General features: G+C 73.1%; 57 protein-coding genes and 1 pseudogene (1 of these 58 running past the window's edge). 25 read left to right on the top strand and 33 right to left on the bottom strand.

The genetic code is table 11. The annotated features are described in order from the left end of the window. Together AB0J86_RS31875 and AB0J86_RS31870 are read left to right on the top strand one after the other, a co-directional pair. Window positions 1-224 carry the final stretch of a helix-turn-helix transcriptional regulator gene (locus AB0J86_RS31875; protein ID WP_363861394.1) on the top strand. It extends 565 nt beyond the left edge of the window, so only the last 224 of its 789 coding nucleotides appear in the window; its start codon lies off the left edge, out of view; it ends in the stop codon at window positions 222-224. Continuing rightward, window positions 215-403 carry a DUF397 domain-containing protein gene (locus AB0J86_RS31870; RefSeq protein ID WP_363861372.1) on the top strand — a complete coding sequence of 63 codons (189 nt, stop codon included), beginning with the start codon at window positions 215-217 and terminating at the stop codon, window positions 401-403. Before AB0J86_RS31875 ends, AB0J86_RS31870 begins: the two co-directional genes overlap by 10 nt. 85 nt (window positions 404-488) lie before the next feature. Here the strand turns inward: AB0J86_RS31870 and AB0J86_RS31865 are convergent, their stop codons facing one another. After that, entirely contained in the window at window positions 489-1127 is a 639-nt protein-coding gene (locus AB0J86_RS31865; RefSeq protein WP_363861371.1) for a transcriptional regulator, read from the bottom strand. Between AB0J86_RS31865 and AB0J86_RS31860 the strand changes: the two genes are divergently transcribed. The 4 genes and pseudogenes from AB0J86_RS31860 (at window position 1104) to AB0J86_RS31845 (ending at window position 3132) form a co-directional block, all read left to right on the top strand. Continuing rightward, window positions 1104-1244 (top strand): hypothetical protein, encoded by a 141-nt coding sequence (locus AB0J86_RS31860; RefSeq protein WP_363861370.1) that lies wholly within the window; start codon window positions 1104-1106, stop codon window positions 1242-1244. The two genes, AB0J86_RS31865 and AB0J86_RS31860, sit on opposite strands and share 24 nt — an antisense overlap. Before the next feature lie 28 nt (window positions 1245-1272). Then, window positions 1273-1713: pseudogene (locus tag AB0J86_RS31855) on the top strand (aminotransferase class I/II-fold pyridoxal phosphate-dependent enzyme); the annotation flags it as partial. A 73-nt stretch (window positions 1714-1786) separates the two neighbouring features. Beyond that, window positions 1787-2248 (top strand): aminotransferase class I/II-fold pyridoxal phosphate-dependent enzyme, encoded by a 462-nt coding sequence (locus AB0J86_RS31850; RefSeq protein ID WP_363861393.1) that lies wholly within the window; start codon window positions 1787-1789, stop codon window positions 2246-2248. A 254-nt stretch (window positions 2249-2502) separates the two neighbouring features. Further along, window positions 2503-3132, top strand: a complete 630-nt coding sequence (locus tag AB0J86_RS31845) for a hypothetical protein (protein WP_363861369.1) — start codon at window positions 2503-2505, stop codon at window positions 3130-3132. A 241-nt stretch (window positions 3133-3373) separates the two neighbouring features. Here AB0J86_RS31845 and AB0J86_RS31840 read toward each other — a convergent pair whose 3' ends face one another. After that, window positions 3374-4243, bottom strand: a complete 870-nt coding sequence (locus AB0J86_RS31840; protein WP_363861368.1) for a LysR substrate-binding domain-containing protein — start codon at window positions 4241-4243, stop codon at window positions 3374-3376. Window positions 4244-4360: 117 nt separating this feature from the next. On the opposite strand from AB0J86_RS31840, the gene AB0J86_RS31835 reads away from it, so the two are divergent. Beyond that, window positions 4361-5086: an SDR family oxidoreductase gene (locus AB0J86_RS31835; RefSeq protein WP_363861367.1), complete on the top strand. Its 726-nt coding sequence runs from the start codon at window positions 4361-4363 to the stop codon at window positions 5084-5086. Window positions 5087-5111: 25 nt separating this feature from the next. Here the strand turns inward: AB0J86_RS31835 and AB0J86_RS31830 are convergent, their stop codons facing one another. The 3 genes from AB0J86_RS31830 to AB0J86_RS31820 form a co-directional block, all read right to left on the bottom strand. Continuing rightward, the gene (locus tag AB0J86_RS31830; RefSeq protein WP_363861366.1) at window positions 5112-5342 is read right to left on the bottom strand and encodes a hypothetical protein; all 231 of its coding nucleotides are present in this window, start codon (window positions 5340-5342) and stop codon (window positions 5112-5114) included. A gap of 3 nt (window positions 5343-5345) precedes the next feature. Next, complete coding sequence (locus AB0J86_RS31825) at window positions 5346-5903, bottom strand: hypothetical protein (RefSeq protein ID WP_363861365.1); 558 nt, start codon at window positions 5901-5903, stop codon at window positions 5346-5348. 80 nt (window positions 5904-5983) lie between these two features. Further along, window positions 5984-6316 (bottom strand): helix-turn-helix transcriptional regulator, encoded by a 333-nt coding sequence (locus tag AB0J86_RS31820; RefSeq protein ID WP_363861364.1) that lies wholly within the window; start codon window positions 6314-6316, stop codon window positions 5984-5986. A 147-nt stretch (window positions 6317-6463) separates the two neighbouring features. Between AB0J86_RS31820 and AB0J86_RS31815 the strand changes: the two genes are divergently transcribed. The 3 genes from AB0J86_RS31815 (at window position 6464) to AB0J86_RS31805 (ending at window position 8180) form a co-directional block, all read left to right on the top strand. Continuing rightward, window positions 6464-6982, top strand: a complete 519-nt coding sequence (locus AB0J86_RS31815; RefSeq protein ID WP_363861363.1) for a sigma-70 family RNA polymerase sigma factor — start codon at window positions 6464-6466, stop codon at window positions 6980-6982. Beyond that, entirely contained in the window at window positions 6979-7434 is a 456-nt protein-coding gene (locus AB0J86_RS31810) for a hypothetical protein (RefSeq protein ID WP_363861362.1), read from the top strand. Before AB0J86_RS31815 ends, AB0J86_RS31810 begins: the two co-directional genes overlap by 4 nt. A gap of 170 nt (window positions 7435-7604) precedes the next feature. Beyond that, window positions 7605-8180 (top strand): helix-turn-helix domain-containing protein, encoded by a 576-nt coding sequence (locus AB0J86_RS31805; RefSeq protein WP_363861361.1) that lies wholly within the window; start codon window positions 7605-7607, stop codon window positions 8178-8180. Window positions 8181-8440: 260 nt separating this feature from the next. On the opposite strand, the gene AB0J86_RS31800 is transcribed toward AB0J86_RS31805, so the two are convergent. Next, window positions 8441-8938 (bottom strand): DUF488 domain-containing protein, encoded by a 498-nt coding sequence (locus AB0J86_RS31800; protein WP_363861360.1) that lies wholly within the window; start codon window positions 8936-8938, stop codon window positions 8441-8443. A gap of 312 nt (window positions 8939-9250) precedes the next feature. Here AB0J86_RS31800 and AB0J86_RS31795 point away from each other — a divergent pair, with 312 nt between their 5' ends. Beyond that, on the top strand, window positions 9251-10240 hold the full coding sequence (locus tag AB0J86_RS31795) for a DUF4331 family protein (RefSeq protein ID WP_363861359.1): 990 nt from the start codon (window positions 9251-9253) through the stop codon (window positions 10238-10240). Between the two features lie 6 nt (window positions 10241-10246). Here the strand turns inward: AB0J86_RS31795 and AB0J86_RS31790 are convergent, their stop codons facing one another. After that, window positions 10247-10975, bottom strand: coding sequence for an MBL fold metallo-hydrolase (locus AB0J86_RS31790; RefSeq protein ID WP_363861358.1), 729 nt, complete (start codon window positions 10973-10975; stop codon window positions 10247-10249). 70 nt (window positions 10976-11045) lie between these two features. Here AB0J86_RS31790 and AB0J86_RS31785 point away from each other — a divergent pair, with 70 nt between their 5' ends. Both AB0J86_RS31785 and AB0J86_RS31780 read left to right on the top strand, forming a co-directional pair. Further along, window positions 11046-11885 carry an isocitrate lyase/phosphoenolpyruvate mutase family protein gene (locus AB0J86_RS31785; protein WP_363861357.1) on the top strand — a complete coding sequence of 280 codons (840 nt, stop codon included), beginning with the start codon at window positions 11046-11048 and terminating at the stop codon, window positions 11883-11885. 59 nt (window positions 11886-11944) lie between these two features. Continuing rightward, window positions 11945-12832, top strand: coding sequence for a serine hydrolase (locus tag AB0J86_RS31780; protein WP_363861355.1), 888 nt, complete (start codon window positions 11945-11947; stop codon window positions 12830-12832). Here AB0J86_RS31780 and AB0J86_RS31775 read toward each other — a convergent pair. The 5 genes from AB0J86_RS31775 to AB0J86_RS31755 form a co-directional block, all read right to left on the bottom strand. Then, window positions 12829-13857: a LysR substrate-binding domain-containing protein gene (locus tag AB0J86_RS31775; protein WP_363861354.1), complete on the bottom strand. Its 1029-nt coding sequence runs from the start codon at window positions 13855-13857 to the stop codon at window positions 12829-12831. The two genes, AB0J86_RS31780 and AB0J86_RS31775, sit on opposite strands and share 4 nt — an antisense overlap. 98 nt (window positions 13858-13955) lie before the next feature. Beyond that, window positions 13956-14849, bottom strand: coding sequence for a carbohydrate ABC transporter permease (locus tag AB0J86_RS31770; RefSeq protein WP_363861353.1), 894 nt, complete (start codon window positions 14847-14849; stop codon window positions 13956-13958). Beyond that, window positions 14846-15895, bottom strand: coding sequence for an ABC transporter permease subunit (locus tag AB0J86_RS31765; protein ID WP_363861352.1), 1050 nt, complete (start codon window positions 15893-15895; stop codon window positions 14846-14848). Before AB0J86_RS31765 ends, AB0J86_RS31770 begins: the two co-directional genes overlap by 4 nt. A 154-nt stretch (window positions 15896-16049) precedes the next feature. Continuing rightward, on the bottom strand, window positions 16050-17360 hold the full coding sequence (locus AB0J86_RS31760; protein WP_363861351.1) for a sugar ABC transporter substrate-binding protein: 1311 nt from the start codon (window positions 17358-17360) through the stop codon (window positions 16050-16052). Between the two features lie 280 nt (window positions 17361-17640). Then, a complete protein-coding gene (locus AB0J86_RS31755) occupies window positions 17641-18099 on the bottom strand; it encodes an Lrp/AsnC family transcriptional regulator (protein ID WP_363861350.1) in 459 nt (152 codons plus the stop codon). Window positions 18100-18207: 108 nt separating this feature from the next. On the opposite strand from AB0J86_RS31755, the gene AB0J86_RS31750 reads away from it, so the two are divergent. Further along, window positions 18208-19293 (top strand): Glu/Leu/Phe/Val dehydrogenase dimerization domain-containing protein, encoded by a 1086-nt coding sequence (locus AB0J86_RS31750; protein ID WP_363861349.1) that lies wholly within the window; start codon window positions 18208-18210, stop codon window positions 19291-19293. 178 nt (window positions 19294-19471) lie between these two features. Here the strand turns inward: AB0J86_RS31750 and AB0J86_RS31745 are convergent, their stop codons facing one another. The 4 genes from AB0J86_RS31745 to AB0J86_RS31730 all read right to left on the bottom strand — a co-directional run bounded on the left by AB0J86_RS31745 (window position 19472) and on the right by AB0J86_RS31730 (window position 24139). After that, the gene (locus tag AB0J86_RS31745) at window positions 19472-20548 is read right to left on the bottom strand and encodes a hydroxyacid dehydrogenase (RefSeq protein ID WP_363861348.1); all 1077 of its coding nucleotides are present in this window, start codon (window positions 20546-20548) and stop codon (window positions 19472-19474) included. Further along, window positions 20512-21273: a ThuA domain-containing protein gene (locus AB0J86_RS31740; RefSeq protein WP_363861347.1), complete on the bottom strand. Its 762-nt coding sequence runs from the start codon at window positions 21271-21273 to the stop codon at window positions 20512-20514. Before AB0J86_RS31740 ends, AB0J86_RS31745 begins: the two co-directional genes overlap by 37 nt. Beyond that, the gene (locus tag AB0J86_RS31735; RefSeq protein ID WP_363861346.1) at window positions 21270-22703 is read right to left on the bottom strand and encodes an aldehyde dehydrogenase family protein; all 1434 of its coding nucleotides are present in this window, start codon (window positions 22701-22703) and stop codon (window positions 21270-21272) included. The genes AB0J86_RS31740 and AB0J86_RS31735 overlap by 4 nt, the downstream gene beginning before the upstream one ends. A gap of 233 nt (window positions 22704-22936) precedes the next feature. After that, complete coding sequence (locus AB0J86_RS31730) at window positions 22937-24139, bottom strand: ROK family protein (protein WP_363861345.1); 1203 nt, start codon at window positions 24137-24139, stop codon at window positions 22937-22939. 249 nt (window positions 24140-24388) lie between these two features. On the opposite strand from AB0J86_RS31730, the gene AB0J86_RS31725 reads away from it, so the two are divergent. The 4 genes from AB0J86_RS31725 (at window position 24389) to AB0J86_RS31710 (ending at window position 28145) form a co-directional block, all read left to right on the top strand. Next, window positions 24389-25345: an ABC transporter ATP-binding protein gene (locus AB0J86_RS31725; RefSeq protein WP_363861344.1), complete on the top strand. Its 957-nt coding sequence runs from the start codon at window positions 24389-24391 to the stop codon at window positions 25343-25345. After that, on the top strand, window positions 25342-26151 hold the full coding sequence (locus AB0J86_RS31720; RefSeq protein WP_363861343.1) for an ABC transporter permease: 810 nt from the start codon (window positions 25342-25344) through the stop codon (window positions 26149-26151). Before AB0J86_RS31725 ends, AB0J86_RS31720 begins: the two co-directional genes overlap by 4 nt. Before the next feature lie 150 nt (window positions 26152-26301). Continuing rightward, on the top strand, window positions 26302-27513 hold the full coding sequence (locus AB0J86_RS31715; RefSeq protein ID WP_363861342.1) for a histidine kinase: 1212 nt from the start codon (window positions 26302-26304) through the stop codon (window positions 27511-27513). Next, window positions 27510-28145 (top strand): response regulator transcription factor, encoded by a 636-nt coding sequence (locus tag AB0J86_RS31710; protein WP_363861341.1) that lies wholly within the window; start codon window positions 27510-27512, stop codon window positions 28143-28145. The genes AB0J86_RS31715 and AB0J86_RS31710 overlap by 4 nt, the downstream gene beginning before the upstream one ends. A 30-nt stretch (window positions 28146-28175) precedes the next feature. Here the strand turns inward: AB0J86_RS31710 and AB0J86_RS31705 are convergent, their stop codons facing one another. Both AB0J86_RS31705 and AB0J86_RS31700 read right to left on the bottom strand, forming a co-directional pair. Continuing rightward, window positions 28176-28544, bottom strand: coding sequence for an MTH938/NDUFAF3 family protein (locus tag AB0J86_RS31705; RefSeq protein WP_363861340.1), 369 nt, complete (start codon window positions 28542-28544; stop codon window positions 28176-28178). Window positions 28545-28598: 54 nt separating this feature from the next. Then, window positions 28599-29870 (bottom strand): erythromycin esterase family protein, encoded by a 1272-nt coding sequence (locus AB0J86_RS31700; RefSeq protein ID WP_363861339.1) that lies wholly within the window; start codon window positions 29868-29870, stop codon window positions 28599-28601. Window positions 29871-29952: 82 nt separating this feature from the next. Here AB0J86_RS31700 and AB0J86_RS31695 point away from each other — a divergent pair, with 82 nt between their 5' ends. Continuing rightward, window positions 29953-30144 (top strand): DUF2795 domain-containing protein, encoded by a 192-nt coding sequence (locus AB0J86_RS31695; RefSeq protein ID WP_363861338.1) that lies wholly within the window; start codon window positions 29953-29955, stop codon window positions 30142-30144. A gap of 96 nt (window positions 30145-30240) precedes the next feature. On the opposite strand, the gene erm is transcribed toward AB0J86_RS31695, so the two are convergent. From erm to AB0J86_RS31675, 4 genes are all read right to left on the bottom strand, one after another. Then, window positions 30241-31014 (bottom strand): ErmE/ErmH/ErmO/ErmR family 23S rRNA (adenine(2058)-N(6))-methyltransferase, encoded by a 774-nt coding sequence (erm, locus tag AB0J86_RS31690; protein ID WP_363861337.1) that lies wholly within the window; start codon window positions 31012-31014, stop codon window positions 30241-30243. 486 nt (window positions 31015-31500) lie between these two features. Beyond that, window positions 31501-31623 (bottom strand): hypothetical protein, encoded by a 123-nt coding sequence (locus AB0J86_RS31685; protein ID WP_363861336.1) that lies wholly within the window; start codon window positions 31621-31623, stop codon window positions 31501-31503. Window positions 31624-31714: 91 nt separating this feature from the next. Further along, window positions 31715-32620, bottom strand: a complete 906-nt coding sequence (locus tag AB0J86_RS31680) for a Gfo/Idh/MocA family oxidoreductase (protein ID WP_363861335.1) — start codon at window positions 32618-32620, stop codon at window positions 31715-31717. A gap of 73 nt (window positions 32621-32693) precedes the next feature. Next, a complete protein-coding gene (locus AB0J86_RS31675) occupies window positions 32694-33407 on the bottom strand; it encodes a hypothetical protein (RefSeq protein WP_363861333.1) in 714 nt (237 codons plus the stop codon). A 162-nt stretch (window positions 33408-33569) separates the two neighbouring features. Here AB0J86_RS31675 and AB0J86_RS31670 point away from each other — a divergent pair, with 162 nt between their 5' ends. Together AB0J86_RS31670 and AB0J86_RS31665 are read left to right on the top strand one after the other, a co-directional pair. After that, a complete protein-coding gene (locus AB0J86_RS31670) occupies window positions 33570-33965 on the top strand; it encodes a hypothetical protein (protein WP_363861332.1) in 396 nt (131 codons plus the stop codon). Window positions 33966-34077: 112 nt separating this feature from the next. After that, window positions 34078-34434, top strand: a complete 357-nt coding sequence (locus AB0J86_RS31665; RefSeq protein ID WP_363861392.1) for a hypothetical protein — start codon at window positions 34078-34080, stop codon at window positions 34432-34434. On the opposite strand, the gene AB0J86_RS31660 is transcribed toward AB0J86_RS31665, so the two are convergent. The 7 genes from AB0J86_RS31660 to AB0J86_RS31630 form a co-directional block, all read right to left on the bottom strand. After that, entirely contained in the window at window positions 34371-34925 is a 555-nt protein-coding gene (locus AB0J86_RS31660) for a GNAT family N-acetyltransferase (RefSeq protein WP_363861331.1), read from the bottom strand. The two genes, AB0J86_RS31665 and AB0J86_RS31660, sit on opposite strands and share 64 nt — an antisense overlap. A gap of 83 nt (window positions 34926-35008) precedes the next feature. Next, window positions 35009-35767 carry a 3-oxoacyl-ACP reductase FabG gene (gene fabG, locus AB0J86_RS31655; protein WP_363861330.1) on the bottom strand — a complete coding sequence of 253 codons (759 nt, stop codon included), beginning with the start codon at window positions 35765-35767 and terminating at the stop codon, window positions 35009-35011. A gap of 18 nt (window positions 35768-35785) precedes the next feature. Next, window positions 35786-37318, bottom strand: coding sequence for an FAD-dependent monooxygenase (locus tag AB0J86_RS31650; RefSeq protein WP_363861329.1), 1533 nt, complete (start codon window positions 37316-37318; stop codon window positions 35786-35788). Beyond that, entirely contained in the window at window positions 37315-37947 is a 633-nt protein-coding gene (locus AB0J86_RS31645; RefSeq protein ID WP_363861328.1) for a PadR family transcriptional regulator, read from the bottom strand. Before AB0J86_RS31645 ends, AB0J86_RS31650 begins: the two co-directional genes overlap by 4 nt. 83 nt (window positions 37948-38030) lie before the next feature. Continuing rightward, window positions 38031-39719, bottom strand: a complete 1689-nt coding sequence (locus AB0J86_RS31640) for an alpha-amylase family protein (protein ID WP_363861327.1) — start codon at window positions 39717-39719, stop codon at window positions 38031-38033. A gap of 219 nt (window positions 39720-39938) precedes the next feature. Next, window positions 39939-41510, bottom strand: a complete 1572-nt coding sequence (locus tag AB0J86_RS31635) for a cellulose binding domain-containing protein (protein WP_363861326.1) — start codon at window positions 41508-41510, stop codon at window positions 39939-39941. A gap of 92 nt (window positions 41511-41602) precedes the next feature. Next, window positions 41603-43048 (bottom strand): cellulose binding domain-containing protein, encoded by a 1446-nt coding sequence (locus AB0J86_RS31630; protein WP_363861324.1) that lies wholly within the window; start codon window positions 43046-43048, stop codon window positions 41603-41605. A 239-nt stretch (window positions 43049-43287) separates the two neighbouring features. Between AB0J86_RS31630 and AB0J86_RS31625 the strand changes: the two genes are divergently transcribed. Further along, window positions 43288-46548, top strand: coding sequence for a GH92 family glycosyl hydrolase (locus tag AB0J86_RS31625; protein WP_363861323.1), 3261 nt, complete (start codon window positions 43288-43290; stop codon window positions 46546-46548). 113 nt (window positions 46549-46661) lie between these two features. Here AB0J86_RS31625 and AB0J86_RS31620 read toward each other — a convergent pair whose 3' ends face one another. The 4 genes from AB0J86_RS31620 to AB0J86_RS31605 form a co-directional block, all read right to left on the bottom strand. After that, complete coding sequence (locus tag AB0J86_RS31620) at window positions 46662-48020, bottom strand: carbohydrate-binding protein (protein ID WP_363861391.1); 1359 nt, start codon at window positions 48018-48020, stop codon at window positions 46662-46664. A 408-nt stretch (window positions 48021-48428) separates the two neighbouring features. Further along, window positions 48429-49352, bottom strand: coding sequence for a membrane protein insertase YidC (locus AB0J86_RS31615; RefSeq protein WP_363861322.1), 924 nt, complete (start codon window positions 49350-49352; stop codon window positions 48429-48431). Window positions 49353-49556: 204 nt separating this feature from the next. Beyond that, window positions 49557-49853: a DUF6412 domain-containing protein gene (locus AB0J86_RS31610; protein WP_363861321.1), complete on the bottom strand. Its 297-nt coding sequence runs from the start codon at window positions 49851-49853 to the stop codon at window positions 49557-49559. Between the two features lie 134 nt (window positions 49854-49987). Further along, window positions 49988-50827, bottom strand: coding sequence for a DUF559 domain-containing protein (locus AB0J86_RS31605; protein ID WP_363861320.1), 840 nt, complete (start codon window positions 50825-50827; stop codon window positions 49988-49990). 151 nt (window positions 50828-50978) lie between these two features. Here AB0J86_RS31605 and AB0J86_RS31600 point away from each other — a divergent pair, with 151 nt between their 5' ends. From AB0J86_RS31600 to AB0J86_RS31590, 3 genes are all read left to right on the top strand, one after another. Continuing rightward, entirely contained in the window at window positions 50979-52295 is a 1317-nt protein-coding gene (locus AB0J86_RS31600; RefSeq protein ID WP_363861319.1) for a glutamate--cysteine ligase, read from the top strand. Window positions 52296-52385: 90 nt separating this feature from the next. After that, window positions 52386-53765, top strand: a complete 1380-nt coding sequence (locus tag AB0J86_RS31595; protein WP_363861318.1) for an FAD-dependent oxidoreductase — start codon at window positions 52386-52388, stop codon at window positions 53763-53765. A gap of 306 nt (window positions 53766-54071) precedes the next feature. Next, window positions 54072-54782 carry a carbonic anhydrase gene (locus tag AB0J86_RS31590; RefSeq protein WP_363861317.1) on the top strand — a complete coding sequence of 237 codons (711 nt, stop codon included), beginning with the start codon at window positions 54072-54074 and terminating at the stop codon, window positions 54780-54782. Window positions 54783-54914: the final 132 nt, after the last annotated feature.

Below are 54914 nucleotides of genomic sequence, written 5' to 3'. Positions count from 1 at the left end.
CCGCCGAGGTCGGCATGCACGCCGGGCTGGCCGGCGGGTTCATCCTCGCCAAGGGCCCGGAGGGCCAGGCGGCCCACCTGGACAGCGCACTGCGCGCTTACATCACCGTCCGCGCCGACGACATTGACAGCCTCCAGACCCGCTGGGAGAAACTTCGTAGCGACGCGTTGCCCCGCCGGGCGACGCTCGACCTCATCCGGGAAGTGGCGAAAACATGGACCTGACCGGCGCCGTCTGGCGCAAGTCGAGCCGCAGCGACAACGGCGGCTCGGCCTGCGTCGAGGTGGCGAAGAACCTTCCCGGCGTCGTCGCCGTACGCGACAGCAAGGACCGCGACGGCGGCACGCTGGCCTTCTCCCCCGGCGCGTGGCGGGCCTTCCTCGGCCTGGTCAAGCGGGACTGACGCGCCAACCGGGACCACCCGATCGGCGGGCCGGCGAGTACGCCGGCCCGCTGGTCGGCTGACCGTACCGAGCAGACGCAGCCGGTCAGCCGACCGTGCCGAGCAGACGCAGCCGGTCCGCCGACCGCGTGCCGTCCTCCGCGCCGCTGAAGATGATCCGCGCCCCCGGTTCGTCGGTCAGCCGGACCACCTCCTCGTTCAGCACCGTGCTGCCGACCTGCGGATGGCGGTATTCGCGCACCGAGTGCGGGCAGTCGCTGACCGGGTGCTCGGACCAGATCCGGACGAAGTCCGGGCTGCGTACGCTCAACTCCCCGACGAGTTCGTGCAGCTCCCGGTCGTCCGGGTACTGGGCTGCGGCGTGGCGTAGGTACGCGGCGATCTCCCTCGCCTGCGCTTCCCAGTCCGGGAAGAGGTCCCGGGCCGCCGGGTCGAGAAAGGTGATCCGCGCGAGGTTCGGCCGGGGTTGGCCGGCCGTGCCGTCCGGCGCGGGCAGCCCCCACAGGGCGTAGCCGAGCCGGTTGCCGGCCAGCACATCGGTTCGCCGTCCCACGATGATCGCCGCCTGGTTCGCCACCCCGTCGACGAGGGCCTGGACGGCGGGGCGTACCCGTTCCGGCGCGGCGGGACGGGGACTGGTCCGACCTGGCCGGGCCAGCCGGGCCGACCACCGGACCTCGCCGTACGCGCCCGGAGCGAGGTGTTCGACCTGGTCACCGCGCACCGCTGGTGGGTGGCGGCGGCCCATCTGCCCTTTCCCGGTATCGGCCACCTGCGACGCGCCAGCGGCGGGTACGCCTGGGTTCCCGCCCGCTTCCGCCCCCTGGCCGCGACCGCCTGACCGCGGCATCTACTCGGCCCGGGTCGCGGTGGCGCAGTACTACCAGAACCAGGGCGTCACCAGCGTGCAGCCGGACGACGTGATGCTCGGCAACGGCGTCTCCGAACTCATCGTGCTGGCCGTACAGGCACTGCTCGACAACGGTGACGAGGTGCTGGTACCGAGCCCGGACTACCCGCTCTGGACCGGTGCGGTGACGCTCTGCGGCGGCCGGGCCGTGCACTACCGCTGTGACGAGAGCGCCGGGTGGATGCCCGATCTGTAACACGTGGCGGCGCAGATCACCGAGCACACCCGGGCCAGGGTGATCATCAACCCGAACAACCCGACCGGCGCGGTGTACAGCCGCGAGACGCTGCTCGGCATGCTGGAGCTGGCCCGCCGCTACGACCTGCTGGTCTTCGCGGACGAGATCTACGACAAGATCTTGTACGACGGGGCGGAGCACCACACCCTGGCCGCGCTCGCCCCGGACGTGCCGATCGTGAGCATGGGCGGGCTCTCGAAGACGTACCGGGCGGCCGGGCTTCCGCTCCGGCTGGCTGGCGGTCAGCGGCTTCGCCGGCCGGAGCACCGACTACCTGGACGGCCTGCAGCTGCTGGCGAACATGCGGCTGTGCCCGAACGTGCCGGCCCAGCACGCGGTGCAGACCGCGCTCGGCGGCTATCAGAGCATCGAGGCGCTGATCCGGCCCGGCGGCCGGCTGTACGAGCAGCGCGAGCTGGCCTGGCGCGAGCTGACCGCGATCCCCGGCATCGACTGCGTCAAGCCGCCCGGTGCGCTCTACCTGTTCGCCCGCCTGGACCCGGCCTTCTACAAGATCCACGATGACGAGCGACTCGTGGTCGATCTGCTGGAGCAGCAGCACCTCCTGTTTTCGCACGGCACCGGTTTCAACATCGACGAGCCGAACTACCTGCGCCTGGTCTTTCTCGCCCCCACCGACGTGCTGCGCGACGCTGTTGGCCGCCTCGGCGCGTTCCTCAGCACCTACCAACAGTAGGAGGCATAGCCCACGGCTCAGCTCCCCGACGGGTACGTGCAGCTCCCGATCGTCCGGGTACCGGGCGGCGCGCGAGTCGGAAGCTCTTTTTCTCCACATCGTCAAAGGTGTTGGCACATCGAATTCGGTGTGGAGCGGAACGAGCGAATTGGAACTTCCACGAGGGCCCGGTGTTGGGCCACCGGCCGAAGCCGAGATGGGCAGTGGCCCGACGTGACCGAGTATGAGTTGCGCGGCACCCACACAATTTCCTCATGCTCTCGTCAGAGGTGATAGCGGGGCTGACCGGTGCCGCCCTGGGCAGCTTCGCGACCTTGGTGACGCCGTGGGTTACCGAACGAATCCGACGCAAGGTAGACCGCCAGCACCGCGAAGAGTTCTTCTCGGCACGCTTCATCCGGCGGATGGAGGAGGCGGCGTCCGGGCTGATCCTCGTCAGCCGGGACGCGCTGAGGTCGGCCGAGACGGCGGGCACGGCCGTCGTCGCCGGCGAACAGGTCACCTTCGACATCCTTCAAGTCGACAACTCGGATCGGCACTGGGAGGCCAGCCTCCTCAGCGGCTACCTGCACGACGAGCGGCCCGAGTACGCCGAATGGCAACTCTTCGAGGCATGGAAGCGGTTCAGAACCGATCTGTACGAGTTCAAAGGCTGGTTGCAGCACGCGCACACCCAACTCGCCATCGCCGTCGACCGGGCCGCCACCAGGAACACCCTCCGGGACGAACTCAGCGAGCGGCTGGCCCGGCTCCGCCACTCGCGCGACGACATGAAGCGACTCGTCCACGACGCGGTACTTGCCATCGGCGGAGAGCCCTTCGGGGCTCCGTACCACCCGTCGAACGGCGAGTCGTCGGCCGGCCAGACGTCCCCCGCCAGTTGAAGCGCTCTGATCGGGCGCCGCCCGACGAGGACTCACCAGGCCGACCCGGACCGAACACCGCGTGACTCCGCGCCCATATACACGCGGTGTGCGTAGTCTAAGCGGTTTGGTGGCATTTACCCCCTGGCGGGGGCCACCATGGCAGTCACGCCGCCCAGGTCGTCGCCACCGACTTCCGGACCGGCGACGAACTGTCCAGCTGGGTACGCGTGGACCGCGACCACCCGCGGCCCAGGGCGGGCTATCCGGCGCGGACGATCTCCGCCATCGCGCGCAGCTCCACGGTCTGCCGATTCGCCTCGTAGACCAGGGCGACCTGGTTCGGCTCCAGCCCCTCCACCGGGCGGCAGACCACGTCCGGGCGGTGGTAGAAGTGCGCCGTGGACTCGGGCAGGACCACCACCCCGCGCTCGCCCGCGACCAGTTCCAGCTTCTCCTCGACGGTACGGGCGCGGGGCGGTGGCGGTGCGCCGGGACGGACCGCCGAGCCGGACACCACCCTGCCCCGCCACTCGGGCACCGCCTGCGGGTCCTGGAGCAGCTCCAGCGCGGCCAGCTCGGCCAGGGTCACGGTCGGGCGGGCGGCGAGCGGGTGCCCGGCCGGCAGGACGACCACCCGGGGCTCGGTGTAGAGCGGGATCACGGTGAGCCCGCGCGGATCGATCGGGAAGCGTACGAAGCTCGCGTCGATCCGACCGTCGAGCACCATCTCGACCTGGTCGTCCCAGGAGGTCCGGACCACCTCGACCGTCAGCTGCGGGAACCGTTCCCGCAGTGCCCGTACCGTGGCGGTGGGCAGGATGCCGGGCATGAAACCGATCGTCAGCCTCGCGTCGCCGCGGGCGGCCTGGCGTACCCGGCGCTGGGCGGCGGTGGCCGAGCGGAGGACGGTCCGGGCCTCGTCGACGAACCGCGCCCCGGCGGGCGTCAGCGCGGTGCCCCGGGTCGAGCGGGCGAAGAGCGCGGCGCCGAGTTCGCGCTCCAGCGCCTTGATCTGCCGGGTCAGCACCGGCTGGGCGATGTGCAGCCGCTCGGCCGCCCGGACGAAGCTCAACTCCTCGGCCACGGCCAGGAAGTAGCGCACCTTGCGCAGATCGAGATCGTCCGGCATCCGCTCCCGACCTTCCCTCATACCCGACGGGTATCAACTGTGCCACAAAGAGGTCTTGGCCAGCGCGTACGCCCCGGAGCAAAGGTTGAACCGCAACCGAAAGGGAAAGGTCAACTGATGACACTCCAGGACGCCCGTGTCCTCATCGTCGGCGGTACCTCCGGACTCGGCCTCGCGGTCGCCCAGGCCGTCGCCGCGCGCGGAGCCACCCCGATCGTCGCCTCCCGCAGCAACACCAGCGTCGACCGGGCGCTGGACAGCCTGCCCAACGTCGCGGAGGGCACCACCGTCGACCTCGGCAACCCCGAGTCGGTCGAGCGGCTGGTCGCGCAGGCGGGCCCGATCGACCACCTGGTCTACACCGCCGGGGAACCGCTGCAGCTCACCATGCTCCCGGACCTCACCACCGAGGTCGCGAAGAGCTTCTGGGAGACCCGGTACTTCGGCGCGCTCGCCGTGATCCGGGCGGTGACCATCGCCAACGCCCTGCGCGAGACCGGGTCGATCGTCCTGACCGGCGGCAACGCGGGCCGGCGCCCGGGGCCCGGCTGGGCGGCACCGGCCAGCCTCTGCGGGGCGATGGAGGCGCTGGCCCGGGAGCTGGCGCTCGAACTCGCGCCGATCCGGGTCAACGTGGTGGTCCCCGGGGTCACCCGCAGCCCGCTCTGGGCGGGCATGCCGGCCGACCAGGCCGAGGCGATGTACGAGGGCATCGCCGCCGGGCTGCCGGTACGCCGGGTGGGCGAGCCGGCGGACGTCGCGCTCTCGTACGTCTACGCGATGGAGCAGCCGATGGCGACCGGTACCGCGATCCTCGTGGACGGCGGCGCGGTCCTCGTCTGAGCCGGGACGGCCGGCGGGCACCGGTCTACCGCGCGCGCCGCCCGCCGGTCGACCCGGGGCGCTGGCCCCGCCACGCGGCGATGAGCAGAGCCAGCCGCCTGGGCCGGTCGCGGTCGTTGAGCACCCAGCACATCGCGACGACGGCCGTCACGGTCATCGCCGCCATCAGCACCAGCGCGGGCCAGCCGACCGTGGCGAGGGCCGAGACCACGCCGCCACCGCCGACGAGGGCCGCCCCGACCCTGCTCGCCGACACGGCTCACCTCGTCCTCGTCGCGTCGCCGCGCAGTTCCTCGCGGAGGCTCCGGCGCAGCGCCGGGGCCGAGAGCAGCAGCCGGGCGGCGTAGGCCAACTGGTGCCGCCCGGTCAGGCCGCTCAGCTCGGCCCGGAACTCCTCGCTGTACCGTGGCTGCTCCGCCTCGGGCAGGATCCGTACCACCAGGCCGACCAGGCGCGTCGCCGCCGACCGGATGCGTACGGCGCTCCGACGCCGCCAGATCTCGCGGGGCGGCGCCGCCGGCGGGGCGGTGCCCACCACGCCCTCGGCCGCCAGCCGACCGGGTCCGTGGACCCGCAGGGCGGCCCGCCCGAGCCGCCAGCCCCGCAGGTAGCCGGCGGCGTTCTCGCCGATGGCGACGGGGTTGCGGACGGGCGTCAGCGGCGGTCCCTCGAACCCGGACCGTCGCGGCAGCGAGTAGCCCCCGGGAACGCGGCGCGGCAGGGGGCCGGACGGCACCCGGCGGGGCAGCGGGACGCCACGGGCGCTCGCCGTCTCCAGGGCGGTCAGGACCCGGACCAGCACCTGCTCGCTGTTCACGGCGTCGTTCCGCAACGGGTCGGCAGCCGCGTCGCCACGCGGCGGGCGCGGGGCGGACGAGGGCTCGCGGCCCGGGGCGGTCACGCGTTCCCCCCGGCGAGATCGGGTCGCAGTGCGCCGAGCGTACGGGCCGTGGTGTGCGCCCGCGCCAGCGCGACGCGGGCCTGCTCGGCCCCGTCGGCCGTGAGGCTGTAGTAGCGACGGCGGGGACGCCCCGCCTCGTGCGGGTCCAGCTCCTCCCACCGGGACCGCAGCCAGCCGAGCCGTTCCAGCCTCGCCAGGATCGGGTGGATCGTGCCGCTGGCCAGCCCGGCGGCCGAGCAGATCTCCAGGCCGTAGAACTCGTGGGTCGGGCGCTCCAGCAGCGTACGCAGGACCAACTGCGTGGGTAGGGTCATCCGTGGTGCGGACATGGTCGTACTCTACCAAGCCCTAGCTAGAGAACGAGTTACCCCACCCTCCCCGCCCGGACGGGTCCGCGCACCCGTCCGGCGCCCCGGCCCGGCGCGCGGATGAACCTCCAGGGCATGCGCGGCGACTGAACATGCGAAGGAGGGCAGATGAGCGATGAGTTGCTGGTGGTTCGCTGCCAGTTGGGCGAGCGGGAGGCGTTCGCCGAGCTGGTCCGGACCTGGCACGGGGCGGTCGAGCGATACGTCGGGCGAATGCTCGCCGGCCCCGACGACGACGTGGTGCAGGAGGTCTGGCTGGCCGTCTTCAAGGGGCTGCCCGGACTCCGGCAGCCGGACCGGTTCGCCCCGTGGCTGTTCACCGTCGCCCGCCGGGCCGTGATGAACCGACTTCGGGACGCGTACGCGCGTCCGGAACCGGAGCTGGTCGACGACGTACCCGGCGGGGACGAGGCGGAGGCGGTCGTCGACCGGGAGACGCTGGGGGTCGCGCTGGCGGCGCTCCCGGCACGGGAACGGGAAGTGCTGATGCTCTTCTATCTCGAAGACCTGCCGCTGGACGCGTGCGCACAGATCTGCGCCGTTCCGGTCGGCACCGTGAAGTCGCGGCTCAACCGGGCGCGCGGATTGTTGCGCGACGAACTGGTGCGAAAGGGGTACGAAGGATGACGCCGGAAGACGTACTCGAGCGGCTCGACGCGCCGTTGTCGCTGCGGCGACGGGTCGGCTACGTGACGCTGACCCTCACCGGACTGGCCGGGAGCGGCCTGGTCGGACTGCTCTGGCTGACCGAGCCGGGATTGCCGCCGCGCACGGAGGTGGCGTTCGCGGTGCTGGTGGCGATCGGGCTGTGCTGGGCCGTGTTCGGCGGCTGGGCGCTGACCCGCCGGGCGCCGCTGTACGCCCAGGATCGCGTGGTCGCCGGCTGGCTCGGGCTGGGCGCGTGGCTGCTCTTCACCGCCGGGGCACTGGTCATCACCACCCTGCGGCACAGGCTTGAGCCGGCACTGGTCGTCGTCGTGCTCACCCTGGGCGTACTGGCCGTCGTCAACCTGCGCCACGCCCGGCGCGCGAGGTCGGCCCTCCTGCGTCGCAAGGCGCGGTTGAGCCGGCTCTCCTGACCCGGCTCCGCCACGTTGCCACCGGCGCCGGAGCAGCGAGGTAAGCTGGAGGATACCCTCCGGAAAGAGGGCGGATACAGTCATTAGCGACCAGTGGTCACGCCGGGAGCCTCGCGGTCACGCCGGGAGCCTCCCGGTGACGCCGGAAGCGGAGTGAGGGGAGACGCGCCATGACGACGAGCGCGGACCAGGCGCCGGAGGTCTTTTCGCGGCGGCCCAAGCGCGTCGACGCCCGGCGCAACTACGAGAAGCTGATCGCGGCGGCCCGCGACGCCTTCGCCGAGAACGGCACGGACGCGTCGCTGGAGGACATCGCCCGCCGGGCTGGCGTCGGCATCGGTACGCTCTACCGCCACTTCCCCACCCGCCAGGACCTCTTCGAGAGCGTCTACGTCGACGAGGTGGAGGCGCTCTGCCGCTCCGCCGAGGACCTGGCCGAACTTCCCCCGTGGGAGGCGCTCGCCGGCTGGCTGCACCGCTTCGTCGGCTACAGCGCCACCAAGCGCGCCATCTACGAGGCGCTCAACCGCGACTCGGAGATGTTCCGCAGCTGCCGCACCGCCATGTACGCCGCCGGCGAGCCGCTGCTGAGCCGCGCGCAGGAGGCCGGCGCGGTACGCACCGACGTCACCTTCGACGACGTGCTGCGACTGGTCAGCGGCGTCACCGGTACCCAGTTCGTCGAGCCCAGCCAGCGCGAACGCGTCCTCGGCGTGGCCCTGGACGGCCTGCGCCGCCACGCCTGACCCGGAACCGAGCCAGCCCCCGGACAAAGTTCGAGCGATTCCTGCCCGCCAACACGGGAACTTCGTCCAAGACGCACAGCGCTTCAGGGAATGAAACATTCGCCCCTAAAAATGCCAGATTCGTGTCCTTTCGCACATCCGACCACTCAGATCGGTCGGCCAACCGACAGTCATCACGCCCAAACGGACAGTGTTCAGATGTCGAGCTGATCGCGAGACTTGCCCAGCAACCACCCGTAACCACTTCGGCCCGAATCGCGTTACCGCCAAGGCCGGCAGGAGTGGCAGCAGCGGAAGGGCTGGAAAGTGCGCGCGACACAGCCAAGCTTTTTCGGTCCCAGCGAGGAAGGGCCCGCCCCGAAGCGCTCCTGCGCCGCCTGCAAGACGACCTCTCGGTGACAACTCCGCTGATCTGCCTCGAAGCACAACAGGGCGACAAGTTCTCGTCGGCCGGCATCGACCACGGCGTCGAGTGCCTCCGCCGCCTCTACGCGCGCGAGCAGCGTGGCGTATGCCGCGCGAGCCTCCGCCAGCTTCTCCGGTGGCCCCGTGAACCCGGGCCGGTTCGCCTTGGGATTCCCCAATTCGCGGCGGTGCTCGTAGACGATGCCGGCGTCTGCGAGCGCCTGGGCGAGGGCCGTCTTGCTGAACCCGCGCTTCCGCGATATGGGCGTGAGCCGGACGTCGACTAGCCGCGAGACGCCCATCGCGCACAGTTGGGCGACGAAGCGGCCGATCTCCTGGCCCTCGTAGCCCACACCGATGAGGCCAGCCCGCGTAGCTGCGTGAGTCGACACACGCACAGCTTTGCACACGGTACGTGTGTAAGCGGCAACGACATGAACCGAGTGCCCAGGCATCGCCGCGGCCAGAACCCGGATGGAGGCCCTACCGGAGCCACCTCCGTCACCCGCTCGGGCGCGAGTCCGTGAATCGTCCCGCGGGCCGCCCGAAATCTCGCTAGCGTGCCGTCGTGACCAGGCCGAACAGCCGCGCCCAGCGGCGACACGGCGCTGCCGGACGCCCTCCGCGCGACCGACATTCCGCCCCTTGACCGTCAAGGAGCCACCATGTCCAACCACTTCAGCGCTGACAACCTGGGATTTCCCGGCGACGACCGCCGCCTCGAACTCACCGACCTGTACGCCTTCACCTCGACCGAGGACCCCGGCAGGACCGTACTGATCATCGATGCCAACCCGACCGTCGCCCCGCCGCCGGTACCGCCGGCCACCACCGGCCCGGAATTCTGTCCCGGCGCGGTCTTCCGGATCAACATCGACACCGACGGCGACGCGCTCGCCGACATCGCGTTCACGTTCACGTTCTCCGAGTACGCCAACGGCCGCCAGACGGGTACCGCCTGGTACGCCACCGGGGCCGACGCCCGCCAGCCCGAGCCCGCCGGCCAGGTGATCGCCGACTCCTTCCCGGTCAGCTTCGACGGCACGGTCGACCCCGTCCTCATCGACGACCCCGGGCCGATCCGGCTCTTCGCCGGGCTGCGCAGCGACCCGTTCTTCGCCGACGTCGAGGGCGCCCTGCACGGGATGAAATGGACCGGGAACGACGACTTCGCCGGCAACGACGTCGACTCCATCGCGCTGGAGGTCCCCGCCGACCTGCTCGGCGGCCCGACCATCGGGGTGTGGGCCTCGATCAGCCGGCGCCGCGACGGCGTACTGGAGCAGATGGACCGGGGCGGGAACCCGACCATCAACCCGTTCATCAACCCGGACGGCGAGAAGAACCGGTACAACTCCCGGCAGCCCGTCGACGACGTGGCCAACTACCTCGGCCCGTGGTCCCAACTGCTGGAGCAGGGCGGCTACTCGCCGGAGGAGGCGAAGAAGACCGCCATGCAGTGCCTGCCCGACCTCCTCCGCTACGACCGGAGCAAGCCCGCCGCCTATCCGAACGGCCGGGCGCTCGTCGACGACGTCTTCAGCTACCGCTTCGCGTGGCTCAGCAACGGCAAGATCCCGCCGACCGGGCTCCAGCCGCACGGCGACATGCTGCCGAACTTCCCCTACCTCGGCCCGCCCAACCGCAGGTCGTGACCCTGATCAGGCGCTCGGACGCGCCAGGAGTTCCCGGAGCGTGTCGGCCCGCTGCGGCTCGCCGTGGCTGTCCACGTACCAGTCGTACGGACCGGACGGCATCTCGTCCAGCAGCCGGCGCAGCAGCGGTAGGTCGTAGCCGTCGTCGGGTTCACGCAGGTGCAGCGGCGGCGGGTAGAAGCTGTCCCCGACCAGGAGCACCCCCTCGTCCGGTACGGCCACGACCGCCGAATCCTCGGCGTGCCCGCCGCCGACGTGGCGTACCTCGATCCCGCCCGGCAGGGTCAGCACGTCGGCGAACTCGGTGTGCGGCGGCAGCACCCGGAAGCCCTCCCAGGAGGGCATCGCCCAGGCCCGGGCCCGGAAGCTCGGCCCGAGTCGCGGTTCGGCCTCGACCTGTTCCCGCAGGTACCGATGACTCCACGGCCGGCGGGCCTCCGCCGCCAGGATCCGGGCGCCCGCCCGATGTCCGATGATCTCCACATCCGGCCAGGCGCAGGCGCCCCAGACATGGTCCCAGTGGTGGTGGGTGTAGACCAGTTGCCGGGGCGCCGGCAGTCCCGCCATCTCGATCGCCGCCGCCACCCGACGGGCGGCGTCCGGACTGTTGCCGGCGTCGACCAGCACGCTGCCCCCGTCCCGGGCGATGACGGCCACACCGCCCTGGACGTTGCCGGGGTCCGGGTCGTACGGATAGAGCCAGACCCGACCGGCGAGGTGTCGCAATTCCGGCATCGGCAACCCCCTGGATTCGGCTGGGACTAAAACAGTACGGCCGGCGTGCGGGCCGGACCAGACTGCTGTCATGACCAACCACGCAATCACCGCCACCGAGCAGGTGGCCCAGGCCACGCTCTTCCGTACGCTGCACACCGGTGACCAGCCGCTGGTCCTCGTCAACGCCTGGGACGCGGCCAGCGCCGGCATCGTCGCCGCCGCGGGGGCCCGCGCGGTCGCCACCACCAGCGCCGGGGTCGCCTGGAGCCTCGGTACGCCCGACGGCGACACCCTCGACCGGGACGCCGCGGTGGCGCTGGTGCGGCGGGTGGCCGACGCGGTGACGGTACCGGTCAGCGCCGACATCGAGTCCGGCTACGGCGCGACCCCCGACGACGTCGCCGAGACCATCCGCGCCGTGCTGGCCGCCGGAGCGGTCGGCGTCAACCTGGAGGACGCCTGGCACGGCGGGAGCGCGCCGCTGCGCGAGGTCGCCGACCAGTGCGCCCGCATCGCCGCCGCCCGCGCCGCCGCCGACGCCACCGGCGTGCCGCTCTTCCTCAACGCGCGCATCGACACGTACCTCGGCGGCGGCGCCGACCTGACCGAGACGCTGGAGCGCGCCGGGGCGTACCTGGCGGCGGGCGCCGACGGCATCTTCGTGCCGGGGGTCGTCGACCCGGAGACCATCGGCACGCTGGTCAAGGAGATCTCCGCGCCGGTCAACGTGATGGCCGGCCCGGGCGCCCCGCCGGTACGGGTCCTCGCCGACCTCGGCGTCGCCCGGGTGAGCCTCGGCTCCGCGGTCGCCCAGGCGGCGTACGCGGTGGCCCGGCGCGCCGCCCAGGAGGCGTTCGGCGCGGGCACGTACGACTCGCTCACCGACGCCCTGGACTACCCCGAGCTGAACGGGCTGCTGCGGCGCTGACCCGCCGCCGGCACCGTTCCTCCCCGGCGGGACAATCGGGGGCCGAACGGGGAACGGGGGTGCGGGTGGCAGCCGAACTCGACGAGGTCGCGGCCCGGTTCGCGGCGGCCGGCGTGACCGGGCACGTGCACGTACGGGACGTCGACGACGCCGGGGCCGAACTGGGCCTCGGCGCGGACGAGCCGGTGGTGCTCGCCTCGGTCTTCAAGGTCCTGCTGGTCGTCGAGTACGCCCGCCAGGCCGCGGCCGGTCAGCTCGACCCGGCCGAGCGGACCCGGGTCCGCGCCGCCGACCGGCTCGGCGGGGTCGGCACGGCGGGCTGCTTCGACGAGGTCGACATCAGCTGGCGCGACCTGGCGCTCTTCGCCCTCTCGATGAGCGACAACACCGCCGCCGACCTGCTGCTGCGCCGGGTCGGGCTGGAGACCGTGCAGGATCTCGTCGCCGAGCTGGGGCTGGTGCGGACCCGCATCGGGGGCGGGCCCCGCCAGTCGGTCGAGTCGATGTTCGCCGACGTGGGGGCCGCCGACGCCGCCGAGTTCGCCAAGCTCTTCCCGACCCTGGGGCCGGAGCGGCTCGCCCGGCTGGCCGTGCTGGACCCGGCCCGGACCAACTCCGCCACGCCCCGCGACATGACCCGGCTGCTGTCGCTGATCTGGCGCGACGAGGCCGGTCCGGCGCAGGCGTGCCGGCACGTACGGGAGCTGATGGGCCGGCAACTCTCCTGGCACCGGCTCGCCGCCGGCTTCGGTGACGAGGTGGCGGTGGCCGCGAAGTCCGGCACGATCCTCGGGGTGCGCAACGAGATCGGGGTGGCCGCGTTCCCCGACGGGCGGCGGTACGCGATGGCGGTCTTCACCACGGGCGGCTGGGGCAGCCGGCGGCCCGACGTGGACGCCGCGATCGGGCAGGCCGCGCGGCTGCTGGTGGACCGGCTCCGCGCCTAGCCCGGATCCCGACCGGCCGGCGTGTGCTCGGACTCCCGACCGGCCGGCGTGTGCTCGGGGTAGACCACGTTCCAGGGTCGCGGGTGCACCACGTGCCAGGGTGGCGGCTGCGCGGCGGACGGGCTCGGCGCGGGCGGGTTGGCGTCCCGGAGCACCCGGGCGACGACCTCGGCGAACCGGGGCGCGGCCGGGTGCGCGCCGGCGGCCGGCCACGCCGCCGAGACGTGCCAGACCAGCGGGGCGCCGGCCAGCGGGCGCCACACCACGCGGGGCTCCCGCTGCGCGACCGCGCCCTGGTCGAAGGCGACCTCCTGACCCGCCGCGACCAGCCCGAGCAGGAACTCGGCGTTGGGGGCGGGCCGGACCCCGGTCGGGCGGAACCCGTGCCGGTGGCAGGCCAGCAGCGTCTCGTCGTACCGGCCGGGGGCGTCCTCGCGGGGAAAGAGCACGAGCCCGTGCCCGGCCAGGTCGGCCAGGGCCACCTCGGTACGCCGGGCCAGCGGCGACCGGCGGGAGAGCACCACCCCCGGCACGACGGTGGCGACCGGTCCGAGCGTCAGCTCCCCGGAGTCCACCGGGTGGTGCAGCACCCCGACGTCGAGGCTGCCGCGGTCCAGCAACCCGAGCTGCGCGCTGGTGGTGGCCGCCACGAGGTCGAGCCGTACCTCCGGCTCCTCGGCGGCGAACGCGGTGGAGAGCACCGCCAGCACGCTGCCCGCGGTGTCCGGCGGGATCCCCGCCCGCAGCGCCCCGGCCCGGCCGGCGGCGGCGCGGCGCACCAGCGACCGGGACGCCTCGACCCGGGCCACGATCTCGCGAGCCTCGTCGACCAGCACCTCCCCGGCCGGGGTGAGGCGTACCCGGCCGCCGCCGCGGTCGAACAGCGGGGTGCCGTACTCCTGCTCCAGCCGGCGGATGCGCTGGCTCAGCGGCGGCTGCGACATGTGCAGCCGGGCGGCGGCCCGCCCGAAGTGCAGTTCCTCGGCGACCGCGAGGAAGTACCGCAGGTGCAGCACCAGATCCACCCGGCCACCCTAACCGGCCGGAGAAACCGCAGGTCACGGGCTCGAACGGCCGGCCGGGTCGGGCGACGGGCGACCGGCCCGCCGCCGACCCCGGGCGGCTACTTGATCGCCCCGGTGACCAGGTCGATCCGCCAGTACCGCTGGAGGCTGAGGAAGAGCGCGATCACCGGTACCACCGAGAGCAGCGTCCCGGTGATCACCAGGGAGTAGAGCGACGCCTCGGCGGCGCCGTGCCGCAGCAGGCTGTAGAGCCCGACCGTGAGCGGGAACTTGTCGTCGCTGGTCAGCATCACGAACGGCAGCAGGAAGTTGTTCCAGATCACGATGAACTGGAGCAGGAACACGGTGATCAGACCGGGCAGCATGAGCCGCAGCCCGACCGACCAGAAGAGCCGGAACTCGCCCGCGCCGTCGATCCGGCCGGCCTCCAGCATCGAGTCCGGTACCGAGGCGGCGGCGTAGATCCGGCACAGGTAGATGCCGTACGGGTTGAACAGCTGGGGCAGGATCACCGCCACGAAGCTGTCGGTCAGCCCGAAGTGGGAGAGCAGCAGGTACTGCGGGATCGCCAGCACGATCTGCGGCAGCAGCACCCCGGCGAGGATCACGTTGAAGAGCAGCTTGCGCCCGTGGAACGCGTACTTGGCCAGGGCGTACCCGGTGGCGGCCGAGACCGCCGAGGCGAGGACCCCGCCGACCAGGGCGTAGAGGAAGCTGTTCAGCATCCAGCGCCAGAAGATCCCGTCCCCGTACGCGGAGAGGTCCCGGATGTTCCGGAACAGCGACCCGTCGAGGCTCGGCAGGTAGGTCGCGGTCGAGAAGAGGTCCGCGCGGGACTTCGTCGCCGCGACGAGGATCCAGAGCGTCGGTACGACGCAGTAGAGCGCGCCGAGCACCAGCGCCGCCGTCGGCAGCAGCGCGATGCGGCCCCGGTCGGACGACCGGCGGCCGGCGGAAGCCCGTACCGTGACCGCGCCGCTCACGCTGCTCACTTCTCCTCCAGCGAGACCCGGGCGGAGACGACCCGCGCGGCGACGAACGAGACGACCAGGGCCGCCACCGCGATCAGCGTCGAGGTGGCGGCGGCCTGGTAGATGTCCGAGTTGACGAACGCGTCGGTGTAGACCTTCATCAGCGGCACCCAGGTGGAGGAGATCGCGTTGGAGAGGGGTTTGAGGGTGTTCGGCTCGTTGAAGAGCTGGAGCGAGGCGAGCACCGTGAACAGGGTGCACATGGTGATCGCCGGGACCACCAGCGGCACCTTGATCCGCAGCGCGATCTGCAGCTCCGAGCTGCCGTCCATCCGGGCGGCCTCGTAGATCTCGGGCGGCAGCGCGCGCAGCGCGGTGTAGATGACGATCATGTTGAAGCCGACCGCGCCCCAGATGGCGATGTTGGCCACCGAGAAGAAGACGCTCACGGAGCCGAAGAAGTTGACGTGGTCGCCGCCGATCGGGCTGGTGGCCGGCAGGTACATGAAGCCCCAGAGCAGCGTGGCGATCACGCCGGGCACCGCGTACGGCAGGAAGATGGCCAGCCGGGTGATCCTCGTGAGCCGGGCCCGCGCGGTGTCCAGCAGCAGCGCGAAGAGCAGCGCCAGCCCGACCGTGCCCGGGATCGTGATCGCCCCGACCGCGAGCATGCGCAGCAGGCTCGCCCAGAGTTCGGAGTCGGCCAGCGCGTTGCGGTAGTTGTCCAGGCCGACGAAGACCACCTTGGAGCCGGCCCCCAGCAGCCCTCCGGTGACCTTGCGACTCTGGAAGCTCAGCAGCACCGCGTAGAGCCCCGGCGCCAGCACGAAGAGCACGAACAGCAGCGTCGCGGGCAGCACCAGCAGGTACGGCAGCCCGCTGCGCCGCTGCCCGCCGCGCGGTCGCCCGCGACGGGCGGAGCGGGCGGGGGCGGACCCGGGCGGGGTGGCGCCGGCGGTCGGGGCGCGGCCGGCGGGATCGGTGTCCGGGGCGGCGTCACCGTTCGTGCCCGCCCGACCGGCGGTGCCCGCCGGGGCGGGTGTGGGGCTCGGATCGGTCGTCGTCATGCTCCCACTTCCATGCGTCGTGGTCGGAGGGCTCGGTCTCGTGCCGGACCGGCCGGGCGGGTCCCGTCTCGCGCGAGCCCCGGACCGGCGGGTCCCGGGTCGGCGAGGGGCGGCCGGGCGGGCCCGGACCGGTGGTCCGGGCCCCGGGGAGGACCTAGCCGAGGGTGAAGCCCAGCTTCTTCATGTCGGCCACCGTGGCCTGCTGCATCGTGTCGAGCGCCGCGTCGAAGCTGCCGCCGGACTGCAGCGCCTGGCTGAAGGAGTCGGTGTAGCTGCGGAAGGTGACCGTCACGTTCGGACCCCAGATCGGGAAGCTGCGGGCCGAGGGGGCGACGTCCTTGACGATGGCGTTGAAATCGGGCTGGTTCGGGAAGAACGCGGGCGCCTTCTGCAGGATCGGCAGGGAACGCCCGGAGGTGGCGGCCGGGTAGATGTTGATCTGCTCGACCTGCGCGGAGACCGCCGCCTGGTCGGTGTTGAGCCAGGTGGCGAACTGGGCCGCCTCGGCCGGGTGCTTCGAGTCCGAGGTGACGGTCGTGGCGGAGCCGCCCCAGATTCCGGTGGTCTTGTCACCGGCGGTCCAGGCCGGCAGCGGCGCCACGGCCCACTTGCCCTTGGTGCCCGGGGCGATCCCGCCGAGCTGGGCGGGCGCCCAGGCCCCGGAGATCCAGGTGGCAAGGCTGCCGTCGTTCATCTGCTTGTTCCACTGCGGCGAGAACGACGGGTTCTTCAGCACCTCGCCCCGCTTGACCAGGCCCTCCCAGTACTCGGCCACCTTCTTCGACGCGGCCCCGTTGATGTCGACCTTCCAGGTGGTGCCCTGCGCGCTCCACCAGTCCGCCCCGGCCTGCTGCACCAGGCCCGTGAACCAGCCCGGGTCGGCCGCGTCGAAGTTGGTCATTGCCACGTTCGGCGCCTTCTGGTGCAGCGTCGCCGCCTCCTGGGCGTACTGCTCCCAGGTCGTCGGCACGGCGAGACCGTACTTCTGGAACAGGTCGACCCGGTAGAAGAGCATCAGCGGCGCGAAGTCCTGCGGGACGCCGTACACCTTGCCCTCGAACTTGGTCAGCTTCAGCGTGGTGTCGTCGAAGTCCGCCACCGCCGACTTGGTTTCCCCGGTGATGTCCCGGACGACCCCGTTGGAGACCAGGGCGGGCAGCGACTGGTACTCGACCTTGGCGATGTCGGGTCCGTTCTTCGCCTGGTGGGCCGTGATCATCTTGCTGACCAGTTGGTCACCGCCGGCCGGGTTGGTGAGCGTGACATGGATGTCCGGGTGGGCCTCGTTCCAGAGCGCCACGACCTTGTCCATGTTGGGATCCCAGTCCCAGAACGACAGCTCGACCTTGCCGCCGGCCGGCTTCTCCTCGGCGGTCTTGGACGGGTCCTTCTGACTGGAGCACCCGGCGGCGAACAGGAGGCCAGCCAGGAGCAGGCTGGCGACCTTGGCGGAGGTCTTCCTCATATCGGTTCCTCACTCGGTTCTGTCGACGAGCCCGTCCTGGCCACGGCCCCGGCTCTCGACCGTGCGACGCGGGGACGCCGGGTGCACTCACCGCGAAAGCCGGGGTCAGGGCTTCTCCTACGACTTAAGGTAAGTCGTGGGAAACGTGTGGTCAACCACTCCGTAAAAGATGAACCGACCGGCTGAGCCGACCGACTCAGCCGACCGGCGCCGGGCCGAGCCGCCGCCTCCCGCGGGGCCGGCTCCTTCGGGGCCGGGTCCTGGTCCGCGTTCCCCCGCGTTACGGGTCGAGCGGTTCGATGACCCGCTTGCGGGCGTGTTGGTAGATCACGGAGCTGCGGAACCCCACGATCTCGCGGCGTCCGCTGAACTTGTCCATGAGGAACGCGTGCAGGCTGTCCACGCTGGGCACGGCGACGTGCACGAGGAAGTCGTCACCGCCGGCCACGACGAACACCGACAGCACCTCGGGCAGTCCCATCGCGTACGCCTTGAAGCCCTCGATCACCGTACGGCTGAGCGGTCGGACCTGCACGTGCAGCAGAGCCTGGACGCCACGGTTGAGCGCGGCGAGGCTGATCTCGGCGTGGTAGCCGGTGATCACACCGCGCTCCCGCAACGCCCGTACGCGCTCCAGGCAGGTCGACGGCGCGACGCCGACCGCCTGGGCCAGTTCGCGGTTCGTCTGCCGCGCATGTGTCTGCAGGTGCTCGACGATCGCCGAATCAAGTTCGTCCACGGCCGGGATTATGCCGGACCGTCCGAACATCGTTCGGCCACGACGAGCCTGGGCCCTCCGTCTGACTACCGTCGAGCCGTTCCAGCCGGTCGAACGACAGGAGTCAGCATGCTCTCAGCCGCCGTCGACGCCGCCCGCGAGCTGACCCACGAACGGGTCGTCGTGCAGCGGGGCGCCCGGTCCGGGTTGCCGATCGTCGTCGCGGTGCACTCCACCGCGCTCGGTCAGGCCATCGGCGGCTGCCGGCTGGCCCACTACCCGGACTGGCGCGACGGCCTCACCGACGCCCTGCGGCTGTCCGGCGCGATGTCCGACAAGTGCGCACTGGCCGGACTGCCCAACGGCGGCGGCAAGACCGTGGTCGCACTGCCACCGGGCCGGGTGCTCGACGCCGTCATGCGTCAGAGCGTGCTGCACGACGTGGGTGACGCGATCGCCAGCCTGGACGGCGCCTACGCCACCGGCCCCGACGTGGGTACCGGCCCCGACGACATGGCCACGATCGCCGAGCGGACCCCGTACGCGTTCTGCCGGCCGGTACGCGCCGGGGGCAGCGGCGACTCCTCGGAACACACCGCCGTGGGTGTGCTGGCCGCCCTGACCGCGCTCTGCGCCGAACGGTTCGGCTCGGCCGACCTCTCCCCGCGCAGCTTCGCGGTGCTCGGGCTCGGCCGCGTCGGCGGTCACGTGCTCCGCCTGCTCGCCGACGCCGGTGCCACGCTGGTGGTCAGCGACGTCGACGAGGGCAAGCGGGCGCTCGCCGACCGGCACGGCGCCACCTGGACCGATCCCCGGGACTGCCTGACAGCCGAGGTGGACGTCCTGGTCCCCGCCGCGCTCGGCGGCGTGCTGACCCCACGCTCGGTGCCGACGCTGCGCTGCGCCGCGATCGCCGGACCGGCCAACAACCAACTCGACGCTCCCGCCACCGCCGACCTGCTGCACGAGCGCGGCATCCTCTGGGCGCCCGACATCGTGGTCAGCGCCGGCGGCATCATCCACGCCACCGCCGTGGAACTGCACCACGAGACCTCCGAGCGGGCCACCGTCCGGGTGGGCGGCATCGGCGACACCCTCGCCGGCATCCTGCACACCGCCCGCGCCGCGAACTCGACGCCCGCGACCGCGGCCCGGTACCGCGCCGAGCAGCGCATGCGCGAGGCCCGCCGCCACCCGGCCGCCCACCGCCGATGACCCCGGGCAGCGCATGCGCGAGGCCCGCCGCCACCTGGCCACCCAGCGCCGGTGACCCCGGGCAGCGCGGCGACCACCGGGTACACCCGGCCTGATCGGGATCGCCGGCCAGGAACCAACCGGTAGGGTCACCGGGTCCGGGCGATGCCCGCCAGCCGCGCCCGTCGCGCCACCCGCGTCAGGCGATGCTCGCCAGCTGCTCCGGTCGTACCTCGTGCCGCAGCGGCTCCCCCGCGAGGAAGCGCAGCGTCTCGTCCACGGCGTGCGCGCCGAGCCGCACCAGTTCGGTACCGAGCGCGCCCGCGACGTGCGGCGTGAGCACCACGTTCGGCAGCCGCCACAGCTCCGAGTCGGGCGCCATGATTTCGGGCTCGGTCACGTCGAGCACCGCCGAGATCCGCCCGCCGCGCAGCTCGGCCAGGAGCGCGTCCTGGTCGACCAGCGAACCCCGGGCCGTGTTTATCAGCGTGGCGCCGGTACGCATCGCCGCCAGCCGCGCCGCGTCGACCATGCCCCGGGTCGCCTCGACCGCGGGCGCGTGCAGCGACACCACGTCGCTGCGGGCGAAGAGTTCGTCCAGTCCGACCGGTCGCGCGCCCAGCGCCGCCGCCTCGTCGGCGCCCAGGTACGGGTCGCTGACCAGCACCTCCAGGTCGAACGGGGCGAGCAGCTCCAGCACCCGCCGGCCGACCCGGGAGGCGCCGACCACACCGACTGTCTTGGCGTAGTTGCCCACGTCCGGGTACTCGCCGATCAGGTCGATCCGGTCCCGCCGCTCGCGGTACGCCCGGGCGAGCGCGGGTACCGCCTTGTTCGCCAGCAGCACCATCGCCAGCGTGTACTCGGCGACCGGCAGCGCGTTGGCCGCCGCCGCCGAGCTGACCCGCACGCCCCGGGCGAAGATCGCCGGCGTGACGTGCCCCTTCACCGTCCCGGCCGCGTGCACCACCGCGCCCAGCCGGGGCGCGTGCGACAGCGTCCGCTCGTCGATGACGGGGCTGCCCCAGCCGGTCAGCAGCACCCGGGCCCGACCCAGGCGCGCCCGCGCGTCGGCCGAGGTGAACTCCGTCAGCGGCGCGGCGAGGTCCACGTCGGCCACGGCCCGCAGCCGCCGCGCGACCGGGGGCGGGAAGAGCTTCGCCGGCAGCTCGGGCGACATGGCCAGCTCCACCCGGGGCCGTACCGCCGGCCGCCGGGCCTCCGGCGGTACGTCGGCCGTCACCGAGTCGTCGGGTCCGTGGCGCGGCTCGCCCACACCAGTCCCCTTCGGGTCAGCGTCCGGACGGCGGGCTGGCGCAGGTCCGCGAGCCGGTGCCCGAGCGCCGAGACGAAGACCCGGCCGGCGCCCCAGGTACGGGTCCAGACCACGGGCATCGGTACCGGTGGCCCCCCGTGCCCGCCGTCGGCCGGCGCGAAGACCGTGCTGGCCAGCACCTGGTTGTGCGCGTCGGTCAGCATCCAGTACTGCTCGGTGGCGATGGTGAAGTCGCCGATCCCACTCATGATCTGATGGTCCGCGCCGTCGGGTTCGACGACCACCTCGTACTCGACGAACTCCTCCGGGTGGAACAGGAAGGTCCCGCCGACCATCCGCAGGTAGTCCGGGCTGGTGGGAAACGTCGCGAGCACCCCGCCGTGCCAGCCGGCGAAGCCGGTCCCGGCGTGTACCGCGGCGACCAGCCCGGCGCTCTGCTCGGCGGTGAGCGTCCCCTGCGTCCAGCACTGCACGACCAGGTCGGTACGGGCGAGCAGGTCCTGGTCGAGGTAGACGTCCAGGTCCTCGGCAACGGTCACCTCGAAGCCGGCGTCCACCAGGTCCGGGCGGAAGAGTTCGGTGGTCTCCACCGGGGCGTGCCCCTCCCAGCCGCCCCGCACGACCAGCGCGCGGCGCCCCGGCCCGTCGGGGCCGGGCGTGGCGAGCCCGCCGTCCCGACCGGCCGGGCCGGCGCCCTGAGCGGGGTCGCCCGTCGCCCGGCTCATCGCCGGCCGTCCGGGTCGGCGGTCCAGGCCGGCAGGGTCAGCGGGGTACGCTGCACGCCGATCCACTGCCGCCGGGTGAAGCCCGGCATCTGGTTCTCCGCGCCGTGCCGCGCGTGGGCGTCGTTGACGTGCACCTCGCCGGCCTGCAACCGCTCCGCCACGGTCATGCCCCGGACCAGGTCGGCGGTGAAGACCGAGTTCATCAGCATCGGGTAGCCGTTGACCAGCTCGATCGCCTCGCGCTCGGAGTCGACCACCGTGATCGGGATGACCGGGCCGAAGATCTCCTCGGCGAAGGCCGGCATCTCCGGCGTGACGTCGGTGAGCACCGTCGGGCGGTAGAAGAGCCCCTCGTACGTGGCCCCGGTGGCGACCCGGGCGCCGAGGGCCACCGAGGGCTGCACGATCTGCTGGTGCACCCGGTCCCGCTGCGCCTCGCTGATCAGCGGGCCGAGGTCCACGCCGGGGGTCAGCGGGTCTCCGACGGTCAGGGCCGCGGCGCGCCGGGTGACCGCGTCGACGTACCGGTCGGCCACCTCGCGCAGCACGATGTGCCGGCTGGAGCTGATGCAGGTCTGCCCCTGGAACTCGTACGAGGCGATCATCGCGGCCGAGGCGGCGAGGTCGACGTCGGCGTCGTCGAGCACCACGAAGGCGTTCGAGCCGCCCAGTTCGAGCCGGATCGGGCGCAGATCGGCGGCGGCCGACGCGGCGATGGCGAGCCCCACCTGGCGCGAGCCGGTGAAGTCGAGCAGGTCCACCCCGCGGTGCTCGGCCAGGGCCCAACCGGCGTCCGGCCCGTCGCCGGTGACCACGTTGAGGACACCCGGCGGCAGGCCGGCGGCCTCGGCGGCCCGCGCGAGCACCTGACCACCGATGACCGGCGTCAGCTCGGCCGGCTTGAGCACCACCGTGTTGCCGAACGCCAGCCCGGGCGCGACCGCCCGCATCGCCAGGTTCATCGGGTAGTTCCAGGGCGTGATGATGCCGAGCACGCCGAGCGGTACCGCCCGGGACATGGAGAGCTTGCCCGCCTTGTACGGGGGCAGCAGGTCGCCCGCGTTCTCGGTGGCCTGTACCGCCGAGATGTCGAGCTGGCGGATGCTCGTACCGACCTCGTCCTCGGCCTTGGCGCGTACGCCACCGGTCTCGCGCATGCTCAGCAGCACGAGTTCCTCGTGGTGCTCCCGCAGGTAGTCCGCGAACCGGCGCAGGTAGGCGCCCCGCTCCGGCGCCGCCAGGGCGGCCCAGCCCGGCTGCGCCTCGCGGGCCGCGGCGACCGCCGCGTCCGCGTCCGTCGCGTCGCCCCGCGCGTAGGTGCCGATCCGCGCACCGGTCGCCTTCTCCCACACCGGGCCGGTACGCCCGCCGGCCGCCGGCCGGAACTTCCCCTGGATGTAGAGCTGGCCGTCACCGGCGGGAGTGGTCATGCGCGACTCCGTCATGGCTGCGAACGCGTCCGACAAGATCAAACGCTCTTATGTTAAGACTTAAGGTAAGTCGTAACTAGCAGCACGTCAAACCTTTCGGACCACGAAGACACCCATCGCCGGACGCGGAGATCCGCGTCGATCATGGACTTGTGGCGGTCACATAAACGGCCAAAGCCGGCAAACCGCCGACCACAAGTCCATGATCGACGCAGCAGGGCGCGGCGGGGAGCTCAGCGCGGGGCGTTGGCGGGGACGGGGCCACCCATGGCGAGGATGCGCACGACCGGCAGGGTGGCGGCGCCCAGCGCCACCGCGTCGCTGCCCAGCTCGCCGAGCTCGATCCGGAGCTGGTCGTACAGGTAGTAGAGGGCGTGGCGGCGGGCCGCGGCGCGCACCGCCGGCAGGATCACCGGTCCGATCGTCTGACCGGCCCAGCCCGCCAGCACGACCCGGTCGGGGCTCAGCAGGTTCACCAGGTTCGCGATCCCGATGCCCAGGTACTCCGCCGTCGAGTCGAGGACCTCCGCCGCCGGCCCCGGTACGGCCGCCCGGGCCGCCAGCTCGGCCAGCCGGGCCTCGGTGTCGGTCGCCTCGAACGGCTCGCTGCCGGGGCGCTCCAGGTAGCTGGTCAGGATCGCCTCGGCACCGACGTACGCCTCCAGGCAGCCCTGCGACCCGCAGCGGCAGGCGACGCCGCCGACCTCGACGACCGTGTGCCCCCACTCGCTGGTGGTGCTGGTCACCCCGCTGGCGTCCGGACCGGTGGCCAGGGCGGCGCCGACGCCGACGCCGAGCAGGGCGACGATGGTACGGCTCGTGCCGCGGCCGGCACCCCGCCACATCTCGGCCTGGCCGAGCGTACGGGCACAGTTGTCGATGTAGAGCGGCGCCCGCACGCCGCGCCGGAGCAGCTCGTCCAGGCGGACCCCCGACCAGCCCAGCGTGGGGGCGTAGACCAGGTTGCTCGGCCCGACGCGCGCCGCACCGGGCACCCCGACGCCGACCCCGAGCAGGCCGTCCGGGTCCACGCCGACCTCGGCCGTGACCTTCTCGATCCCGCCGAGCACCGTACGCGCCACCGACTCGGGCTCCAGGCTCTCCGCGATGGCGTAGGTGGCGGTGGCCCGGGCGCGCAGGGTCCAGTCGAAGAGCCCGACCTGGATGTGGGTCTCCCCGATGTCGACGCCCACGACGTCGCCGAACTCCGGCCGCACCCGCAGCAGCGCCCGGGGGCGACCCCCGTCGGAGTCCTCGGAGCCGACCTCGGCCACCATGCCGTCGTTGACCAGGTCCGAGACGACGTTGCTCACGGAGCCGGAACTCAGCCCGGAGGCGTGCATCAACTCCAGCCGGCTCGCCGCATCCTGGTGATAGATGTGCGTCAGCAGGGCAGCACGATTGCGCCGGCGCAGGTCACGCGTCGTATGGCGCATCGCAGGAGTCACAGGGACGATTCTGCCAGATTGGCCGGCGCGGACCGCCGGGCCGAGGCCGGCCCGGGACGGGCGAACGGCCGCCGCCGGCCGGCGCGGAGCCGGGCCAAGGGCGGGCCGAGGCGGCCACCGCCGGCCGGAGACCCACCACGATCAGGTCGGGGCCGGCGGGCCCGACTGACAAATGTCATGCCCGGGACATGATCGGCGACGGAGTACCGGACCCCCGGCGCGCGGGACCGTGGTCACATGACGACGACCACGCACCCGGCCGGCCGGCCGGCACCGGCGGGGAACGGCACCCCCGCCGTCGAGCTGACCCGGCTCACCAAGACCTTCGGCCCGGTCACCGCCGTGTCCGACCTCTCGCTGCGCATCGAGCCCGGCGAGGTGGTGGCCTTCCTCGGCCCGAACGGCGCCGGCAAGACCACCACCATCGACATGGTGCTCGGGCTCGCCCGCCCGACCTCCGGCACGGTACGGGTCTACGGCCAGTCCCCCGCCGACGCCATCGCGCTCGGCCGCATCGCCGCCGTGATGCAGACCGGCGGCCTGCTCAAGGACCTGACCGTGGCCGAGACGGTACGGATGACCGCCTCCTTCTTCGGCCAGACCCGGCCGGTCGAGGAGGTGCTGGAGCGGGCGGGGATCACGGAGATCGCCGACCGGATGGTGGGCAAGTGCTCCGGCGGCCAGCAGCAGCGGCTGCGCTTCGCGATGGCCCTGCTCCCCGACCCGGACCTGATGATCCTCGACGAGCCCACCACCGGAATGGACGTGGAGGGGCGCCGGGACTTCTGGAACGCGATCCGGCAGGACGCCCGCGGCGGACGCACGATCCTCTTCGCCACGCACTACCTGGAGGAGGCCGACGCGTACGCCGACCGGATCGTGCTGGTCCGGCAGGGCCGGATCGTCGCGGACGGCACCAGCGCCGAGATCAAGAACCTGGCCGCCGGCCGGCTCGTCCGCGCCACGCTCCCCGGCGCCGACCAGGTCGGGCTCGCCGCGCTGCCCGGCGTCGACTCCGTCGAGGTACGCGGCGACACCGTGCTGCTGCACGCCAGCGACTCCGACGCCGTCGCCCGGCACCTGCTGACCCAGACCGGGGCCCGCGACGTGGAGATCACCAGCCGGAACCTCGAAGACGCCTTCATCGCCCTGACCGCCGACCACGACCAGCCGACCGAGCGGAGTGCCCGATGACCACCGCCACCGCCACCAGCACCGGACCGACCACCGGGCGTACCGCTCCCCGCCGGCGCCCGCCGCTCGGCGGCTTCACCCTCACCGCGCTCGCGCTGGAGATCCGCCGGGTGCTGCGCAACCGCCGTACCCTCGTCTTCATCCTGATCATGCCGGCGGTCTTCTTCCTGCTGTTCGGCCTGCCGAACAAGGGGCAGAGCCTCGGCGGCGGCGCGTCGGCGACCGCGTACATCATGATCAGCCTGGCGGTCTACGGCGCGATGGTCGCCACCACCAGCGGCGGCGGCATGGTCGCCGTCGAGCGCGCGCTGGGCTGGAGCCGCCAGCTACGACTCACCCCGCTGCGACCGCCCGCGTACGTCGCCACCAAGGTCCTCACCGCGATGACCCTCGGCCTGGTCTCGGTGCTGGTCGAGTTCGCCGTCGGCGCCCTCGGCGGGGTACGCATGCCGCCGCACGTCTGGCTCCTCTCCGGCCTGGCCGCCTGGATCGGATCGCTGGTCTTCGCCGCCTTCGGGCTCTTCGTGGGCTACCTCGTCCCGGCCGAGAACGTCATGCAGTTCCTCGGTCCGATCCTCGCCATCCTCGCCCTGTTCGGCGGGCTCTTCGTCCCGCTGGAGGTGCTGCCGGACGTGATGCAGCAGATCGCCAAGTTCACCCCGGTGTACGGCGTGGGTGCCATCGCCCGCAGCCCGCTGACCGGCAGCGGGTTCACCCTCGGCGCCGTCGCCAACGTGGTGCTCTGGACCGCCGCCTTCGGCGCCGCCGCGGCCCGGCTCTTCCGCCGCGACACCCAGCGGGTGTGACGGGCGGTCGTGATGTCCATCCGTGACTCGGCCCGGTCGGCGCTCGCCGGCCGGGCCCCCCGGCCGTCGGCGACGCCGCTGCCGTCGGCCGTCGGCCGGCTGCGCCGCGCGTTGACGGCGCCGGACCCGTCATGGCCTAACGTGAACCAGGTGAGACCGTCCCTGTCCCCGTCCCCCTCGCCGGCCAGCGGGCCGGACCGGGCCGGTGGCCAGGGCGAGCCGGGCGGCCCGTTCGGACCACCCCGGCCGCGACTCGGCTGGCTGGCCGCGGCGGTCTGGCTCTTCTTCCTCGCCCAGCCGCTCAGCGCCGCCTGGCACCACCCGAATCCGGTCGCGCGCTACCTGGGGGTGGCCGCGCTGGTCGCCTTCGGCGCCTCGTTCGTGCTGGTCTTCGTCTGGAGCCGGCACGTGCGGCAGGCGTGGGAGGCGCCACCGACCCGGCCGGCCTGGGTCTGGCTGGGCGCGATGCTGGCGCTCGGGCTGCTCTCGATCCCGGGCGCCGGCGCCGACTGGCTCTCCACCCTGGTCTACATCGCGGCCAGCGCGGTGCTGCTGCTGCCCCCGCGACAGTCGCTGGTGGTGGTGCTGGTCCTGGTGGCCACGCCCCTGGTCTCCCCGCTGTTCGTACCGGCCTGGCAGCGCGACGCCGACGTCGCCTTCGCCGTCGTGCTGGCCGCCTTCACCAGCTTCGGCGTGCTGCGGCTGGCCGAGCGCAACCGGGAACTGCTCGCCGCCCAGCAGGAGATCCACCGGTTGGCGGTGGCCGGCGAGCGGGCCCGCGCCGCCCGCGACCTGCACGACATCCTCGGGCACTCGCTCACCGTGGTGGCGATCAAGGCGGAGCTGGCCGGGCGGCTGCTGGAGGTCGACCCCGGCCGCGCGGCCGGGGAGATCGCCGAGGTGGAGCAGCTGGCCCGGCAGGCGCTCGCCGACGTACGCCTCACCGTCGGGGTGTACCGGGAGGTGACGCTCGCCGGCGAGCTGGCCAGCGCCCGTTCGGCGTTGCAGGCGGCCGGCATGGTGGCCGACCTGCCGTCCTCGGTCGGGGAGCTGCCCCGCGACCGCAGCGAACTCTTCGGCTGGGCCGTCCGGGAGGGCGTCACCAACGTGGTACGGCACAGCGGCGCCCGGCGCTGCACGGTACGGGTCAGCGCCGACCAGGTCGAGATCCTCGACGACGGCAAGGGTCCCACGGGCGGTACCGACGAGTCCGGTACCGACGCGGGGCGGACCGGCGGCGGGCACGGCCTGCTCGGCCTGCGGGAGCGCGCGGAGCAGCTCGGCGGCCGGGTCACCGTCGGCCGGGCCGAGTCGGGGCGGGGCTTCCGGCTGCGGGTCAGCCTGCCCGCGGAGGCCCGATGAGCGAACCGATCCGGCTGTTGCTCGCCGACGACCAGGCGCTGGTACGCGGGGCGCTCGCCGCGCTGTTGTCGCTCGAACCGGACCTGACCGTGGTGGCCGAGGTCGGTCGCGGCGACGAGGTGGTGCCCGAGGCCCAGCGGACCCGGCCGGACGTGGCGCTGCTCGACGTGGAGATGCCCGGCCTCGACGGCATCGCCGCCACCGCCGCGCTGCACCGGTGCCTGCCGGCCTGCCGGGTGCTGGTGGTCACCACCTTCGGCCGCCCCGGCTACCTGCGGCGGGCCATGGAGGCCGGGGCGAGCGGCTTCGTGGTCAAGGACACGCCGGCCCGGCAGCTCGCCGACGCGGTCCGCCGGGTGCACGCCGGCCTGCGCGTGGTCGACCCGACCCTGGCGGCCGAGACGCTGGCCAGCGGGGAGAGCCCGTTGACCGAGCGGGAGACCCAGCTGCTGCGCGCCGCCCGGCACGGCGGTACCGTCGCCGACCTGGCCCGCCAGCTGCACCTCTCCGAGGGGACCGTACGCAACCACCTCTCCGCCGCGATCGGCAAGACCGGCGCCCGCAACCGCGCCGAGGCGGTCCGGATCGCCGAGGAGAACGGCTGGCTGCTCGGCGAGCCGGGTGCCCGGTGACGGGCGCGCCTCGACGGTGACCGGCGCGGCTCAGCAGGTGGAGTGGAAGAGTGCGCCGACCGGGCCCTCGGCGGCCAACCGGTGGTAGAGCTCGACCGCCTCCTCGGTACCGAGCGAGTGCACGGTGACCCGGTGCTGGCGCAGCAACGCCAGCGTGGCCGGGTCGACCTCCAGCCGCACCTCCAGGCCGCGCCCGATCACCACGCTCGTGGCGCCGTGGGCGAGCAGCTCCTCGACGTCGCCCGGCTGGACGCCGGGGCTGTGCCGGGTGCCGGTCTCGGACCAGTCCCACTCCCGGCCGCCGCCCGGGTAGAGCTTGAAGTCCTTGCCCTCGCCGAGCCCCTCGACCTCCATGCGCCCCCACGACACCGAGAGGACCCGCGGCGACCCCGACTCCATCCGCTCTCCCATCCGTAGTCCCCGACGCTCCACACCGGACAGCTCCGCCCCGGGTCAGACCCCCGCCGGGTACGTCTCCAGCTCGCCCGGAGCGGTCCGCGCCGCCAGCGGGCGCAGCGCGCTGCTCTGGTCGCACCAGACGAAGGCGTCGTACCGCCGCGCCAGCCGGGTCGGCACGTAGTTGCCCCACTGCTCGAACGACGGGTCGTAGACCACCCCGATCGCGCGGTGTTCCACCGGCCCGGCCAGCCACTCCGGTCCGGTGGCCGTGGCCGCCGCCGCTCCGGTCAGCTGGAGCAGGGCCCGCTCGGGCAGCGTCGAGTGCAGCCGGTGCTCCAGCGAGCCGGAGCGCGCGGGCGGTACGACCATCACCTCGGCGGGGGCGCCCCAGCGCGGGGCCGCGATCACGTTGCCCGCGTAGCTGCCGAACCCGACGAGCACGACGTCGTCCTCGCCGTGCCGTTCCCGGGCCAGCTGGCCGATGTTGGTCATGCCGTGCTCGGCCATGTCGGTCGCCCGCGCGTCGCCGACGTGCGTGTTGTGCGCCCAGACGATCGCCCGAGCCTCGGGTCCGTAGTGGACCAGCAGCCGGTCCAGGGTGTCCATCATGTGGGTGTCCCGCACGTTCCAGGACTCCGGACCGCCGGCGACCATGACCCGGTAGTAGCGCTCGGCGCGGGCGATCACCTCGGCGTTCTGCCAGGCCGAGAAGCGGTCCGGGCCGTCGCTGGCCGCCTGCGCCCGGGTACGCGCCAGCAGCCGGACCACCTCGTCCTCGCAGCGCGCCGAGACGAACCGGGCCGCCATCCCGTACTCCTCGATCCGGCGGCCGTACGGCTCGAAGCAGCGGTACGCCTCCTGGGCGGCCTCCAGCGAGTTCGGCTCCTCCTCGCCCAGGTAGTCGAAGATCGCCTGCATCGACTCCCAGAGGCTGTAGACGTCCAGCCCGTGGAAGCCGGTCCGGACCGGCTCGGCGCGCTCGGCGTTCCAGTCCCGCAGCCACCGGCAGAAGCGCGCCACCTCCGAGTTCGCCCACATCCAGGTCGGCCACCGCTCGAACCGCTCCAGGGCCGACTGCGGATCGGTGTCGGCGCCCGGCCGGCCGGTCACCGACCGGTGCACCCGGTCGCAGTCGGGCCAGTCCCCCTCCACGGCGACGAAGGAGAAGCCCAGCTCCGCGATCAGCCGGCGGGTGAGCTGCTCCCGCAGCCGGTAGTACTCGTGCGTGCCGTGGCTCGCCTCACCCAGCATCACCACCCGTGCCCGACCGATGCGCTCCAGCAACGGATCGAAGTCGCTCGGCCCTCCGAGCTGGTGAACCAGCATGGCAGCGGCTACCCGGCCCACCGCCCGACAAACCGGGGCCGATCGCGGTGTGGGGCCCGCCGTACCGGGTACGGAGGCCGGTATGGCGGTCAACGCGCTGCAGGTCCAGGAGTACACGGCGGGGCTCGACTTCCCGGTCTCCAGGGAGGACCTGATCCGCCGGGCCCAGGAGGCGGGGGCGGGTACGGCGATCCTCCAGCTGCTCCGCTCGCTGCCGGCGGACCGGTTCGACTCCCCCGCCGAACTCTCCGAGGCCCTCGCGGAGCTGGCCTGACGAAGGGCCGGACGGACCGGGTGGGCCGGGCCCACGATCCGAGCCGGGCCGCCCGCGACAGCCCGGCCCTTCGACGAGCCGGGCTGTCGCGCCGGGTCACCCCTGGTCAGCCGGTACCCGGGGCGGCGCGTGGAGCAGCCGGAACAGCGTGAGCCACTGCTCCGGCCAGACGTACCCGACCGGTGTGGCCGGGTCGAGGCGGGTGGCCCGGAACGCCGCGTCCAGCCGCCGCCTCGGGTACCCGCCGCGCAGCGACCCGTGCAGCGAGCCGCCGACGCCGCCGAAGCCGAGTTCGACCAGGCGCCGCCAGGCGGGCAGCGCCGCCGCCGGCAGCAGCGGTACGCTCCGCCGCTCCAGCCGCAGGATGCCCGCGTCGACGCCGGGTACCGGGCGGAACGCCGAGCGCGGCACCCGGCCCGAGAGCCGCCAGTGGTGGCCCGGCCAGGTCAGTACCGTCAGCCGGCTCCAGCGACCGTAGTCGCCGCTGCGCTTGCGGGCGTACTCCAGTTGGGTGAGCAGGGTGGCCGAGGTCAGCGCCGGCGCGCTCAGGCACCAGTCGACCACCCGGGCGGTCAGCGCCCAGGGGATGTTGCCGACCACGGCGAACGGCGCGTCGGGCGGGCGTACCCCGAGGAAGTCCTCGCCCCGGCAGGTGACGTTGCCGAGCGGCGCGCAGTCCGCCGCCAGCGCCCGTACCAGGTGCGGGTCGACCTCGTACGCCAGCACCCGCCCGCAGCGGGCGGCGAGCGCCCGGGTGAGCTGGCCGTTGCCGGCGCCCACCTCCAGCACCAGGTCCTCCGGTCCGGGGCGGGCGGCCCGGACCACCCGGGCGACGGCGCCGCGGTCGGCGAGAAAGTTCTGCGACAGCATGCGGCGGGACCGGTCCCGCTCGGTCCGCTGTCGGGACCGGCGCCCCGGCACCGGCCACGGCGCCGCCGACGCGGGGTCGCCCGCCGACGCGCGGTCCTTCGGCCCCGGGCGGTCCCTCGGTGGCGGGTCGCCCGCCGACGGGTGCTTCCCCGGTGTGTCGCGGTCGTGCGGTCGGTTCGATCGTGGGTGATGGGATGCCACAGCCGGTAGTCCTGTCTGCCGTCCGGCCGCTGCGGCGGGACGGCGGTACCGGACAGGCAGCCGGAGACCGGGCCTGTCCGAGCGGATCTGGACTCGGATGGCCCTGGCATGCGCTACGGGCGCGACGCGGCGCGTCGATCCCGGTGGGCGCGCCACCTTGCGGGCGGGCGCGGCGACGGGCACGCCCGATCCGGGCGGCGCGCACCGCCGGGCACGGCCGGACGGGGCGACGGACGAGAACGGTCGGTCGGCGGCGGCGTGGCGCCGCGGCCGGACGACCGGCGGTCAGACGGCGGTCGCGTCCTGGCAGGCCAGGGCGGGACGCCGGATCCGCGGGCGGGGCGCGAGCAGCTGCCCCGCGACGGCCGGCGTACCGACCGCGTCGATCAGGGCGTGCGTCGTGAACATGGCGGCCACGCTAGCGGCGGCCCGCCGGCCGGGCAACGCATTTCCACCCGGCCGCCGGACGTGCCCACCCGGCCGCCGGACGTGCCCCGGTTCAGGCGGGCAGCTCGACCGTGCGGGCCTGCGCCCGGGCCGTCTCGGCCGCGGCGAGGATCCGTACCACCTCGCGGCCGAACCGCACGTCGCAACGGTGGTCGCGGGTGCCCGCGTCGATCTCCTCCAACAGCTGGTCGAGCGCGAGGGTGAACGCCTCCACGGAGGTGCCCTCGGCCGCCGGGACCTGCTCGAACCCGTTCTCGCCGTAGAAGGTGAAGTCGAGGGCGCGCGCCGCCGGCGGGGCGTCCAGGGTGAGCGACAGCGTGCTCGCCGCGCCCTCCGCGTGCCCGAGCAGCAGGTGCACGGCGCCGCGCGGCCCGTCCAGGGCGGCCACCCGGACCACCGGACCGAGCACCGGCAGGATGATCGACAACGCGTGCGGGCCGACGTCCCAGAGGCCCCCGCGCTCCCGCCGCCAGGTCGAACCGCCGTACGGGCTGCCGGGCTGGAAGATCGACGCGAACATGGTTGCCCGGGCGCCGTGCCAGTCACCCGCGGCCGCCGCGGCGGCGACGAACCCGGCGACGGCCGGCCGGAAACGGTTGGTGAAGAAGACCACCGAGGCCACGCCCGAGCGCTCGGCGGCGTGCACGATCCGGTCGGCGGCGCGCTCGTCCAGCGCGATCGGCTTGTCCAGCAGCAGGTGCCGGCCGGCCGTGGCGGCGCGTACCGCGATGTCGGCCTGCACGTCCGGCGGCAGCGCCACCGAGACCACGTCGACCGCGTCGATCAGCGCGTCGACGTCCTCGAAGGCGCGCACCCCGTACCGTCCCGCCAGCGCGGCGGCCTTGGCCGGGTCCCGCCCCCACACCCCCGCCAGCTCCGCGCGGGGATGCGCCGCGATCGCGGCGGCGTGCGTCTCGGCGGCCCAGTGCCCGGTCCCGAAGAGTCCAAAGCGCGGCAAGGTCGACCTCCATGTCACCCGATCAGCACCAGTCTTGCCGATCGCCGTGCCGGGCGGGGCGAGTGGGGGTGGATCAGCGGCGCCGACGGCGGCTGTAGTGCTCGCTGGTGAGCAGGGCCTCGTGCGCCTCGGCGGCCCACGCGCGGGCCTCGTCCTTGAGCGCCTGCGCGGCGATCTCGGCCGCCCGGGCCGCCTGTTCGGCCCGGCGCAGCGTCGCCGCCGTCCGGTCGTGGACGCGCCGCGCCGCCGACAGCTGCATCCGGCACCGGTCCGCGGTCCGCTCCCGCTCGGCCTGGAGCGGGTCGCCCTCGCCGGTACGGCGCCACACCTCGCGCAGTTCGTGCACGGAGATGTCGCCCCGGCGGTACGCCGCCAGCGCCGCCCGCGACACCGCCCGCTCCCGGTCGCCGTCGGTACCGGCGCCCGCGCCCTCCGGTGGCCCCTCGGCCTCCTGCGCGGCGGCGAGTTCGAGCAGCTCCTGCCGCCCGGCCAGGGCCGCCGACATGGCCGCCTGGTACGCCCGTTCCGCGGCCTCCTGGGCGGCCCACGCCTCGTTCCGGGAGCGCTCGGCCACCGCCACCGCTACCCGCGCCTCGGCCGCCACGGCGATCGCCCGACCCGCCTCCGCCTGCACCGCGGCGGCGTGCGCGGCGATCGCCCGGGCGGCGGCCCGGAGCTGCTCCGGCTTCGGCCGCCGGCGCGCCGGCCGGTCGGCCATCACCGCGAGTACGAGCATCCCGAGCACGACGAGGGCACCGATGATCAGCAATAGCTGGATGCTGGTCAATTCCTTGATGCTCGTCGCGCCCACGCTGTTCGACCCCCGGGTACGCGTCAGCCAAGCCGGACCATGATGATAGACGCGGGTTTATCGCCATACCATCGGGGCGGACTTCACCCCGGATCACCGCATGTACGCTGTCCCGGTGATTTCGCACGGAGACCGGCCGTGACCAGTACCGCGGCGGCGGAGACACCGGTGGGCGGCGCCCTGGCGACGGTGACGATCGTGCTGTCGCTCGTACTCGCGGCCTGGAGCCTGCTGAGCACGGCCCGCAACCGGCCGCCGGACCGCTCCCACCTGGCCGGGCTGGCCCTGGTGGAGCTGGGCCTGCTGGCGCTGGTCGTCAACGCGGCCCTCGCGTGGGCCGGCGACAGCGGCCCCGGCGAGGCCGCCACCTTCCTCGGCTACCTGGTCACCATCGTCTGCCTGCCGCCGCTGGCCGCGGTACTGGCCCGGATGGAGCCGACGCGCTGGGGTTCCCTGATCGTCACGGTGATCTGCCTGGTCATCCCGGTGCTGATCGTCCGCCTCCAGCAGACCTGGCAGGTTCCCGGTGCCTGAGCCGGAACGGGCCACCGGCACCGGGGCGAGGTCGGAGCCGGCGGGCGGGACCGAACCGGCGGCCGGCAGCGACGGCACCGAGCGGGCCACGAACCGGGGACCCGGTCGGGTCCTGGTCGCGGTCTACCTGCTCTTCGCCGTCGCGGCCAGCGCCCGGGCCGGCGTCCAGATCGCCACGAAGTTCGCCGAGGCGCCGGTCGCGTACCTGCTCTCCGCCCTGGCCGCGGCGATCTACATCGCCGCCACGGTCGCGCTGGCGCGCGGCGGGACCACCGGCCGGCGGGTCGCGCTGGCCTGTTGCAGCGTCGAGCTGCTGGGCGTGCTGGCCGTCGGCTTCCTGAGCGTCTTCGACGCCGCGCTCTTCCCGGACGACACGGTCTGGTCCGACTTCGGGCAGGGGTACGGCTACGTCCCGCTGGTCCTGCCGGTGCTGGGCCTACTCTGGCTGCTGCGCCGGCCGCGCGGCTGAACCATCAGGTCGCGCTGATACCAGGTACCTGCCCTACCGCCGAGGTGCGCCGGGTCGGCGGGGCCGACCGGGACGAATCCGGCCTTGGTCAGCACCTTCTGGGATGCGACATTGTCACGGGAGGTGGCCGCCCGGAGCGTGCGCAGCCCGTACCGCGTCGCCGCCAGCCGGCACAGCTCCCGGACGGTCGTCGTCGCCACGCCGCGACCGGCGACGTGCCGCGCGACCCGGTAACCGAGTTCGGCGGTGCCGTCCTCGACGAAGATCAGGTTGAATCGGCCCAGGACCGAGCCGTCCTCGGCGACGAGCACGTGGTACGCGCCGAGGCCGGCCTCCTGCTCGGCCAGCAGGGCACTGTGCCGGTCGGCGAACCTCTCGTAGAACTCGTCGCCCCGGTCGGAGATCGAGGCGGCGAAGTAGGCGCGGTTCGCCAGCTCGAAGGCCAGGACCGCCGGGGCGTGGCCGGCGTGCAGCCGCTGCAGCTCAGGCACCGGCCGATGCTACGACGGCGCGCGCCGGGCCGGCCGCCCGGACGTCGGTGCCGCCCGCGCGGCCGGCACGCCGGCCCCGCCCGTCAGTCCTTCGGGCCGCCGGCCACGTAGACCACCTGGCCGGAGACGAACGAGGCGCCCTCGCTGGCCAGAAACGAGACGGTGTGCGCGACGTCCTCCGGCCGTCCGATCCGGCGTACCGGGATCTCCTCCGCGACATGCTTCTGGAAGTCCTCGAAGCTGACGCCGATCCGGGCCGCGGTCGCGGCGGTCATGTCGGTCGCGATGAAGCCGGGCGCGACCGCGTTCGCGGTGATCCCGAACGGACCCAGCTCGATCGCCAGCGTCTTGGTGAAGCCCTGGAGGCCGGCCTTGGCGGCGGCGTAGTTGGCCTGGCCGCGGTTGCCGAGCGCGGAGGTGCTGGAGAGGTTGACGATCCGGCCCCAGCGCTGCTCCACCATGTACTTCTGCGCAGCCTGGGTGAACAGGAAGGCGCCCCGCAGGTGCACCCCCATCACCGTCTCCCAGTCCGCGTCGGTCATCTTGAACAGCAGGTTGTCGCGGAGCACCCCGGCGTTGTTGACCAGTACCCCGGGCGCGCCCAGCTCGGCGGCGACCCGCTCGACGGCCGCCTGCACCTGGGCCCGGTCGGAGACGTCGGCGCCGACCGCGAGGCCCCGGCCGCCGGCCGCGACGATCGCGTCGACCGTCGACTTGGCCGCCGACTCGTCCAGGTCGACGACCGCGACGGCGAGACCGTCGGCGGCGAGACGCCGGGCGGTGGCGGCACCGATGCCGCGGGCTGCGCCGGTCACGATGGCCACGCGGGACTGCTCCGACATTTTCTACCTCCCGGTAACTTAACTGGGCCCGGAGCTTAACCCAGCCGGCCGCCCGACCGGCAGGTGCGCGGACGGGTTGGCCGGTCGCGCCGGCGGGCCGTACCAGTGTTCCAGCGCCTGCCGGAGACCGCCGTCGGAGTCGTCGTCGTCCGTCCGCAGCCAGGCGGTGTGGCCGTCCGGTCGCAGCAGGATGGCGCGAAGTTCCGGATGGTCGGGACAGGTCGCGGTGACCGTGTCGACCCGGTCGGCCCAACCGTCGGCCGTCCCGCCGACGGCGTTTCCGGCGCACAGGTCGAGCAGGAGTCCCCGGCCGGTGGCCAGGAGCGCGGCGAGGCCGGTGGCGCCGGCACCGGTGGTCAGGGCGAGGCCGGGGGCGAGCCGTCCGACCCAGGGGTGGGTGCTCTCGGGGCGCATGTCGTAGCGGATGTCCAGGCCGGTGACGACCTCGGCGAAGGCGCGATTGCCGGCGGGATGGGCGGCGACGCGGGTGAGCAGGTCGACCAGGGGTGCGAGCCGGTCGTCGGCGTCGCCGAGCAGCACCTGGGCCCGGGTGCTCGCGAGCACCCGCGCGCCGACCGCGTGGCGCTCGGTGTGGTAGCTGTCGAGCAGATGCGCCGGGGCGTGCCCGCGTACCGTCGCCGCGAGCTTCCAGCCGAGGTTGAACGCGTCGTCGAGGGCCACGTTCACGCCGATCGCCCCGGCCGGTGGGTGGATGTGCGCGGCGTCCCCGGCCAGGAGCACCCGGCCCCGGACGTACTCGGCGGCCTGCCGGGCGGCGTCGCCGAACCGGGTCAGCCAGCGCGGGGCGCGCAGCGTGACGTGCCGCCCGAGCACGTCGTCCACCGCGGCCTGGAGCAGGTCCAGGGTGACCGGCGTGTCCTTGTCGGCGGGGGGTCGCGGATCGGCGGTGGCGATCCTGACGTAGCCGGGGCGGGGAATGACGAGCACGGTCCCGCCGGGGCCGGCGGTGGCACCGAACGGCAGCGCCGCGGGCTCGGCGAGTTCGACGTCGCCGAGCAGGGTGTAACGGCTCGCCCCGGTACCGGGGAAGTCGATGCCAGCCTGCTTGCGTACGGTGCTCCGGCCGCCGTCGCAGCCGACCAGATACGCGGCCCGGACGCGGTACTCGCGGTCGCCGGCGCTGACGGTGGCGGTGACGCACTCGCGGTCCTGTTCCAGGGCGCGCAGCTCGTGCCCGCGCCGGATCTCCACGCCGAGGCCGAGGGCGTGCGCCTCCAGGATCTCCTCGACCCGGGTCTGGGGGATGCCCAGCGAGTACGGGTGGTCGGTGCGCGCGCCGGCGAGGTTCAGCGTCACCGGCAGGCCGGAGAACGCGGCGTGCGGGACCGGCCATCCCTCGTCGACGAGCCGGTCCGCGAGCCCGCGCCGGTCCAGCAGGTCCAGGGCCCGGGCGTTGAGGTTGAAGCCCCGGCAGAAGTCGGGGCGCCGCGGCTCGCGTTCGATCAGGACCGTGTCGATCCCGGCGAGCCGGAGTTCGCAGGCGAGCAGGAGCCCGGCGGGGCCGGCCCCGACGACCAGCACCTCGGTCACTTCGCCCCCTCGGCGGCGGCGGGCGCGGACCAGGTCCAGCCCTGTTCGGTCCGTTCGACCCGGGGCCAGTAGAGGCTGCCGTCCCGGATTTCGGCGAGGGTCCGCCGGGTCCAGGCCAGCTCGGCCTCCCAGGCGTGCAGAGCGCACTCGACCTCGATCATGAACAGCCGGGGAACCCGGCCGGAGCCGACCGTCTCGGCCAGCACGGCGCTGGTCTCCTCGACCCGCCGACCCAGCTCCGCGGCGCGTCCGGCCAGCGCGTCCGCCGCCCGCTCCGGTCCGAGCGCCCCGAGGTAGGAGATCGCGGCCAGGAACTTCGGGTACTCCGCGACGGGCGTACGGACGAGCTCGTCCACCCAGCGGACGAATTCGTCCTGGCCGAGGGCGGTGGGCGCGTACACCGTCCGCTCCGGCCGCCGGCCGTCCCTCGCCGTCTCGACCGGCTCGATCCAGCCGTGCCGGACCAGCGCCTCGACCGTGTCGTACAACGACCCGGAGTTGACCTTGAAGCTGCTGTCCTTGTGCCGCTCCCGCAGGGTGGACGCCATCTCGTACGGGTGCATCGACCGCTCCTGCAGCAGCCCCAGTACGGCCAACGCCAGCGTGTTGGAGATCTTCCGCTTCGCCATCCGTATCACCGGTCCCTAATAGTCGGAACCTACTATACGGAGGCGACCATGAAGCGCAAGGTGCCCGACGGCGTTCCGCCGCCTCAGCCCGCGGAGGACGCCGCCGCGGCGGGACCGGCCCAGTCCTCCCAACCCCGGCGCAGCCGGATCCAGCGGTAGCCGTAGCCGGCGAGCCTCAGCGCGTCGAGCTTGCCCGGCGGCGGGTACTCCTTGTCGGAGAGCACGTCGTTCGGCAGGTCCGCCTCCTCGTAGAGGCTGCCGAGGTCCACGGTCACGTCGTCGGTACCGAGGTTGTGCAGGAAGAGCATGGCGCCGGTCCGGCCGTCCGCCCGGTGCGCGAGGACACCCGCCGGCAGCGGTACGTCCACGTGCGTACAGGCCCCGCAGCCCACCTCCGGCGCCTCGCGCAGCGTACGGATCATCCGCTCGAACCAGGCGAGCAGCGACCGCTGGTCGTGCCGCTGGAGCGTGACGTTGACCCGCTCGTAACTGAACTCCCCCTTGTCGACCACGGGCCGGATCAGCTTGTCGGCGGGCGCGCTGGAGAAGCCGCCGTTGGGCTTGAGCGACCACTGCATCGGGGTACGCAGCGCGTCCCGGCCCGGCAGCGAGAGGTCGTCGCCCATCCCGATCTCCTCGCCGTAGCGGAGCACCGGCGTGCCGCGCAGCGAGAACTGGAGCGAGTACGCCAGCTCGATGCGCCGCCGGTCGTTGCCGAGCATCGGCGCGAGCCGGCGCCGGATGCCGCGACCGTAGAGGCGCATGCGCTCCTCCGGGCCGAACTCCCGGAAGACGTCCTCGCGCTGCTCCGCGGTCAACCGGGACAGGTCGCTCTCGTCGTGGTTGCGCAGGAAGGTGGCCCACTGCCCGCCGCGCGGCAGGGCCGGGGTGGCGCGCAGCGCCTCGATGACCGGCTCGGGGTCCCGCCGCGCCAACGCCAGCAGCAGCCGACCGTTGAGCATGAAGTCGAAGAGCATGTGCAGCCGGTTGGCCGAGCCGCCCTGGTCGCCGAAGTACGCCGGCAGCTGGTCCGGCTCGACGTTCGCCTCGGCCAGCAGCACCGCGTCGCCCCGCCGCCACTGCGCGTGCTGGCGCAGCTCGGTGAGGAACTCGAAGTGCTTGGGCGAGTCCGCGTTGCCCGGCTCGGTCATCTCGATGATGAACGGCGCCGCGTCGATGCGGAACCCGGCCACCCCGAGCTGGAGCCAGAACGAGACGATCTTCTTGATCTCGGCCCGTACCGCCGGGTTGGCGATGTTCAGGTCGGGCTGGAAGTCGTAGAACCGGTGGTAGTACCACGCCTTGGCGGTCCGGTCGTAGGTCCAGGTCTCCCGCTGCTCGCCGGGGAAGACGATGCCCTGTCGGCGGTCCGGCGGGGCCTGGTCGGACCAGACGTACCAGTCCCGGTACGGCGAGTCCGGCGACGACCGGGCCGACTGGAACCAGGGGTGCTGGTCCGAGGTGTGGTTCACCACCAGGTCGATGATGACCCGGATGCCCCGGTTGCCGGCCTCGTGCAGCAGCTCGGCGAAGTCGCCGAGCGAACCGAGGCGCGGGTCGACCGTGTAGAAGTCGGTCACGTCGTAGCCGTCGTCGCGGTTCGGCGACGGGTGGATCGGATTCAGCCACAGGCAGGTCACGCCGAGCCGGGCCAGGTAGTCGAGCCGGCCGATCAGCCCCCGGATGTCACCGATCCCATCCCCGTCCGAGTCGGCGTACGTCTCCAGGTCCAGGCAGTAGACGACGGCCTCGGCGTACCAGCGGTCGCTCATACCGGAGTGCTATTTCCGTACCGCGCCCCGGCCAAACCCGCGACCACGCCGGCTCGACCCCGCACCGGCTCGGCGCCGACGGGGTCGAACCGGCCGGCGGAGGTGTCCAAACGCGAGCGGGTGCCGCGGCCAGCGAATCCACCGCCGATCTAGGGCAAATCCTCGTGAATAGAGATCCACTAGCAAGGATTTGCCCTAGATCGGCGAGGTGGGATCGGGTCAGTACTGCGCGGTGATCGAGGTGAACTCCCAGGTGTTCTGGGCGATGCCGCTGCAGTTGGCCACCACGCCGCCGCCGGGGCAGGGCCGGTCGCGGTTGACCGCCCAGTAGGTGAACCGGGCCAGGGAGCGGGCCTTCGCCCAGTCCCGGATCTGCGTCCAGGTCGCCGGCGTGGTCAGCTCCTGCTGGTCGGAGAGCCCGTTCATGCCCGAGATCCCCATGTGCTGGTACGCGGTCGCGTCGGACCAGCCGAAGGCCGTCTTGAGCTGGTTCTTCAGCCCCTCGGCGGCGTTGACGGTGCTCTGGTACATGTTCGCCCCGCCGCCGAAGTCGAACGGCATGATGGTGAAGACGTCGACGTTCGCCTGGAGCGCCGCCGCCTGGTTGATCAGGCGCTTGCCGGTGTCCGACGGGCCGGAGGTCGACGTACCGAAGGTGAGGATCGTCTTGATCCCCGGGTTGTTCTGCTTGACGATCTTCAACGCGCCGAGGATGCGGTCCTGCACGACCGGGTTCTCGAACTCGTCGCTGTTCTCGATGTCGACGTCGATCGCCTTGAGGTTGAACGCGTTGATGACCTGCTGGTACGCGCCGGCCAGCGCGGACGCCGACGAGCAGTTCGGGCCGAGCTTGTTGCCGCTCCAGCCGCCGATGGACGGGATCACGTCGCCACCGGCGGCCCGGATCGCGTTGATCGTGCTGGCGTGCACCCCGCCGGTCAGCGAGCCGGAGCCGTCCCAGGCCGGCGTGCAGCCGCCGCCGGAGAGGATGAACGCGATGGTGAACCACCTGACCCCGGTCGCGCTCATCACGGTCGCGGGCGCGGGCGGGTCACCCCAGCCCGGGTAGAGGTACGGCGCCGCGGCCATGCTGCCCCCGCCGCCGGTACAGCCGGTGGTGGTCGCCGAGACGGCCGCCGACTTCGCGGACTCGCCGGAGGAGTTGTAGGCGGCCACCGTGTAGCTGTGCGCGGAGCAGGCGGCCAGGCCGGAGACGGTGGCGGAGGTACCCGTCACGGTGGCCCGTACCGTCGTGCCCTCGTAGACCCGGTAGCCGGTGACCGTACCGGAGGAGGCGTTCCAGGCCAGCGAGATCGAGGTGTTCGCGGTGCCGGTGACCCGTACGTTGCCGGGCGTGCCCGGCGCGCCGGGGTTGGTCGGCGGCGGGGTCGAGCCGCCGGAGCAGGACGCGCCGTTGACCGTGCAGTTCGTCGGGTCGCCGGTGCCCGCCACGACGAAGCCGAAGCTGGTGCTCGCGCCCGCGCCCAGCGCGCCGTTCCAGCTGGCGTTGGTGGCGGTGTAGTGCTGGCCGGAGCGGGCGACGTTGGCGTCCCAGGAGGAGCTGATCGCGCTGCCGCTGGGCAGGTCGAACTGCACGTTCCACGAGCTGATCGGGGACGAGGTGTTGTTCGTGACGGTGAACCTCGCCTCGTACCCGTTGCTCCAGCTGGAGGTGCGGACGAAGGCGGCGGTGGCGGCGGACGCGGCCGGCGCGGCCACGACGGTCGCCGCGAGGACCGCGGCGGCCAGGGCGGCGGCGGACGCCGCCGCGCGCAGGGGGGTGAGTCTCACGGGTGCCTCCAGGTCGGGGGTTGACGGTGGCGGTGAGTGGGTGGGTCGGATCGGCCCCGGGGGTACGGGGGCCAGGGCAGCGGGTACCGGGGTCAGGGCAGCGTGGCGAGGTGCGGCTTGACGGTGCGGGCGAAGGTGTTGCCGTTGCTCACGTCCCAGTTGACGGACCAGGTCATCGCGCCGCGGATGCCGGGATAGGTGCGCGGCGGCCGGAAGCTGCCGCAGTTGGTGGCCCGGGCCAGGCAGTCGAGCGCCTGGTTGACCAGGGACGGTGCGACCACCCCGCCGCCGGCCGCGCCGGGTCCGGCGGGCAGGCCGAGCGCGACCTGGTCGGGGCGCAGTCCGGCCTCCAGTTGCAGGCAGGCCAGCGCGGTGAGGAAGTTGACGGTCCCCTGCGAGTAGGCGAAGCTCTGGTCGCAGCCGAGCATCGAGCCGGAGTTGTAGTACTGGGTGTGGACCACCGTGAGGATGTCGCGGATGTCCAGCGCCAGCTTGAAGTACGAGGCCGAGGGCGACTGCATGTCGATGGTCTGCGGCGCCATCGTGATGATCAGTCCGCTGCCGATCCGGCCGCGCAGCGACCGCAGGGCCTGCGCCATGTACGTCGGGTTGAGCCCGTTCTCCAGGTCGATGTCGACGCCGTCGAAGCCGTACTGCTGGATCAGGCCGGCCATGGTGTTGCTGAAGTTCGTCGCCGAGGTCGCGTCGTTCACCGCGACCCGGCCGGCCTCGCCGCCCACGGAGAGGATCACCTTCTTGCCCCGGGCGTGCAGGGTCTGCACGTCGGCGCGGAAGTCCGCGTCGGTGTAGCCGCCCAACGCCGCCGACAGCCCGGCGTCGACGCCGAACGCGACCGCGCCGGGGGTGCCGGTCGCCTCGGCGAAGGCGACGGCGACCAGGTCGTAGTCGTTCGGTACGTCGCGCAGCCGCAGTTCGACGGCCGGGTTGACGAAGTTGTGCCAGTAGCCGGTGAGGAAGTGCTTGGGCAGTCCCGTGTTCGGGGGTGGGCTGGTGGGTGGCGGTGTGGTGGGCGGTGGCGTGGTGGGTGGTGGCGTGGTGGGCGGCGGGGTGGTGGCCGGTGGGGTGGTGGGGGTGGTGCCGCCGGCGCAGGGTTGGTTGTTGATGGTGCAGTTGGTGGGGGTTCCGGGTCCGGTGGCGTTGAAGCCGAAGCTGGTGCTTGTGCCGGGGGTGAGGGTGCCGTTGTAGGTGCGGTTGGTGAAGGTGTGGTGGGTGCCGGTGGTGGTGAGTTGGGTGTCCCAGTAGGTGCCGATGGTGGTGCCGGTGGGGAGGTCGAGGGTGAGGGTCCAGGTGGTGATGGTGGTGGGGCCGGGGTTGGTGATGGTGTATTTGCCTTCCCAGCCGGTGCCCCAGTCGCTGGTTTTGGTGAAGGTGGCGGTGGGTCCGGCGGCGTAGGCGGGGGTGGTGAGCGCGATTGCGGCGGTGGTGGCGGTCAGGGTGGTGGTGAGGGTGGCGAGTAGGAGCGTGCGGGTGCGCGAAGGTGGCCGGGAGCGTGGGTGGGGTGTGTGGGGGCGGGTCATGGGTGGCCTCCACCGGGGGTGTGGGGGTATTGAGGTGCGTCGACGGTTCGCCAATTATTAGGACTGTTAACTGTTCCTGTCCAGACCCCGACGGTGTTGACAGACATCAGTAGTCGTACTTGTCTATGGATCAACCCCTGACAACGTTGTAACCCCGCGCCGTGAATGCCGGGTCGCACGCTGGCCGGGGCCGCGCACCGCACGTCCGACCGTTCCACCACCCCCATCACGGAGGACGCATGCCGCACACCGCCCGGCGGGCCCCGCTCGCCACCCCGTCCGCGAGAGCGCTGGTCGCCGCGACCCTGGCCGCATCCACCGTGGCCGCCACGGTCCTCGCCGCGCCCGCCCTGGCCGCCGCACCCGACGACACCGCCCGGACCAGCGCCGCCGCACCCGACGACACCACCCGGACCAGCGCCGCCGCGCCCGACGACACCGCCCGGACCAGCGCCGCCGCGCTCGCGCTGACCCAGCACGTCAACCCGTTCATCGGTACCGACGACAGCAACTCGCCCGACCCGGTCGGCGGCGGCGCGGGCGGCAGCACCGTACCCGGGCCCGTCGCGCCCTTCGGGATGGTCCAGTTCAGCCCGGACACCCCGACCGCCTCCCCCTCCGGCTACCGCTTCGCGGACACCAAGATCGAGGAGTTCAGCCTCACCCACTTCAACGGCGCCGGCTGCGCCAACAACGAGAACCTGGCGATCCTGCCGATCACCGGCGCGCTCGGCGCCTCGCCCGGTACGAGCTGGACCTCGTACGCGGCGACGCAGACCAAGAGCGCCGAGGTGGCCGGGGCCGGCTACTACCGGACGGTGCTCGGCAACTACGGCAACACCCAGGTCGAACTCTCGGCCACCAAGCGCACCGGGATCATGCGGCTGAGCTACCCGGCCGGCACCGCCTCCCGGGTGCTGGTCAACCCCGGCCGCAGCGCCACCGGCAACCGCACCAGCACGCTCGCCATCAGCGGCTCCACCGTGACCGGCAGCCTCACCGGCGGCGGCTTCTGTGGCAGCGCCAAGACGTACCAGATCTACTACCGGATCGAGTTCGACCGGGCGCCCAGCGGCGTCGGTACCTGGGTCGGCGGTACCGTCAGCGCCGGCTCGACCAGCGCCAGCGGCGTGAACTCCGGCGGTTACCTCACCTTCGACACCACCGCCAACCAGGTGGTGCAGGCGAAGATCGGTATCTCGTTCGTCAGCCAGGCCGGGGCGCAGGCCAACCTCGCCGCCGAGCAGTCCGGCTTCGACTTCGCCGGCGTACGGGCCGCGGCCGACGCCGACTGGAACGCGATGCTCAGCCGCGTCCAGGTCGGCGGCGGCAGCGCCACCGACCTGCAGAAGTTCTACACCGCCCTGTACCGGGTGCTGATCAACCCGAACCTCGCCAGCGACGTCACCGGCCAGTACCTCGGCTTCGACAACGCGGTACACACCGCCGGCCACCCCGTCTACCAGAACTACTCCGGCTGGGACATCTACCGCTCCTGGGCCTCCCTGGTCGCGCTGATCGCTCCGGCCGAGGCCACCGACATCGCCCGGTCGATGGTCCTCGACGGCCAGCAGGGCGGCCTGCTACCGAAGTGGTCACACAACCAGAACGAGGCGTTCATCATGACCGGCGACCCCGGTCCGATCATCGTGAGCAGCCTCTACGCGTTCGGCGTACGGGACTTCGACACCGCCGCCGCGCTCGCCCTGATGCACGCCAGCTCCAACGGCGGCACCACGCAGGGCAGCCCGATCCGCGGCCGGCAGAGCGGCTACACCAGCCTCCAGTACATCCACGAGAACCCGTCGGACTCGATGGAGTACTCCGCCTCGGACTTCGCCGTCGCCCAGTTCGCCCGCGCGCTCGGCGACACCGCCAAGTACCGCACCTACATCCAGCGCGCGCAGTGGTGGCGCAACGTCTTCAACCCCGAGTCGCAGTACGTCCACGACCGCAACTCGGACGGCACCTGGCCGTGGCCGCTGGACCCGGCCAACCCGAGCGGCTACACCGAGGGCAACGCCGCGCAGTACAGCTGGATGGTCCCGTACAACTTCGCCGCGCTGATCGCCATGATGGGCGGCCGGCAGACCGCCGTGCAGCGGCTCGACCACCACTTCACCCAGCTCAACGGCGGGCTCTCCCGGCCGTACTTCTACATCGGCAACGAGCCCGAGCACGGGGTGCCGTGGGCGTACCACTTCGCCGCGCACCCCTCCGGTACCAGCTCGGTGGTCCGGCGGGTGATGGAGGAGTCGTTCACCACCGGTCCGGGCGGGCTGCCCGGCAACGACGACCTCGGCGCCACCTCCGCCTGGTACGTCTGGGCGGCGCTCGGCATGTACCCGCCGACGCCCGGCGCGGACACCCTCGCGCTGCACGGCCCGCTCTTCGGCTCGATCCTGATCGACCGGCCGGGCGGGGACATCCAGATCAACGCCGGCGGCGCCGGGCCGGGCGCACCGTACGTGCAGAGCCTCGCCGTGAACGGCACCGCCACCCAGCGCACCTGGCTGCGGTACGGGGACCTGGCCGGCGGCGCCACCCTCACGTACGCCATGGGAGCCGCGCCGAGCGGTTGGGGCACCAACCCGGCCGACGTACCGCCCTCCTTCACCGACGGCTTCGCCCCGCCGGCCGCGCCGGAGCTGGGGGCCAACCTGGCCGCGGGCAGGCCGGCCACCGGTTCGGAGCCGTGCGCGGCGACCGAGGGCCCGGCCGAGGCGTTCGACGGCCGGCTCGGCGCGGACAGCAAGTGGTGCTCGAAGGTGAGCGGCACCAAGTTCCTCCAGGTGGACCTCGGCTCGGCGCAGCAGGTTGGCTCGTTCGTGGTGAAGCACGCCGGGCTGGGCGGGGAGAACACCGGCTGGAACACGGGTGCCTTCACGATCCAGACCAGCACCGATGGCAGCACCTGGACGACCCGGGCAACGGTCTCGGGCAACCGGACCAGCCGCACCTACCACCCGGTCACGCCGGTCTCGGCGCGGTACGTCCGATTGAACGTGACCACCCCGGCCAACGACGGCAACACCGCGGCCCGGATCACCGAGTTCGAGGTTTACGCCCCGCCGACCGGCCCGACCAACCTGGCGGCCGGGCGTACCGCCACCGCCGACTCGTCCTGCACCACCGCGCAGAACCCCGCCAAGGCGGTCAACGGCAGCGTCTCGGCCGGCCAGGACGACAAGTGGTGCTCGCTCGGGACGAGCAAATGGTGGCAGGTCGACCTCGGCTCCGCCCGGGCGCTGACCTCGGTGACCGTGCGGCACTCGGGGGCCGGCGGGGAGAGCCTGGACTGGAACACCCGGGACTTCGACCTCCAGGTCTCCCTCGACGGTACGAACTGGACGACGGTCGCGCAGGCCCGGGGCAACACGGCCAGCGTGACGACCCACCCGGTCTCGGCCACGGCCCGCTACGTACGCCTCAACGTGATCACCCCGACCCAGAACACCAACCAGGCCGCCCGCGTCTACGAGGTGGAGGTCTGGGGGTAGTGACGCCCGGGCCCGGAGCCTGACCCGGAGCGCGGCAGCGCTCCGGGCCCGGGACACTCTGCCCGGCCCGGAGCGCGGCAGCGCTCCGGGCCCGGGACGGGGTGCGGCGCCCGTCAGCGCCGGAAGGTGAACCAGTTGACGTTGACGAAGTCGCTCGGCTGCCCGCTGGTGAAGGTCAGGTAGACGGTGTGCACGCCCGTCACCGCCGAGACGTTCCCGGGTACCGACCGCCAGCTCTGCCAGCCGCCGGTGTTCCCCACCGCGAAGCCGCCGATCGGGGCGCTGGTCGGGCTGTCGATCCGTACCTCGACCAGCCCGCTGACCCCACCGGCCGCGCCCGACGCGACCCGCGCGACGAAGTCCCGGGGCGGGGTCGAACCGAAGTCGATCCGGTCGTACCGGGCCCAGTCGCCGTTGGCCAGGTTCGACAGGTTCTGCCCACCCTCGCTGCATGTCTCGACCCCGGCGCCGCTCTGCCCGTTGAACGCCTCGGCCTCGATCGTCGAGTAGGCACTGCCCCCGCCGCCGCCGGGCGGGGTGGTGGGCGGCGTGGTCGGCGGGGTGCCGCCGCCACCGCGGCTGTAGACGGCCACGTAGTCGACGAGCATCGACCGGCCCGAGACGGTGGCGGAGGTCGGGGTGGTGGTGCCCGCCACGCCGTTCGGGAACGAGCCGCCCATCGCCACGTTGAGCAGCAGGAAGTAGCCGGCGTGGTTGGTCATGTTGCCCCAGTGCGGCTGCCCGACCTGCGTCTGGGTCACCGTGTGGTACTGCTGGCCGTCGACGTACCAGCGCAGTTGCTGCGGGTTGACGCTGGCGTCCCACTCGAAGCGGTACGTGTGGAACGCCGACTGGCACGTCGAGCCGGGGCAGGCCCGGTTGGCGCCGAGGCCGTTGAACTCGTTGCACGGCCCGCCCGGCGCGACGCCGCAGTGCAGCACCCCGTACACGGTGTTGAGGCCGTTGACGTTCTCCATCACGTCGAACTCGCCGATGCTCGGCCAGTTCTGGTAGTTGCCCCGGTACGGCGCGCCCAGCGCCCAGAACGCGGGCCAGTAGCCGGCCGCCGCGGCGCCGGTGACGTTCGGCATCTGGATGCGACCCTCGATGGCGAGCACGCCACCGGAGGGCGGCTTGAAGTTCGTCCGTACCGTCTCGATGCGGGCGGAGGTCCACTGGCCGGAGGAGCCGCGGACCGGGGTGATCCGCAGGTTGCCGGCGCCGTCGTGACTGACGTTGGTGGTGCTGTTGGTGTAGGTCTGGATCTCGCCGGTGCCCCAGTTGGGCGGGCCGCCCGGGTAGCTGGTCCCGGTGTCGATGATCCAGTTGGCGGCGGACGGCAGCGTGTTGGCCGCGCCGGTGAAGTCGTCGCTCCACACCAGGCTCCAGCCGGCCGGAGGCGGCGGTACCGCCGCGCGGGCGGTGACGCTGACCGCCGCCACGGCGGTGGTGATCACGGTGAGTACGGCCATGAGCCGGATGGGGCGGCCGGCCCACGGGGACCGGCGCGGGTACGGGTGCCGGACCGCGCCGGTGCCGGGGTCCGGACCGGCGACGCGCGCCGGCCGCAGCGGAGGCTGGACTGTCATGGTGGTGGCCTCTCTTCGGGGGACGATCTTGGGGGACGGTGCTTCCTGGGGAGGGTGCTTCCTGCTGACGGCGCCTCCGACCGTGCTTCCCGGGGGACGGTGCTTGCCTCCCGACGGTGCTTCCCGGGGGGCAGTGCTTGCCTCCCGACGGTGCTTCCCGGGGGACGGTGCTTGCCTCCGGACGGTGCGTCGGAGTCGGACGGGGACGGGGACGGCGGGCCGTGGTGACGCGGCGCGGGAGACACGGGGCTGCGCCGGCGATTGAGAGAGCGCTCTCTCTTCCCTCGATTTCTACGACGCGGCGCCCAACATGTCAACAGCCGTCGATGCCTTCTCCCGCCGCAGCACCCCCTGCTCCAGCGCCGTCCAGGCGGTGGTGGTGACCAGATAGAGCACCGCCGCCAGCGGTACGACCGCCGCCGCGAGCAGGGTCGTGTACGGGAGCAACGGCATGATCTTGACCAGCAACCCGGCCCCGGGCAGTTCCGGCGCCGCGCCGGTCGGGTTCGTGCCGGCCGCCGCGTTCCGCGCATTCCTGCCGGCCGCCGCTCCCGCCGCGCTGGCAGCGCCCCCGACCTTCGCGGCGTTGGCGGTGGCGGCGTTAGCGGCGTTGGCGGTGGCGGCGTTAGCGGCGGTGGCGGTGGCAGCGGCGTTAGCGTTCGCGGCGTTGGCGGCGGCCGAGCGGCGGATCCGGCGGGACGAGAGCCAGGCGGTACCGGCGAGCAGCGCGAGGAGCACGCCGAAGACGGGTCCGGCCGCCCCGCCGAGACCGTCGCCGAGATGCTGCCCCAGCGGTACCCCGAAGAGCCGCTCCGCGAGCAACCCGCCGCCGACGGCCGCGCCGGCCGAGGTCGCGAAGAGGTGGTACATGACGACGAAGAACGGCGCCTGGAGCAGGCCCGGCAGGCAGCCCGCCAGCGGGGAGGTGCCCGCCTCGCGGTGGAGCGCCATCAGCTCGTTCCGGAGCTTCTCCGGCTCGCGGGCGTACCGCCGCCGCAGGTCGGCGATCCGCGGGGCGAGCGCGGCCTGGCGACGCTGCCCCCGGATCTGCGCCCAGGTCAGCGGTGAGATCAGCAACCGCACGGCAATGGTGAACAGGACGATGGCGCAGGCGGTGGCCGCCGACCCGGCCAGCGGGGCGACGGCGTCGGCGAGCGCGGTGACGACGGTGGCGGCGACGCCCACGGCGCCGTCGAGTGGTGCGAAGGCAAGCATGGGAAGACCTCTCGGCTCGATTCCGGAAACCCGCCCGGAAGGGGGCGGTCGACGACCCCGGTGATCCGGGGCGCCGGGCGTGTCTCGTGGCGCTCCTCGGAGCGGAACTCCGTGGAGCGGGACACGCCCGGGGCGGAATCGGCCGCGCGGCGGCGGCATGATGACCCCTCCGGCATCCGACCGGACGGGTGGTGGTCAGCGGCGCTACGCGGCCGAGAGGAACGCCGACGGTGCGCGCGGACGGGGTCGGCCGGCCGAGTCGGGGTCGAGCTGGCGCGGTACCCGCAGTCGGCGGGCCCGGTCCCGCAGGGTCGCCGCCCGACGGGCGGAATCGACCGTGCCGACCGGGCGGACGACGACGCGTACCGCGATGGCGACGGCGAACATCGCCGCGGCCAGCGCCGCCCCGGCGAGCAGCTCGGCGGGGTGCACGGAGATCGAGGCGAGCTGCGCACCCGCGTACGCCCAGAGCCCCGTCAGCAGCATCCCGATGCCTGGCACGACGACAGACTAACCGCCCCTGTCACGCCCCGGAGAGCCGCGGCTTGACCGATCTTGTGCGAATCGGCCCCTGAGGGGCCCTGGTCGTACCAAGATCGCAGGCCCGGTATCCCGATCGCGGAGCCGGGTGCCGCTCAACCCCCGTCCCAGCCGGCCGCTCGGAGCGCCGACTCGACCTGCGCGAGCACCTGTTCCGGCTGCTCGCGTACGGCCCAGGCCGGAAAGCGGAGCACCCGATCGCCCGCGATCCAGAGCTCGTTCTGTCGGCGCATGTCCTGCCAGGCGGTACGCGGGTCGAGGTGCTGCCCACCGTCGATCTCGACGTGCAGCCGCCAGCGCTCGAAGTACACGTCGAGGTACCGGCGCCGCCCCGACCCGTCGTACCGGATTCGCTGACGGGTCGGCTCGGGCAGCCCGGCCCGCCGGACCAGGCCGAGGAAATCCAGCTCGGGCAGCGAGTGCGAGCCTCCGGCGGAGTCGGCGGCCGTCCGGATGATCAGACTCCGCCGACGCACCCGGGACATCCCCGCCAACACCCGTGCGATCTCGTCGCCCCAGACGAGCCGCTGCTGGTAGCCGGCCGCGATGATGGCCCTGGCCTCGTTGTCGCTGCGGGCCCAGGCGGCGGCGTCGACGAGGGACCGGGCCGGCATGGTCCGGGGCGGCCGGCCCACCGGGAGGACGTCCTCCGGGCCGAACAGCGTCGTGCGGTGGACCACCACGCCGGGCGGGGCGTACCTGGTCCGCAGCGCGGCGGGAAGCAGCAGGTGAATGCGGCCGTCGCCGTACCGGTTGAGGCCCCACGCCTGCGCGGCCGTCAGCCCGCCAAGCACCGCACGGCCGCCGGTGGCGAGTACCGCGATCCAACGGGTCTGCTCGACGTCGACCGGGCCGTTGTGGGTGACGAAGACGGCACGGGTGACCTGCCGCCATCGGCCGGTCGCCGCCCGGTGCCGCAGCGCCTTGCGCGACATGAACCGCGCTACGACGGGCGCCGCCACCCCGACGCCCGCCCGCATCGCACCGGCGGCGCGTCCGGTCGCGGCCCGGACGCGTTTCCCGGACCGGCCACCCTGGGTAATTGAATCGTCGGGACCGCCGACCAGCTGGTCCGGACATATCGTGATGAAGGCGGTGGTGATGATGGCCGGAGACGTGGCCTCATGGGTGGGCCGGGCGACCGCCGGCGTGCTGCGCGAGCGCATCGCCGGCCGCTCCGCGCTGCCCGACCTCGACCCGTCCGCCGTGCGGGCGGGCGACGGGCGCCCCGCCGGAGAAAACCCGTACCCCGTCCTCGGCGCACCGGCCGCGACCCGCGTCGTCGAGCCCGAGCCGGAACCGGTCTCCGGACCGGAGCTGCTCACAGTCGGCGTCGAGGAGGAGTTCCTGCTCGTCGACCCGGCCACCGGGATGGCCGTACCGGCGGTGGAGCGGGTCCTCGACAAGGTGGCGCCCGAGCTGCGCGGGCAGGTGCAGCACGAGTTCCAGACCAGCCAGATCGAGATCGGCAGCCCGCCCGGCCTGGAACTCTCCGCGCTGCGGCACTCGCTGGGGCTGCTGCGCACCGGCCTGTCGAAGGCGGCCGAGGAGGCCGGCGCGCGGCTGCTCGCCGTCGGTACGGGCCCGGTGGAGGGACCCGTACCGCCAATCGTCGGCAAGCCCCGCTACCACCGGATGATCGAACGGTTCCGCCTGCTCTCGCCCGGCCCGGGCTGCAACGGCATGCACGTGCACGTCGGCGTCGCGGACCGCGAGGTGGCCGTGCAGGTGCTCAACCACCTGCGCCCGTGGCTGCCGATCCTGCAGGCGGCCACCGCCAACTCGCCGTTCCACGCCGGCGCCGACACCGGGTACGCCAGCTGGCGCTCGGTGCTCTGGTCGCACTGGCCCTCGGTCTCGCCGACGCCCTGGCTGGAGTCGTACGCGCACTACGAGCGCCTGCTGGACGAGCTTGTCGACACCGGGATGCTGCTCGACGAGGGGATGCTCTACTGGTACGCCCGGCTCTCCGCGACGTACCCGACCGTGGAGATCCGCGTCGGCGACGTCTGCCCGAGCCTGGACGGCACGATCCTGATCGCGGCCCTGGTCCGGGCGCTGGTCGGTACGGCCCTGAACGACATCGAGGCCGGCCGCCCCGCCCCCCGGATCGACCACCACCTGCTCGTCGGGGCGCACTGGCGGGCCGCGCACGACGGGCTGGCCGGCGCCGCCGTCGATCTCGACTTCGGCGGTACCCGACCCGCGTGGTCGCTGCTGCACCGGCTGGTCGACAAGGTCCGCCCCGAACTCGAACGGCACGGCGACCTCGCCCTCGTGACGACGCTGCTGGACCGGCTGCGGTCGCACGGTACCGGTGCCGCCCGGCAGCGCGCGGTCTACGCCCGTACCGGTGATCTCCTGGCCGTCGTCGACGACCTGGCGCGGCAGACGCGTGGCTGAGCCCGGCGGCGCCGCGCCGCGCCCGGAGAAGGCTCGACCGGACCGGGCGGCGCGATCGGGCGGCCGGGGCCGGCGCGACGGGGCGGAGCCATGACCGAACGGGTGGTGGTGATCGGTGGCAGCGCGGGCGGCATGGCGACGGCCTCCCAGGCGCGCCGGCTGCGCGGGCCCGACGACCTGCGGATCGTCGCGTTCGAACGGGGCAACTACACGTCGTACTCGGCCTGCGGCATCCCCTACTGGGTGGGCGGGCTCGTCCAGAACGCGGACGACCTGATCGCCCGGGACCCGGCGACGTTCCGGGACGAGTTCGCCATCGACGTACGCACGCACCACGAGGTCACCGCGATCGACCTGAACCGGCGCGAGGTGGTGGCCCGGGACCTGCGTGGCGGCGGGGAGCACCGCGAGCCGTTCGACACCCTGGTGTACGCCACCGGCGCGGTGCCCCGGGTGCCCGACTGGGCGCGGGGCGGGCCGGAGGGAATCTTCGGGGTACAGACCCTCGACGACGGCGCGGCGCTGCTGGCCTGGCTGGACGCCGAGCCGACCCCACGTCGGGCGGTGGTGGCCGGCGGCGGCTACATCGGGGTGGAGATGGCCGAGGCGCTGGTCCGGCGCGGGCTGGACGTCACCCTGGTGGAGCGGCGCGACGAGCCCATGTCGACCGTGGACCCGGACATGGGCGCCCTGGTCCGGGCGGCGCTCTGCGAACTCGGCATCGACGTGCGCAGCGGGCGGGAGATACACGGGTTGGTCGCCTCGGACGGTCGGGTCCGCGCGGTCCGGACCGACGCCAGCGAGATCCCCGCCGACGTGGTGGTGCTGGGCCTGGGCGTACGCCCGAACAACGCGTTGGCGCGGACCGCGGGCCTCCCGCTCGGGTCGACGGGCGGGGTCCTGGTCGACCCGCGGATGCGGGTCCAGGGCCTCGACGGGGTCTGGGCGGCCGGCGACTGCGTGGAGACCCGGCACCGGCTCACCGGGCAGCCGGTGCACATCCCGCTCGGCACGTACGCGAACAAGCAGGGCCGGGTGGCGGGAATCAACATCGGCGGCGGGTACCTCACCTTTCCCGGGGTGCTCGGCACGGCGGTGACAAAGGTCTGCGAGCTGGAGGTCGGCCGTACCGGGCTGCTGGAGCGCGAGGCGCGGCAGGCCGGGTACGACTACGCCGTGACGCGCGTCGAGTCGCACAACCAGGCGGGCTACCTGCCGGATGCGGCGCCGATGACGGTGAAGCTGCTCGCCGAGCGGCGTACCGGGCTGCTGCTCGGGGCGCAGATCGTCGGCCGGTCACACGCCGCGAAGCGGATCGACGCACTGGCCGTGGCGCTGTGGAACGAGATGACGGTGGAGGAGATGGCCGGGCTCGACCTCGGCTACGCGCCGCCGTACTCACCGGTCTGGGATCCGGTGCTGATCGCGGCCCGCAAGGCCGCCGACGCGGTACGCGCCGCCGGCTGCTGACGTCGGGGGCCTCGCCGAGCCCAGCGGCCGGCTCCGGCAGGTCCGTCGGCGGGGACCGGCCAGGTCCGGAGGCGGGGACCGGGCGAACAGGTTCCGGTCGGTCACTCAAGTTGTCCAGATCACTGTCTGGAACACGACTGATCGGGCCTGCCCAGGTCAGCACACTCGATGCGTTTCGCCGGCTCCGTCCGCTCTTTTGCGCTCCGTTCCCACGACGCAGTATCGGCAGATCTTCGCCGCGCGGGAGTCACTCCCCCGCGGCGGACTCCTCACCCCTGCCCGTACCGCGTACGAAGGGAACCTCTCTTGTCGCACCTGCTCTCCCGCCGATCGCTGCTCGCGGCCGGCGGCCTGACCGCGGCCGGAGCGGCCGGCCTCGCCACGGCCGGCCCCGCCGCCGCTGCCGCCCCGGCGACGGAAGCGCCGCCGGCCAACCCGGACGCGGCGCTGCGGCGCCTGCTCGACGGCAACCGGCGCTTCGTCGCCGGCCGGGCCCGCCACCCCCACCAGTCGCCGCGTCACCTGCGGGAACTCGCCAGCGGCCAGCACCCGTTCGCGATCACACTCGGCTGCGCCGACTCCCGCGTACCGCCCGAACTCCTCTTCGACCAGGGCCTCGGCGACCTCTTCGACAACCGGGTCGCCGGCAACATCGTCGACGACCTGCTCCTCGGCAGCATCGAGTTCGCGATCGAGGAGTTCCACCCGCTGGTGCTGGTCGTCCTCGGACACGAGCGGTGCGGCGCCGTCTCGGCCACCGTCAACGCGCTGCAGGGCGGCGAGAGCGCGCCTGGCCACATCGGGGCGATCGTCGAGGCGCTGCGGCCGATCATCGAGCCGCTGATCGGCACCGAGACCGACGTGGTGGAGGCGGGCGTGCGGGCCAACGTCCACGCCCAGGTCCAGCAGCTCCTCGCGACCAGCGAGATCGTGGCCGAGAAGGTGCAGACCGGGACCCTCAAGGTCGTCGGTGCCCGCTACGACCTCGACGACGGTCGGGTGACCCTGGTCGACTGAGCCGGGAGAGCGGCGAGCACGTCGAACCGGCCGCCGGGGCGGCGTTGGGCGTACGCCGCGGCGAGGAGTTCGGCCGGCCGGTCGGCGCCGACCTGCACGACCAGGCTGGCCGCTCCGCGCCGCACCGGTCGG

The organism is Micromonospora sp. NPDC049559, assembly GCF_040676675.1.
Lineage (GTDB): Bacteria > Actinomycetota > Actinomycetes > Mycobacteriales > Micromonosporaceae > JBFAPK01.
The sequence above is the reverse complement of the archived record's forward strand: the minus strand, read 5'-3'. Positions and strand labels throughout refer to the sequence as shown.

Coding starts and splice junctions, on each gene's coding strand:
- AB0J86_RS31870 (WP_363861372.1), top strand. CDS start 215: ATGGACCTGACCGGCGCCGTCTGGCGCAAGTCGAGCCGCAGCGACAAC.
- AB0J86_RS31840 (WP_363861368.1), bottom strand. CDS start 4,243: ATGCCGGACGATCTCGATCTGCGCAAGGTGCGCTACTTCCTGGCCGTG.
- AB0J86_RS31700 (WP_363861339.1), bottom strand. CDS start 29,870: ATGCTGGTTCACCAGCTCGGAGGGCCGAGCGACTTCGATCCGTTGCTG.
- AB0J86_RS31805 (WP_363861361.1), top strand. CDS start 7,605: ATGACGACGAGCGCGGACCAGGCGCCGGAGGTCTTTTCGCGGCGGCCC.
- AB0J86_RS31630 (WP_363861324.1), bottom strand. CDS start 43,048: ATGACCCGCCCCCACACACCCCACCCACGCTCCCGGCCACCTTCGCGC.
- AB0J86_RS31710 (WP_363861341.1), top strand. CDS start 27,510: ATGAGCGAACCGATCCGGCTGTTGCTCGCCGACGACCAGGCGCTGGTA.
- AB0J86_RS31750 (WP_363861349.1), top strand. CDS start 18,208: ATGCTCTCAGCCGCCGTCGACGCCGCCCGCGAGCTGACCCACGAACGG.
- AB0J86_RS31600 (WP_363861319.1), top strand. CDS start 50,979: ATGAAGGCGGTGGTGATGATGGCCGGAGACGTGGCCTCATGGGTGGGC.
- AB0J86_RS31595 (WP_363861318.1), top strand. CDS start 52,386: ATGACCGAACGGGTGGTGGTGATCGGTGGCAGCGCGGGCGGCATGGCG.
- AB0J86_RS31795 (WP_363861359.1), top strand. CDS start 9,251: ATGTCCAACCACTTCAGCGCTGACAACCTGGGATTTCCCGGCGACGAC.
- AB0J86_RS31735 (WP_363861346.1), bottom strand. CDS start 22,703: ATGACCACTCCCGCCGGTGACGGCCAGCTCTACATCCAGGGGAAGTTC.
- fabG (WP_363861330.1), bottom strand. CDS start 35,767: ATGTCGGAGCAGTCCCGCGTGGCCATCGTGACCGGCGCAGCCCGCGGC.
- AB0J86_RS31815 (WP_363861363.1), top strand. CDS start 6,464: ATGAGCGATGAGTTGCTGGTGGTTCGCTGCCAGTTGGGCGAGCGGGAG.
- AB0J86_RS31685 (WP_363861336.1), bottom strand. CDS start 31,623: ATGTTCACGACGCACGCCCTGATCGACGCGGTCGGTACGCCGGCCGTC.
- AB0J86_RS31615 (WP_363861322.1), bottom strand. CDS start 49,352: ATGCTTGCCTTCGCACCACTCGACGGCGCCGTGGGCGTCGCCGCCACC.
- AB0J86_RS31625 (WP_363861323.1), top strand. CDS start 43,288: ATGCCGCACACCGCCCGGCGGGCCCCGCTCGCCACCCCGTCCGCGAGA.
- AB0J86_RS31765 (WP_363861352.1), bottom strand. CDS start 15,895: ATGACGACGACCGATCCGAGCCCCACACCCGCCCCGGCGGGCACCGCC.
- AB0J86_RS31705 (WP_363861340.1), bottom strand. CDS start 28,544: ATGGAGTCGGGGTCGCCGCGGGTCCTCTCGGTGTCGTGGGGGCGCATG.
- AB0J86_RS31790 (WP_363861358.1), bottom strand. CDS start 10,975: ATGCCGGAATTGCGACACCTCGCCGGTCGGGTCTGGCTCTATCCGTAC.
- AB0J86_RS31640 (WP_363861327.1), bottom strand. CDS start 39,719: ATGAGCGACCGCTGGTACGCCGAGGCCGTCGTCTACTGCCTGGACCTG.
- AB0J86_RS31725 (WP_363861344.1), top strand. CDS start 24,389: ATGACGACGACCACGCACCCGGCCGGCCGGCCGGCACCGGCGGGGAAC.
- AB0J86_RS31845 (WP_363861369.1), top strand. CDS start 2,503: ATGCTCTCGTCAGAGGTGATAGCGGGGCTGACCGGTGCCGCCCTGGGC.
- AB0J86_RS31810 (WP_363861362.1), top strand. CDS start 6,979: ATGACGCCGGAAGACGTACTCGAGCGGCTCGACGCGCCGTTGTCGCTG.
- AB0J86_RS31835 (WP_363861367.1), top strand. CDS start 4,361: ATGACACTCCAGGACGCCCGTGTCCTCATCGTCGGCGGTACCTCCGGA.
- AB0J86_RS31730 (WP_363861345.1), bottom strand. CDS start 24,139: ATGCGCCATACGACGCGTGACCTGCGCCGGCGCAATCGTGCTGCCCTG.
- AB0J86_RS31695 (WP_363861338.1), top strand. CDS start 29,953: ATGGCGGTCAACGCGCTGCAGGTCCAGGAGTACACGGCGGGGCTCGAC.
- AB0J86_RS31645 (WP_363861328.1), bottom strand. CDS start 37,947: ATGGCGAAGCGGAAGATCTCCAACACGCTGGCGTTGGCCGTACTGGGG.
- AB0J86_RS31740 (WP_363861347.1), bottom strand. CDS start 21,273: ATGAGCCGGGCGACGGGCGACCCCGCTCAGGGCGCCGGCCCGGCCGGT.
- AB0J86_RS31760 (WP_363861351.1), bottom strand. CDS start 17,360: ATGAGGAAGACCTCCGCCAAGGTCGCCAGCCTGCTCCTGGCTGGCCTC.
- erm (WP_363861337.1), bottom strand. CDS start 31,014: ATGCTGTCGCAGAACTTTCTCGCCGACCGCGGCGCCGTCGCCCGGGTG.
- AB0J86_RS31820 (WP_363861364.1), bottom strand. CDS start 6,316: ATGTCCGCACCACGGATGACCCTACCCACGCAGTTGGTCCTGCGTACG.
- AB0J86_RS31720 (WP_363861343.1), top strand. CDS start 25,342: ATGACCACCGCCACCGCCACCAGCACCGGACCGACCACCGGGCGTACC.
- AB0J86_RS31620 (WP_363861391.1), bottom strand. CDS start 48,020: ATGGCCGTACTCACCGTGATCACCACCGCCGTGGCGGCGGTCAGCGTC.
- AB0J86_RS31605 (WP_363861320.1), bottom strand. CDS start 50,827: ATGTCGCGCAAGGCGCTGCGGCACCGGGCGGCGACCGGCCGATGGCGG.
- AB0J86_RS31785 (WP_363861357.1), top strand. CDS start 11,046: ATGACCAACCACGCAATCACCGCCACCGAGCAGGTGGCCCAGGCCACG.